This is a genomic window from Streptomyces sp. NPDC001890, assembly GCF_042891445.1.
In the GTDB taxonomy this organism is placed as follows: Bacteria; Actinomycetota; Actinomycetes; order Streptomycetales; family Streptomycetaceae; genus Streptomyces.
In genome coordinates this window covers 1,179,091-1,236,174 of record NZ_JBIATE010000001.1, presented here as the reverse complement: position 1 = coordinate 1,236,174, position 57,084 = coordinate 1,179,091, and the positions used below count along the sequence as shown (strand labels likewise).

Annotated in this window: 50 protein-coding genes and 3 pseudogenes (2 of these 53 cut by a window edge); 18 read left to right on the top strand and 35 right to left on the bottom strand. The window is 70.1% G+C overall.

Annotated elements, in window-relative coordinates:
- Positions 1-233, top strand: partial view of a hypothetical protein gene (locus ACFYY1_RS05445; RefSeq protein WP_388581101.1) — the end only. The gene continues 796 nt to the left of window position 1, outside the view; the window shows 233 of its 1,029 coding nt (coding positions 797-1,029); its start codon lies beyond the left edge, outside the window; the stop codon is at positions 231-233.
- Between the two features lie 31 nt (positions 234-264).
- Here the strand turns inward: ACFYY1_RS05445 and ACFYY1_RS05440 are convergent, their stop codons facing one another.
- From ACFYY1_RS05440 to ACFYY1_RS05400, 9 genes are all read right to left on the bottom strand, one after another.
- Positions 265-1,656, bottom strand: a complete 1,392-nt coding sequence (locus ACFYY1_RS05440; protein ID WP_388581099.1) for a hypothetical protein — start codon at positions 1,654-1,656, stop codon at positions 265-267.
- A gap of 146 nt (positions 1,657-1,802) precedes the next feature.
- Positions 1,803-2,141: a metal-sulfur cluster assembly factor gene (locus ACFYY1_RS05435; protein ID WP_388581096.1), complete on the bottom strand. Its 339-nt coding sequence runs from the start codon at positions 2,139-2,141 to the stop codon at positions 1,803-1,805.
- A complete protein-coding gene (gene sufU, locus ACFYY1_RS05430; protein ID WP_072483050.1) occupies positions 2,138-2,593 on the bottom strand; it encodes a Fe-S cluster assembly sulfur transfer protein SufU in 456 nt (151 codons plus the stop codon). Before sufU ends, ACFYY1_RS05435 begins: the two co-directional genes overlap by 4 nt.
- Positions 2,594-2,618: 25 nt before the next feature.
- Positions 2,619-3,875, bottom strand: a complete 1,257-nt coding sequence (locus tag ACFYY1_RS05425) for a cysteine desulfurase (protein ID WP_351255300.1) — start codon at positions 3,873-3,875, stop codon at positions 2,619-2,621.
- Complete coding sequence (gene sufC / locus ACFYY1_RS05420) at positions 3,872-4,636, bottom strand: Fe-S cluster assembly ATPase SufC (protein ID WP_266736468.1); 765 nt, start codon at positions 4,634-4,636, stop codon at positions 3,872-3,874. Before sufC ends, ACFYY1_RS05425 begins: the two co-directional genes overlap by 4 nt.
- Positions 4,637-4,643: 7 nt before the next feature.
- Positions 4,644-4,961: a bifunctional 3-phenylpropionate/cinnamic acid dioxygenase ferredoxin subunit gene (locus tag ACFYY1_RS05415; RefSeq protein ID WP_388581091.1), complete on the bottom strand. Its 318-nt coding sequence runs from the start codon at positions 4,959-4,961 to the stop codon at positions 4,644-4,646.
- The gene (sufD, locus tag ACFYY1_RS05410; RefSeq protein ID WP_388581088.1) at positions 4,961-6,142 is read right to left on the bottom strand and encodes a Fe-S cluster assembly protein SufD; all 1,182 of its coding nucleotides are present in this window, start codon (positions 6,140-6,142) and stop codon (positions 4,961-4,963) included. Before sufD ends, ACFYY1_RS05415 begins: the two co-directional genes overlap by 1 nt.
- A 55-nt stretch (positions 6,143-6,197) precedes the next feature.
- On the bottom strand, positions 6,198-7,619 hold the full coding sequence (sufB, locus tag ACFYY1_RS05405; protein WP_266736472.1) for a Fe-S cluster assembly protein SufB: 1,422 nt from the start codon (positions 7,617-7,619) through the stop codon (positions 6,198-6,200).
- Positions 7,616-8,356 (bottom strand): helix-turn-helix transcriptional regulator, encoded by a 741-nt coding sequence (locus ACFYY1_RS05400; RefSeq protein WP_388581084.1) that lies wholly within the window; start codon positions 8,354-8,356, stop codon positions 7,616-7,618. Before ACFYY1_RS05400 ends, sufB begins: the two co-directional genes overlap by 4 nt.
- 137 nt (positions 8,357-8,493) lie before the next feature.
- On the opposite strand from ACFYY1_RS05400, the gene ACFYY1_RS05395 reads away from it, so the two are divergent.
- From ACFYY1_RS05395 to ACFYY1_RS05385, 3 genes are all read left to right on the top strand, one after another.
- Positions 8,494-9,420, top strand: coding sequence for an ABC transporter ATP-binding protein (locus ACFYY1_RS05395; protein ID WP_388581081.1), 927 nt, complete (start codon positions 8,494-8,496; stop codon positions 9,418-9,420).
- Complete coding sequence (locus ACFYY1_RS05390) at positions 9,417-10,184, top strand: ABC transporter permease (protein WP_383708808.1); 768 nt, start codon at positions 9,417-9,419, stop codon at positions 10,182-10,184. Before ACFYY1_RS05395 ends, ACFYY1_RS05390 begins: the two co-directional genes overlap by 4 nt.
- 120 nt (positions 10,185-10,304) lie before the next feature.
- On the top strand, positions 10,305-11,318 hold the full coding sequence (locus ACFYY1_RS05385) for a heme A synthase (RefSeq protein WP_388581077.1): 1,014 nt from the start codon (positions 10,305-10,307) through the stop codon (positions 11,316-11,318).
- A gap of 91 nt (positions 11,319-11,409) precedes the next feature.
- Here ACFYY1_RS05385 and ACFYY1_RS05380 read toward each other — a convergent pair whose 3' ends face one another.
- Both ACFYY1_RS05380 and ACFYY1_RS05375 read right to left on the bottom strand, forming a co-directional pair.
- Positions 11,410-11,766 carry a hypothetical protein gene (locus ACFYY1_RS05380; RefSeq protein ID WP_259929401.1) on the bottom strand — a complete coding sequence of 119 codons (357 nt, stop codon included), beginning with the start codon at positions 11,764-11,766 and terminating at the stop codon, positions 11,410-11,412.
- A 110-nt stretch (positions 11,767-11,876) separates the two neighbouring features.
- Entirely contained in the window at positions 11,877-12,830 is a 954-nt protein-coding gene (locus tag ACFYY1_RS05375; protein WP_388581073.1) for a heme o synthase, read from the bottom strand.
- A 448-nt stretch (positions 12,831-13,278) separates the two neighbouring features.
- Here ACFYY1_RS05375 and tkt point away from each other — a divergent pair, with 448 nt between their 5' ends.
- The 6 genes from tkt (at position 13,279) to ACFYY1_RS05345 (ending at position 20,314) form a co-directional block, all read left to right on the top strand.
- Entirely contained in the window at positions 13,279-15,381 is a 2,103-nt protein-coding gene (gene tkt, locus ACFYY1_RS05370; RefSeq protein WP_388581070.1) for a transketolase, read from the top strand.
- Positions 15,382-15,415: 34 nt separating this feature from the next.
- Positions 15,416-16,534, top strand: coding sequence for a transaldolase (gene tal, locus ACFYY1_RS05365; protein ID WP_388581067.1), 1,119 nt, complete (start codon positions 15,416-15,418; stop codon positions 16,532-16,534).
- Positions 16,535-16,539: 5 nt separating this feature from the next.
- Entirely contained in the window at positions 16,540-18,072 is a 1,533-nt protein-coding gene (gene zwf, locus ACFYY1_RS05360) for a glucose-6-phosphate dehydrogenase (RefSeq protein ID WP_266736487.1), read from the top strand.
- A complete protein-coding gene (gene opcA / locus ACFYY1_RS05355) occupies positions 18,069-19,094 on the top strand; it encodes a glucose-6-phosphate dehydrogenase assembly protein OpcA (RefSeq protein ID WP_388581063.1) in 1,026 nt (341 codons plus the stop codon). Before zwf ends, opcA begins: the two co-directional genes overlap by 4 nt.
- Complete coding sequence (gene pgl, locus ACFYY1_RS05350) at positions 19,091-19,873, top strand: 6-phosphogluconolactonase (RefSeq protein ID WP_388581060.1); 783 nt, start codon at positions 19,091-19,093, stop codon at positions 19,871-19,873. The genes opcA and pgl overlap by 4 nt, the downstream gene beginning before the upstream one ends.
- A 78-nt stretch (positions 19,874-19,951) precedes the next feature.
- Positions 19,952-20,314, top strand: coding sequence for a VOC family protein (locus tag ACFYY1_RS05345; RefSeq protein ID WP_388581057.1), 363 nt, complete (start codon positions 19,952-19,954; stop codon positions 20,312-20,314).
- Positions 20,315-20,320: 6 nt separating this feature from the next.
- Here the strand turns inward: ACFYY1_RS05345 and ACFYY1_RS05340 are convergent, their stop codons facing one another.
- The 14 genes from ACFYY1_RS05340 to ACFYY1_RS05275 all read right to left on the bottom strand — a co-directional run bounded on the left by ACFYY1_RS05340 (position 20,321) and on the right by ACFYY1_RS05275 (position 35,108).
- Positions 20,321-21,883 (bottom strand): PH domain-containing protein, encoded by a 1,563-nt coding sequence (locus ACFYY1_RS05340; protein ID WP_388581054.1) that lies wholly within the window; start codon positions 21,881-21,883, stop codon positions 20,321-20,323.
- The gene (locus tag ACFYY1_RS05335; RefSeq protein WP_388581051.1) at positions 21,880-22,383 is read right to left on the bottom strand and encodes a PH domain-containing protein; all 504 of its coding nucleotides are present in this window, start codon (positions 22,381-22,383) and stop codon (positions 21,880-21,882) included. Before ACFYY1_RS05335 ends, ACFYY1_RS05340 begins: the two co-directional genes overlap by 4 nt.
- A 4-nt stretch (positions 22,384-22,387) precedes the next feature.
- Complete coding sequence (gene pgi / locus ACFYY1_RS05330) at positions 22,388-24,040, bottom strand: glucose-6-phosphate isomerase (RefSeq protein WP_388581048.1); 1,653 nt, start codon at positions 24,038-24,040, stop codon at positions 22,388-22,390.
- Positions 24,041-24,192: 152 nt separating this feature from the next.
- Entirely contained in the window at positions 24,193-24,528 is a 336-nt protein-coding gene (locus ACFYY1_RS05325) for an RNA polymerase-binding protein RbpA (RefSeq protein WP_072483070.1), read from the bottom strand.
- Between the two features lie 109 nt (positions 24,529-24,637).
- Positions 24,638-24,874 carry a preprotein translocase subunit SecG gene (gene secG, locus ACFYY1_RS05320; protein WP_093539669.1) on the bottom strand — a complete coding sequence of 79 codons (237 nt, stop codon included), beginning with the start codon at positions 24,872-24,874 and terminating at the stop codon, positions 24,638-24,640.
- Positions 24,875-24,988: 114 nt separating this feature from the next.
- Positions 24,989-25,765: a triose-phosphate isomerase gene (tpiA, locus tag ACFYY1_RS05315; protein ID WP_388581044.1), complete on the bottom strand. Its 777-nt coding sequence runs from the start codon at positions 25,763-25,765 to the stop codon at positions 24,989-24,991.
- A 6-nt stretch (positions 25,766-25,771) separates the two neighbouring features.
- Complete coding sequence (locus ACFYY1_RS05310) at positions 25,772-26,983, bottom strand: phosphoglycerate kinase (RefSeq protein WP_266736500.1); 1,212 nt, start codon at positions 26,981-26,983, stop codon at positions 25,772-25,774.
- 108 nt (positions 26,984-27,091) lie between these two features.
- Positions 27,092-28,102 (bottom strand): type I glyceraldehyde-3-phosphate dehydrogenase, encoded by a 1,011-nt coding sequence (gene gap / locus ACFYY1_RS05305; RefSeq protein WP_388581041.1) that lies wholly within the window; start codon positions 28,100-28,102, stop codon positions 27,092-27,094.
- 294 nt (positions 28,103-28,396) lie between these two features.
- Positions 28,397-29,386: a DNA-binding protein WhiA gene (gene whiA, locus ACFYY1_RS05300; protein ID WP_266736503.1), complete on the bottom strand. Its 990-nt coding sequence runs from the start codon at positions 29,384-29,386 to the stop codon at positions 28,397-28,399.
- Positions 29,377-30,411: a uridine diphosphate-N-acetylglucosamine-binding protein YvcK gene (gene yvcK / locus ACFYY1_RS05295; protein WP_266736504.1), complete on the bottom strand. Its 1,035-nt coding sequence runs from the start codon at positions 30,409-30,411 to the stop codon at positions 29,377-29,379. The genes whiA and yvcK overlap by 10 nt, the downstream gene beginning before the upstream one ends.
- Positions 30,408-31,397: an RNase adapter RapZ gene (gene rapZ / locus ACFYY1_RS05290; RefSeq protein ID WP_388581037.1), complete on the bottom strand. Its 990-nt coding sequence runs from the start codon at positions 31,395-31,397 to the stop codon at positions 30,408-30,410. The genes yvcK and rapZ overlap by 4 nt, the downstream gene beginning before the upstream one ends.
- On the bottom strand, positions 31,394-33,454 hold the full coding sequence (gene uvrC / locus ACFYY1_RS05285; protein WP_388581034.1) for an excinuclease ABC subunit UvrC: 2,061 nt from the start codon (positions 33,452-33,454) through the stop codon (positions 31,394-31,396). Before uvrC ends, rapZ begins: the two co-directional genes overlap by 4 nt.
- Positions 33,455-33,571: 117 nt before the next feature.
- A complete protein-coding gene (locus tag ACFYY1_RS05280) occupies positions 33,572-34,435 on the bottom strand; it encodes a hypothetical protein (RefSeq protein ID WP_388581031.1) in 864 nt (287 codons plus the stop codon).
- Between the two features lie 4 nt (positions 34,436-34,439).
- Complete coding sequence (locus ACFYY1_RS05275; protein ID WP_388581028.1) at positions 34,440-35,108, bottom strand: papain-like cysteine protease family protein; 669 nt, start codon at positions 35,106-35,108, stop codon at positions 34,440-34,442.
- Positions 35,109-35,338: 230 nt separating this feature from the next.
- Between ACFYY1_RS05275 and ACFYY1_RS05270 the strand changes: the two genes are divergently transcribed.
- Positions 35,339-36,265 carry a hypothetical protein gene (locus tag ACFYY1_RS05270; RefSeq protein ID WP_388581025.1) on the top strand — a complete coding sequence of 309 codons (927 nt, stop codon included), beginning with the start codon at positions 35,339-35,341 and terminating at the stop codon, positions 36,263-36,265.
- A gap of 48 nt (positions 36,266-36,313) precedes the next feature.
- On the opposite strand, the gene ACFYY1_RS05265 is transcribed toward ACFYY1_RS05270, so the two are convergent.
- Together ACFYY1_RS05265 and uvrA are read right to left on the bottom strand one after the other, a co-directional pair.
- Complete coding sequence (locus tag ACFYY1_RS05265; RefSeq protein WP_388581022.1) at positions 36,314-36,742, bottom strand: Rieske (2Fe-2S) protein; 429 nt, start codon at positions 36,740-36,742, stop codon at positions 36,314-36,316.
- A 301-nt stretch (positions 36,743-37,043) separates the two neighbouring features.
- On the bottom strand, positions 37,044-40,064 hold the full coding sequence (gene uvrA / locus ACFYY1_RS05260; protein ID WP_388581019.1) for an excinuclease ABC subunit UvrA: 3,021 nt from the start codon (positions 40,062-40,064) through the stop codon (positions 37,044-37,046).
- 175 nt (positions 40,065-40,239) lie between these two features.
- Between uvrA and ACFYY1_RS05255 the strand changes: the two genes are divergently transcribed.
- From ACFYY1_RS05255 to ACFYY1_RS05245, 3 genes are all read left to right on the top strand, one after another.
- Positions 40,240-40,929, top strand: a complete 690-nt coding sequence (locus ACFYY1_RS05255) for a maleylpyruvate isomerase family mycothiol-dependent enzyme (protein WP_388581016.1) — start codon at positions 40,240-40,242, stop codon at positions 40,927-40,929.
- Between the two features lie 10 nt (positions 40,930-40,939).
- Positions 40,940-41,593 (top strand): MBL fold metallo-hydrolase, encoded by a 654-nt coding sequence (locus ACFYY1_RS05250; protein WP_382936667.1) that lies wholly within the window; start codon positions 40,940-40,942, stop codon positions 41,591-41,593.
- A gap of 256 nt (positions 41,594-41,849) precedes the next feature.
- Positions 41,850-42,119 carry a hypothetical protein gene (locus ACFYY1_RS05245; RefSeq protein ID WP_388581013.1) on the top strand — a complete coding sequence of 90 codons (270 nt, stop codon included), beginning with the start codon at positions 41,850-41,852 and terminating at the stop codon, positions 42,117-42,119.
- 300 nt (positions 42,120-42,419) lie between these two features.
- Here the strand turns inward: ACFYY1_RS05245 and ACFYY1_RS05240 are convergent, their stop codons facing one another.
- On the bottom strand, positions 42,420-43,298 hold the full coding sequence (locus tag ACFYY1_RS05240) for a hypothetical protein (protein WP_388581010.1): 879 nt from the start codon (positions 43,296-43,298) through the stop codon (positions 42,420-42,422).
- A gap of 479 nt (positions 43,299-43,777) precedes the next feature.
- Positions 43,778-44,571, bottom strand: a pseudogene (locus tag ACFYY1_RS05235) (Tn3 family transposase); the annotation flags it as partial.
- Between ACFYY1_RS05235 and ACFYY1_RS05230 the strand changes: the two are divergent.
- A pseudogene (locus tag ACFYY1_RS05230) lies at positions 44,570-44,752 on the top strand (MBL fold metallo-hydrolase); the annotation flags it as partial. The pseudogenes ACFYY1_RS05235 and ACFYY1_RS05230 overlap by 2 nt on opposite strands.
- 287 nt (positions 44,753-45,039) lie before the next feature.
- Here ACFYY1_RS05230 and ACFYY1_RS05225 read toward each other — a convergent pair.
- The 3 genes from ACFYY1_RS05225 to ACFYY1_RS05215 form a co-directional block, all read right to left on the bottom strand.
- Positions 45,040-46,374, bottom strand: coding sequence for an NAD-dependent succinate-semialdehyde dehydrogenase (locus ACFYY1_RS05225; RefSeq protein WP_388581527.1), 1,335 nt, complete (start codon positions 46,372-46,374; stop codon positions 45,040-45,042).
- Between the two features lie 518 nt (positions 46,375-46,892).
- Positions 46,893-48,569 carry an amidohydrolase gene (locus ACFYY1_RS05220; protein ID WP_388581007.1) on the bottom strand — a complete coding sequence of 559 codons (1,677 nt, stop codon included), beginning with the start codon at positions 48,567-48,569 and terminating at the stop codon, positions 46,893-46,895.
- 44 nt (positions 48,570-48,613) lie between these two features.
- Positions 48,614-50,347 carry a purine-cytosine permease family protein gene (locus ACFYY1_RS05215; RefSeq protein ID WP_388581004.1) on the bottom strand — a complete coding sequence of 578 codons (1,734 nt, stop codon included), beginning with the start codon at positions 50,345-50,347 and terminating at the stop codon, positions 48,614-48,616.
- Here ACFYY1_RS05215 and ACFYY1_RS05210 point away from each other — a divergent pair.
- From ACFYY1_RS05210 to ACFYY1_RS05200, 3 genes and pseudogenes are all read left to right on the top strand, one after another.
- The gene (locus tag ACFYY1_RS05210; protein ID WP_388581001.1) at positions 50,347-51,297 is read left to right on the top strand and encodes an Lrp/AsnC family transcriptional regulator; all 951 of its coding nucleotides are present in this window, start codon (positions 50,347-50,349) and stop codon (positions 51,295-51,297) included. The two genes, ACFYY1_RS05215 and ACFYY1_RS05210, sit on opposite strands and share 1 nt — an antisense overlap.
- Positions 51,298-51,483: 186 nt before the next feature.
- On the top strand, positions 51,484-52,578 hold the full coding sequence (locus ACFYY1_RS05205) for an alcohol dehydrogenase catalytic domain-containing protein (protein WP_388580998.1): 1,095 nt from the start codon (positions 51,484-51,486) through the stop codon (positions 52,576-52,578).
- A gap of 342 nt (positions 52,579-52,920) precedes the next feature.
- Positions 52,921-53,118, top strand: a pseudogene (locus ACFYY1_RS05200) (MBL fold metallo-hydrolase); the annotation flags it as partial.
- Positions 53,119-53,246: 128 nt separating this feature from the next.
- On the opposite strand, the gene ACFYY1_RS05195 reads toward ACFYY1_RS05200, so the two are convergent.
- From ACFYY1_RS05195 to ACFYY1_RS05185, 3 genes are all read right to left on the bottom strand, one after another.
- Positions 53,247-54,257 carry a TerC family protein gene (locus ACFYY1_RS05195; RefSeq protein WP_388580995.1) on the bottom strand — a complete coding sequence of 337 codons (1,011 nt, stop codon included), beginning with the start codon at positions 54,255-54,257 and terminating at the stop codon, positions 53,247-53,249.
- Between the two features lie 264 nt (positions 54,258-54,521).
- A complete protein-coding gene (locus ACFYY1_RS05190; protein WP_388580992.1) occupies positions 54,522-56,465 on the bottom strand; it encodes a TerD family protein in 1,944 nt (647 codons plus the stop codon).
- 163 nt (positions 56,466-56,628) lie between these two features.
- A protein-coding gene (locus ACFYY1_RS05185; RefSeq protein WP_073747806.1) for a TerD family protein crosses the window boundary here: on the bottom strand, positions 56,629-57,084 show its 3' portion. The gene runs 123 nt beyond the window's last position; 456 of the gene's 579 nt are visible here — the last part of the coding sequence; the start codon falls outside the window, past its right edge; the stop codon is at positions 56,629-56,631.

Here is a 57,084-nt window from a genome sequence, read left to right as displayed (position 1 = left end):
TCGGCGGATCGACCCTGAACGAGAACCCGAACCCGGCCGCGATCGCCTTCGCCATGAGCGGCTACCTGGTGATCGTGGCGCTCGGGCAGCTGATCGGCCAGTTCATCGCGGCGACGTTCCCGCAGCTGGTGACCGGACTGCTCTACGTCGACCGGCGCATGCGCACCGAGAACCTGGGCCCGGCCCTGGCCGAGGCGGCGGCCGCCGCACCGCCGCCGCCGTACGGGCCGTAGGACCGCGCCCGGGGCCCGCCCGTCCGGTCCGTCAGCCGCCGACGGTGAACCGGACGGCGCGGGACTTCTTCCACTCGGCGTGGTCGAGATCCTTCGCCTCCGTGCCGTCCCCGTACAGGTCGGCCGAACCGGCATCGGTGATCAGCTGTGTCCGGGCGCCCGGAACGGTGAGGTCGGGAACGTCCACGACGGCCTCCCAGCCGCCCGCGTCGGCGGTCGGCAGATCGGCCCGCTTGACCGGGGCGTGCGAGGCGATCCCGTCCCAGGCATAGAGGGCGTACGGGTCGGAGTTGTCGTCGGCCGCCCAGGAACCGGCCACGATCAGGTACTGGTCGGCGGCGTTCTTGCGGATGTCCCGGATGCTGAGCCCGCCGAGGTCCAGCTCGATCGGCGCGCCCATGACCGCCTTCGCCCCGCTGCCGGCCACCTCGTCGAAGTTGGTGACGGGCACGATCAGGGCCTTGCCGCCCGCCTTCGGCGGGACCAACGGCGCCCGGAAGCCGAGGTACGCGGTGGTCGTCGAGCCGGGCGCGAACTCCAGGCCCTCGATGTTGAACCCGTCGATCTGCTTGGGCGCTTCACCGTCCGCCGTCCCCGCGGCGAAGCCGAGCCGGTTGCCGTTGGCCTTGTCCCACGCGACGAGATCGTCCCGGAGCTTCCCGTACTCGCCGCCCACCGTCAGCTCGGTGGCCGCGCCCGAGCCGGTCACCGTCGTGGTGAAGACGGTGTTGCGATCGGACTTGTACTCGCCGTCCTTGTTGTTGCCGAGCGAGCCGGTCCAGTAGATGGTGTCGCCGACCCGGGCCGCGCCCTCGATGTCGACCTCCTTGTCCGCCCCGAGCTCCGGGCCGACGTCCCAGCTCTTCACGGGCGCGCCGGACGCGGAACGGTCGTACAGGCGCAGCGTGTTGGACTCGTCGTCGGCCACGACCAGGTACCCGCCACCGACGTCGACGGCCGCCGAGGCGTCCGAGGAGCCGGTGAGGTAGCAGGTGTCGGCGGCGTTGTGCACGGCGGCGGAGGCGGCGTAGTGCAGCGTCCTGGTGGCGGTCTTCCCGCCGAGTCCGGTGACCTTGATCGTGAGGTCGGTGTAGCCGCGGCCGTGCGCGGCGACGGAGAGCTGCCGGGTGGCACCCGTACCGGTCACGGTCACGTCCCCGGTCCCGGCGACGGACGGCTTGGAGCTGGCGGACGCGGCCACGCCGAGCGCGCTCGCGTCGGCCCCGCTCTGCGCGACGGTGACAGTGACCACGGGGTCGCCGCTCGCACCGACGGCACCGGAGAGGTAGGAGGCCGAGAAAGAGATCGTCGGAGTTCCGTAACTCGCGGCGTGTGCGGGGGCGTTGATCCCCAGCGCGGCCAGCAGGAGCACTCCGCCCGCGGCGGCCATCCTGCGGTCGGGGAGCGAGAACTGATGCAGCACGGCATGCCTCTCGTCGGCGTGGTGTCGCGGGTAGGTTCCGCTACCCGTGCCGACGGGGGACACACCTCAGGAGTACGGCAGGTGAAACAACGACGAAAAACGGCCCCCGGCGCGAAGCCGGGGGCCGTTCGTCGTCGGCAAGGGGCTCAGACGTTGAAGCCCAGGGCACGCAGCTGCTCGCGCCCGTCGTCCGTGATCTTGTCCGGGCCCCACGGGGGCATCCAGACCCAGTTGATCCGCAGTTCGTTGACGATGCCCTCGGTCGCGGACTTCGCCTGGTCCTCGATGACATCGGTCAGCGGGCAGGCCGCGGACGTCAGCGTCATGTCGAGGGTGGCGATGTTGGCGTCGTCGATGTGGATGCCGTAGATCAGGCCCAGGTTGACGACGTCGATGCCCAGCTCGGGGTCGACGACGTCGTACAGCGCCTCACGGACCTCCTCCTCGGAGGCCGGCTTCGTCGTCAGAGTCTCGTTGTTGCTCATGCCGTCTTCCCTTCGGACAGCGCTTTGGCCGTCGCGTCCTTCCACGCCATCCAGCTCAGCAGCGCGCACTTCACCCGGGCCGGGTACTTCGAGACGCCGGCGAACGCGACCGCGTCCTCCAGCACCTCCTCCATCGCGTCGTCCGGCTCCAGCTGGCCCTTCGACTGCATCAGCTCCAGGAAGGTCTCCTGGATCTTCTGCGCCTGGCCCAGCTCCTTGCCGACCAGCAGATCGTTCAGCACGGAGGCGCTGGCCTGGCTGATGGAGCAGCCCTGACCCTCGTACGACACATCGGCGATGGTCTCGCCGTCGTACTTCACCCGGAGAGTGATCTCGTCGCCACACGTCGGGTTGACGTGGTGCACCTCGGCGTCGCCGTCCCGCAGGCCGCGCCCGTGGGGGTGCTTGTAGTGGTCCAGGATCACTTCCTGGTACATGGAATCAAGCTTCACCAGTCAACCCTCAGCCGCTCGCCCATTATCCGAAAAAGTTCCGTACGTGCTCCAGACCGTCCACCAGGGCGTCGACCTCGGCGGGCGTGGAGTACAGATAGAACGACGCTCGCGTGGTCGCAGGAATTCCGTACCGCAGGCAGACCGGCCGTGCGCAGTGGTGTCCGACCCGGACCGCGATGCCCTGCTCGTCGAGCACCTGGCCCACGTCGTGCGGGTGGATGTCGCCGAGCGTGAAGGAGATCGTGGCGCCGCGGTCCTCGGCCGTCGCCGGACCGATGATCCTGAGGTCCGGGACCTCCAGGAGCCGCTTCACCGCGTACTCGGTGATCGCGTGCTCGTGCCGGTAGATGTTCTCCATGCCGATCGCCGAGAGGTAGTCCACGGCCGCGCCGAGGCCGACGGCCTGGGCGATCGGGGGCGTACCGGCCTCGAACTTGTGCGGCGCGGGGGCGTACGTCGACGAGTGCATCGACACGGTCTCGATCATCTCGCCGCCGCCGAGGAACGGCGGCAGGTCCTCCAGGAGCTCCTGCCGTCCCCAGAGCACGCCGATGCCGGTCGGGCCGACCATCTTGTGACCGGTGAAGGCCACGAAGTCGGCCTGCAGCGCCTGCACGTCCAGCACCATGTGCGGGGCGGCCTGCGAGGCGTCGATGCAGACCAGCGCGCCGACCTGCTGGGCCCGGCGGATGATCTTCTCGACCGGGTTGATGGTGCCCATGATGTTGGAGACCAGGGTGAAGGAGACGATCTTCGTCTTCTCCGTGATGATCTCCTCGATGTTGGACAGGTCGAGGCGGCCGTCGTCGGTGATGCCGAACCACTTCAGCTTCGCGCCCGTGCGCTGCGAGAGCAGCTGCCACGGCACGATGTTGGAGTGGTGCTCCATCTCCGTGGTGACGATCTCGGTGTCGTGGTCCACCCGGTAGGGCTCGTCGGCCCAGCCGAGCATGTTGGCCACGAGGTTGAGCGACTCGGAGGCGTTCTTGGTGAAGATCACCTCGTCGCGGCTGGGTGCGTTGATGAACGCGGCGACCTTGTCACGGGCGCCTTCGTACAGCGCCGTGGCCTCCTCCGCGATCGTGTACACACCGCGGTGCACATTGGCGTTGTGCCGCTCGTAGTACTCGTTGAGGGCGTCGAGCACCTGGCGCGGCTTCTGCGAGGTCGCAGCGCTGTCCAGGTAAACGATCTTCTTCCCGTCATGGACCGTACGATCCAGCAGGGGGAAGTCCTTGCGGATCGCCTCGGTGTCGAGGAGGCCCGGCAGCTGTGTCACGCGGAAGCGCCACCCTTCACATATGCCTCGTAGCCCTCGTTCTCCAGCTTGTCGGCGAGCTCGGCGCCGCCGGACTCGGCAATGCGGCCGTTGGCGAAGACGTGCACGAAGTCGGGCTTGATGTAGCGGAGGATCCGCGTGTAGTGCGTGATCAGCAGGGTGCCGACCTCGCCGGTCTCGCGGACCCGGTTGACGCCCTCGGAGACGATGCGCAGGGCGTCGACGTCCAGACCGGAGTCGGTCTCGTCGAGGATCGCGACCTTCGGCTTGAGGAGCTCCAGCTGGAGGATCTCGTGGCGCTTCTTCTCACCGCCGGAGAAGCCCTCGTTGACGTTGCGCTCGGCGAACGCCGGGTCCATCTGGAGCCGGCCCATCGTCTCCTTGACCTCCTTCACCCAGGTACGCAGCTTGGGCGCCTCGCCGCGGACGGCGGTGGCGGAGGTGCGCAGGAAGTTGGAGACCGAGACACCGGGGATCTCGACGGGGTACTGCATCGCGAGGAACAGGCCGGCGCGGGCCCGCTCGTCGACGGTCATCTCCAGGACGTCCTCGCCGTCCAGGGTCACCGAACCGCTGGTGATCGTGTACTTGGGGTGACCCGCGAGGGAGTACGCGAGGGTGGACTTGCCGGACCCGTTGGGGCCCATGATGGCGTGGGTCTCGCCCTGCTTCACGGTCAGGTCGACGCCCTTGAGGATCTCCTTCGTGGCGTTGTCGGCCTCGACGGAGACGTGCAGGTCGCGGATTTCAAGCGTTGCCATGGGTGACTCAGGACTCCTGGGTGACGGAGACGAGCACATCGTCCCCTTCGATCTTGACGGGGTATACGGGGACGGGGCGCGTCGCGGGAAGGCCGGACGGCTTGCCGGTGCGCAGGTCGAAGCTGGAGCCGTGCAGCCAGCACTCGATCGAGCAGTCCTCGACCTCGCCCTCGGACAGGGACACGTTCGCGTGCGAGCAGATGTCGTTGATCGCGAACACCTCGCCCTCGGTACGGACGACGGACACCGGGACGCCGTCGAGCTCCACCCGCTTGGGGGTGTCGTCCTCCAGCTCACTCAGCGCACAGACTTTGACGAAGGCCATCAGACGGAAGCCTTCAGCTCGGCCTCGATCTTCTCCAGCAGCCGCGCCTCGACGTCCGGCAGACCGATCTGCTGGACGAGCTCGGCGAAGAAGCCGCGCACGACGAGCCGGCGGGCCTCCTCGGCGTCGATGCCCCGGGACATCAGGTAGAAGAGCTGCTCGTCGTCGAAGCGGCCGGTCGCCGAGGCGTGGCCGGCGCCGACGATCTCGCCGGTCTCGATCTCCAGGTTCGGCACGGAGTCGACCCGCGCGCCGTCCGTGAGGACGAGGTTGCGGTTCATCTCGTAGGTGTCGGTGCCCTCGGCCGCGGCCTGGATGAGCACGTCACCGATCCACACGGCGTGGGCGCCGTCGCCCTGGAGCGCGCCCTTGTAGGCGGCGTTGGACTTGCAGTGCGGGGTGTTGTGGTCGACCAGGAGGCGGTGCTCCTGGTGCTGGCCCTTGTCGGTGAAGTACAGACCGAAGAGCTCGGCCTCGCCGCCGGTGCCCGCGTAGTTGACGCGCGGGTGGAGACGGACGAGGTCACCGCCGAAGGTGACGACGATCGACTTGAACGAGGCGTCCCGGCCGACCAGCGCGTTGTGCTGGCCGACGTGGACCGCGGTCTCGTCCCAGTCCTGCACGGAGACGACGGTGAGCTTCGCGCCGTCACCGAGGACGTAGTCCACGTTGGCGGCGAGCACCGCGTCACCGGTGTGGTCGATGACGACGACGGCCTCGGCGAAGGCGCCCAGCTCGACGACCTGGTGGCCGTAGGCCACGCCGCCCTCGCCGTGCACCGCGATGCGGATCGGCTCGGTGAGCACGGCCTCCTTGGCGACCGTGACGACGGACGCCTGCTCGAAGGACGTGTACGCCTGGGCGGCGACACGGTCCACGGGGGTGCCGGCCCTGCCGAGCCGGGAGTCGTCACGGCCGACGGTCTCGACGGTGACGCCCTCGGGGGCCTCGATCGCCACCTTCACACCGCCGCCGGTGGCGACGGCCGTGCCGTCGTGCAGCCCGCGCAGCCGCTCCAGCGGCGTGAACCGCCACTCCTCCTCGCGGCCGTGCGGGACCGGGAAGTCCGCGACGTCGAAGGACGGGGGGGCGCTCATGCGCGTGGCGACGGTCGACTCGGCGGCCACCGCGATGGATCCGGTGGTGGTGGAGCCCGCCGGGATGTTCTGAGCCTCAGCCATGGCTGTCGTAGTGCTCGCTTTCTCTGTCGGAATCGGGGGTCGGTCGTCGGGCCTGCTAGCCGACCGAACCCTCCATCTGCAGCTCGATCAGCCGGTTGAGTTCAAGGGCGTACTCCATCGGCAGCTCCTTCGCGATCGGCTCGACGAAGCCGCGCACGATCATCGCCATCGCCTCGAACTCCGTCAGACCGCGGCTCATCAGGTAGAAGAGCTGGTCCTCGGAGACCTTGGAGACGGTCGCCTCGTGACCCATCGACACGTCGTCCTCGCGGACGTCGACGTACGGGTAGGTGTCGGAGCGCGAGATCGTGTCGACCAGCAGCGCGTCGCAGAGCACGTTGGACTTCGCGCCCGGCGCGCCCTCGCCGATCTCGATCAGACCGCGGTAGGAGGTACGGCCGCCGCCTCGCGCCACCGACTTGGAGACGATGTTGGAGGAGGTGTTCGGTGCCATGTGGACCATCTTGGCGCCGGCGTCCTGGTGCTGGCCCTCGCCCGCGAAGGCGATGGACAGGGTCTCGCCCTTGGCGTGCTCGCCCATCAGGTAGACGGCCGGGTACTTCATGGTGACCTTGGAGCCGATGTTGCCGTCGACCCACTCCATGGTCGCGCCCTCGTAGGCCACGGCGCGCTTGGTGACCAGGTTGTAGACGTTGTTCGACCAGTTCTGGATCGTCGTGTAGCGGCAGCGGCCGCCCTTCTTCACGATGATCTCGACGACCGCGGAGTGCAGCGAGTCGGAGGAGTAGATCGGGGCGGTGCAGCCCTCGACGTAGTGGACGTAGGCGTCCTCGTCGACGATGATCAGCGTCCGCTCGAACTGGCCCATGTTCTCCGTGTTGATACGGAAGTAGGCCTGGAGCGGGATGTCGACGTGGACACCCTTGGGCACGTAGATGAACGAGCCGCCGGACCACACGGCCGAGTTCAGCGAGGCGAACTTGTTGTCGCCGACCGGGATGACGGTGCCGAAGTACTCCTTGAAGAGCTCCGGGTGCTCCTTCAGCGCGGTGTCGGTGTCCAGGAAGATGACGCCCTGCTCCTCCAGGTCCTCACGGATCTGGTGGTAGACGACCTCGGACTCGTACTGCGCGGCGACACCGGCGACCAGGCGCTGCTTCTCCGCCTCCGGGATGCCGAGCTTGTCGTAGGTGTTCTTGATGTCCTCGGGCAGGTCCTCCCAGGACTCCGCCTGCTTCTCCGTGGACCGCACGAAGTACTTGATGTTGTCGAAGTCGATGCCCGACAGGTCCGAGCCCCAGTTCGGCATGGGCTTCTTGTCGAAGAGGCGCAGGCCCTTGAGGCGCAGCTTCAGCATCCACTCGGGCTCGTTCTTCTTCGCCGAGATGTCGCGGACGACCTCCTCGGAGAGCCCGCGCTTGGCGGCGGCACCCGCCGCGTCGGAGTCGGCCCAGCCGAATTCGTACGTACCCAGACCCTCGAGCTCAGGGTGGGCAGTCTCCGTAGGGAGCGTCATGCGGGGTTCCTCCCGGCCGTGCTTGCAGATGCTGAATTGGTGGTCTGTGGTGCTGGGTGGCCGCTGCGCGGAATGTACGTCGTGCACACGCCGTCGCCGTGGGCGATGGTGGCCAGACGCTGCACATGCGTCCCGAGGAGGCTGGAGAAGATCTCCGTCTCCGCCTCGCACAGCTGCGGGTACTGCTCGGCGACATGGGCGACCGGGCAGTGGTGCTGGCACAGCTGCTCGCCCTGCTGCGGACCGGGCGCGCTACGCGCCGTAGCAGCGTACCCGTCGACGGACAGGGCCTTGGCCAGCGCTTCGGTGCGGGCCTCGGGGTCCGCGGCCTCGACCGCCGTACGGTACGCCTCGGACTGGGCCTCGATCCTGGCGCGGGCGAAAGCGGCCACCGCTTCCTCGCCCGCGGTCTCGGCGATCCAGCGCAGGGCGTCCGCCGCGAGCTGGTCGTAGGACTGGTCGAAGGCGTCCCGGCCGCAGTCGGTGAGGGCGAACACCTTGGCCGGGCGGCCACGGGTCCGCGCCCCGTAGACCCGCTGCTCACGGGCCTCCACGACGCTGTCGGTGACGAGGGCGTCGAGATGGCGGCGGACCGCGGCCTGGGTGAGGCCGAGGCGCTTCGCCAGATCGGCGACGGTGGACGGGCCGTGGTCCAGGATGGAGCGCGCGACCCGGTTGCGCGTCGAGCGCTCTCCGGTCGCGAGTTCCTCCTGCGGAGCCTCGCCAACGTATTTCACAACGCCATTGTTGCGTAATTCATCCGGCCCTGACAACCACGGTCCGGAACGATCTACGGTGCCGTTCATCACTTAGGGTTACCTAATCCGGCCCCGGGAGACGGGCGCCCTTCCACCCTTGCCTAGACTTACCCGCCATGAAGAGCGAGTCCGTCGTACAGGTTCGCGGCCTGGTGAAGCGGTACGGCCCCAAGACCGCTGTGGACGGCCTCGACCTGTGCGTACGCACCGGCGCCGTCACCGCCGTCCTCGGCCCCAACGGCGCCGGCAAGACCACCACGATCGAGACCTGCGAGGGCTACCGCCGCCCCGACGCCGGCACGGTCCGGGTCCTCGGCCTCGATCCGGTCGCCGACGCCGCGGCGCTCCGCCCCCGAATCGGCGTGATGCTCCAGTCGGGTGGCGTCTACTCCGGGGCGCGCGCCGACGAGATGCTCCGCCACATGGCGAAGCTCCATGCCCACCCGCTGGACGTCGACACCCTGATCGAGCGCCTCGGCCTCGGCGGCTGCGGCCGTACGGCCTACCGGCGGCTCTCCGGCGGCCAGCAGCAGCGGCTCGCCCTGGCGATGGCCGTCGTGGGCCGCCCCGAACTGGTCTTCCTCGACGAGCCGACCGCCGGCCTCGACCCCCAGGCCCGCCGCTCCACCTGGGAGCTCGTGCGCGAGCTGCGCGCCGACGGGGTGTCCGTGGTCCTCACCACACACTTCATGGACGAGGCCGAGGAGCTCGCCGACGACGTCGCCGTCATCGACGCGGGCAGGGTCATCGCCCAGGGCAGCCCCGAGACGCTCTGCCGGGGCGGCGCCGAGAACACCCTGCGCTTCACCGGCCGCCCCGGTCTCGACATCGGCTCGCTGCTGAAGGCGCTGCCGGACGGCTCCGAGGCGGCCGAGATCCTCCCGGGCGCGTACCGCATCTCCGGTGACGTCAACCCGGAGCTGCTGGCCACCGTCACCTCCTGGTGCGCCCAGCACGGAGTGATGCCGTCGGGCATCTCCGTGGAGCGGCACACGCTGGAGGACGTCTTCCTGGAACTGACCGGCAAGGAGCTGCGCGCATGAGCGCCGGTACGTACACCCCCCGGCCGGGCGCCGCCCCGCTGGGCCGCATGATCGCCGCGCAGACCGCCCTGGAGACGCGGATGCTGCTGCGCAACGGCGAGCAGCTGCTGCTGACCGTGATCATCCCGACGCTGCTGCTGGTGCTGTTCAGCGCGGTCGACATCGTGGACACCGGCGCGGGCGAGTCCGTCGACTTCCTGGCGCCCGGCATCCTCGCGCTCGCCGTGATGTCCACGGCCTTCACGGGCCAGGCCATCGCCACCGGTTTCGAGCGGCGGTACGGAGTGCTCAAGCGGCTCGCGGCCTCGCCGCTGCCGCGCTGGGCGCTGATGACCGCCAAGACCCTCGCGGTGCTGGTCACCGAGGTGCTCCAGGTGGTGCTGCTCACGGTGATCGCGTTCGCGCTCGGCTGGTCGCCGCACGGCAACCCCCTCGCCGTCCTGCTGCTGCTCGTGCTCGGCACGGCGGCCTTCTCCGGGCTCGGGCTGCTGATGGCCGGGACGCTCAAGGCGGAGGCCACGCTCGCCGCGGCCAACCTGGTCTTCCTGCTGCTGCTGGTGGGCGGCGGGGTGATCGTGCCGCTGGACAAGTTCCCGGACGCGGTGCAGTCGGTGCTCGGGCTGCTGCCGATCGCGGCTCTGTCGGACGGTCTGCGGGACGTGCTCCAGCACGGCGCGGCGATGCCCTGGGGCGACCTCGGCGTCCTGGCGGTGTGGGCGGTCCTGGGGCTGGGCGCGGCGGCGAAGTTCTTCCGCTGGGAGTGAGCCCGGCGGCCGTGAGCGGGCCCGGCGGCCACCGCCGCACGTGAGCGCGCGGACGCGCTCCGTCGACGTTTCGGGGTATCTCGTCCCCCTCGTGAAAGCTTGCACAAGCCGCCGCCTACGATGGTGCGCGTGCCCAAGCTGACCCGAGCCGAAGTCGCTCAAGCCGCGCGGAACCCGCTCCTGTACATCGCCGAGCGATGGACCCCCTCCCCCCGTACGGTCCGCCGTGCGGCCATGTCCGCCGTCGTCATGGCCGTGCTCATCGTCGTGACCGGCGGCGCGGTGCGGCTGACCGGCTCCGGCCTCGGCTGCCCGACCTGGCCCAAGTGCACCGACGAGAGCCTCACGGCGACGAGCGAGATGGGCTTCCACGGCGCCATCGAGTTCGGCAACCGGATGCTGACGTACGTGCTGTGCGCGGCCGTCGGGTGGGCGATCATCGCCGCCCGGTCCGCCAAGCCCTGGCGGCGCAGCCTGACGAAGCTCGGCTGGGTGCAGTTCTGGGTGGTCATGGGCAACGCCGTGCTCGGCGGCATCGTGGTGCTGGTCGGCCTCAACCCGTACACCGTCGCCGCGCACTTCCTGCTCTCCACGGCGCTGCTCACCGTCGCGCTGGTGACCTGGCAGCGGGTCGGCGAGGGCGACGAGGCGCCCCGGCCGCTGGTCGGCAAGGCGGTCTCCCAGCTGACCTGGCTGCTCACGGTCGCCGCGGGGCTGCTGGTCGCGGTCGGCACGGTGGTCACCGGCGCCGGTCGGCACGCGGGCGACTCCAGCGATGTGCACCGCATCCCGATCGACTGGAAGATGATCGCGCAGCTGCACGCCGATCTGGCCTGGGTCGTGGTGGCGCTGACCGTCGCCCTCTGGTTCGTGCTGAAGGCCGTCGACGCGCCGGCCGGCCCGCTGCACCGTGCCCGTGACCTCTTCCTGGTGCTGATGGCCCAGGGCGTGATCGGGTACGTGCAGTACTTCACCGACACGCCGGAGATCCTGGTCGGTCTGCACATGCTGGGCTCGTGCCTGGTGTGGATCGCGGTGGTGCGGGTGGTCCTGTCGCTGCGCGAGCGCCCCGTGGCCGTGGCCGCGGTGCCCGGCCCCGCCACCGAGCAGCCGGAGCCCGCGGCGGCCGGCTGACGCCTCTCCGTACGACGCACGACGGCGATCGCCGGACGGTTCCGAGCAGGAACCCGTCCGGCGATCGCCGTTCTGTACGGGGAAGTGCTGGTCAGGCCTTGTCGGAGGGGCCGCCGATCTGGATGCCGGCCATCCGCGTCCACTCGTACGGGCCGGTGCGGACCTTCGCCGCGAACTCCCCGTCGAACTCGTCGTGCATCGTGATCCCGGCCTTGCGCGTGGCGCTCTCGGCGACCGCGTACGAGGGGGCGACCAGATCGCCCCAGCCACCGTCCTCGCCCACGAGCACGATGCGGGCGCCCCGCTGCCCGATGTAGGCGAGCTGTCCCTCCGCACCGCCGTGCGCCTTGGCGAAGGCGCCGATCTCCTTGGCGAGCTTCGCCGCCCTGCGCTCCGCGCGGGCCGCCTGCTTGCCGCTCTCCACCTGGGTCTCTGCCGTCTCAGCCATGTTCAGGATGCTACCGACGGGTAGGTCGACGCGCGACGGGCGGGGTACGTGGCTTGGGCCACGTACCCCGCCCGTCGGCAGGAATCGTCAGCAGGGACCGAGAAGCGGGACTACCTCAGGAAGGGGTCGACCGCCACGGCGACGAAGAGCAGGGAGACATAGGTGATGGACCAGTGGAACAGCCGCATCTCCTTGAGCTTGGCCCCGGTCACACCGGCCTTGGCCCGGTTCTGCAGGCCGTGCGCCTCCCAGAGCCAGAACCCGCCGGTCAGCAGCGCCACCCCCGTGTAGAACCAGCCGGTGTAGCCCAGCGGGGTCAGCAGCAGCGAGACGGCCACCATCACCCAGCTGTAGATGACGATCTGGCGGGCCACCACCCGGTTGGACGCGATGACCGGGAGCATCGGGACGCCGACCCGGGCGTAGTCGTCCTTCACCTTCATGGAGAGCGGCCAGTAGTGCGGCGGCGTCCAGAAGAAGATGACGGCGAAGAGGATGACGGCCGCCCACGACATGGAGTTCGTCACGGCCGACCAGCCGATGAGGACCGGCATGCAGCCCGCGATGCCGCCCCAGACGATGTTCTGCGAGGTGCGGCGCTTGAGCAGCATCGTGTAGACGACGACGTAGAACAGCAGCGCGCCGAGCGACAGCGCCGCCGACAGCCAGTTGACCAGCAGGCCGAACCAGACCGTCGAGATCACGGCGAGCGCGAAGCCGAAGGCCAGGCACTCGCGCGGGCTCACCATGCCGGTGACCAGCGGGCGCTGCGACGTGCGGTCCATCAGCGCGTCGATGTCGCGGTCGATGTACATGTTCAGCGCGTTGGCACCGCCCGCGGAGAGATATCCGCCGACGGTGGTGGCGAGCACGAGCCACAGGTCGGGCACGCCCTGAGCGGCGAGGAACATCACCGGAACAGTGGTGATCAGCAACAGCTCGATGATCCGCGGCTTGGTCAGCGCCACGAATGCCTTGACACGGGCCCCGAACGGGCGATGGCCCCCTGGGCTGGGAGTCAAGGCGACCCCTGCGGGTCGGGACTCGACGGCCGTCACGCACACCCCTGACAGAGAAATCCCAGCAAGCTCCGGGCGTGAAGGCCCGGTAAAGACTTGCGCGAACCAGACCACTGTAGACGTTGGGGACAGGCCCTCCTTCGCGGGGGTGGGTCGTGTTGAGGAGGCGTGGAAGCGGGGGTCCCTCTCCCCTTGTCACGGCACCCGGACCGCGGTTCCCGCCGCCGTGATACTGCGCGTGACCAGCGCCCCGCTCACCCCGGCGGCACAGAAGTACGAGGACCCGCTCATCGGAGGGCCCATAAGTAAGGAGAAGCGCTCATCGGAGTGGCGCAGAAGTGAGGCGTCGCGCTCATACGGGAGGCGAACTCCGCGGGCCGCCTGCACCCTGGAAAGCAGCGGAAAATGCTTGTTCCGACGGGGGTAGGCTCGACAACGCCCGGTGCGGTCACAGTCACCGGTTTACAACAGTGGAGAGGAGCCCTGACTCAGGGTGAGCACCAAGCCGACCACCACAGATCTCCAGTGGACCGAATTGGACCAGCGGGCCGTGGACACTGTCCGTGTCCTTGCAGCGGACGCCGTACAGAAGGTCGGAAACGGCCACCCTGGTACGGCCATGAGCCTCGCTCCCGCCGCGTACACCCTCTTCCAGAAGGTGATGCGCCACGACCCCGCCGACGCGGACTGGGCCGGACGCGACCGGTTCGTTCTGTCGGCCGGTCACACCAGCCTGACCCTCTACATCCAGCTCTACCTGGCCGGGTACGGCCTGGAGCTCGATGACCTCAAGGCCTTCCGCACCTGGGGCTCGAAGACCCCCGGCCACCCGGAGTACGGCCACACCACCGGCGTCGAGACGACCACCGGCCCGCTGGGCCAGGGTGTCGCCAACGCGGTGGGCATGGCGATGGCCGCCCGCTACGAGCGCGGCCTGTTCGACCCGGAGGCGGCCCCCGGCACCTCCCCCTTCGACCACATGGTCTGGGTCGTCGCCGGTGACGGCTGCCTCCAGGAGGGCATCTCCGCCGAGGCGTCCTCGCTGGCCGGGCACCAGAAGCTCGGCAACCTGGTCCTGCTGTGGGACGACAACCACATCTCCATCGAGGGCGACACGGAGACTGCGGTCTCCGAGGACACCCTGAAGCGGTACGAGGCGTACGGCTGGCACGTCCAGCGCGTCGACCAGCTGCCCAACGGCGACCTGGACCCGGCGGGTCTGTACGCGGCGCTCCAGGCGGCCAGGGCCGAGACCGGTCGCCCGTCGTTCATCGCGGCCCGCTCGATCATCGCCTGGCCCGCGCCGCACGCCCAGAACACCGAGGCCTCGCACGGCTCGGCGCTCGGCGCCGACGAGGTCGCCGCGACCAAGCGGGTGCTCGGCTTCGACCCGGAGAAGACCTTCGAGGTCGCCGACGAGGTCATCGCCCACACCCGCGAGGCGCTGGACCGCGGCCGCGAGGCCAGGGGCGAGTGGGAGAAGAGCTTCGCCGCGTGGCGCACCGCCAACCCGGAGCGCGCCGCCGAGTTCGACCGGATCTCCGCCGGCGAGCTGCCCGCGGGCTGGGAGGACAAGCTCCCGGTCTTCGAGCCGGGCAAGGGTGTCGCCACCCGCGCCGCGTCCGGCAAGGTGCTCCAGGCGCTCGGCGAGATCATCCCCGAGCTGTGGGGCGGCTCCGCCGACCTCGCGGGCTCGAACAACACCACGATCGACAAGACGTCGTCGTTCCTCCCGGCGGGCAACCCGCTGCCGGGCGCGGACCCGTACGGCCGCACGATCCACTTCGGCATCCGCGAGCACGCCATGGCCGCCGCCATGAACGGCATCGCGCTGCACGGCAACACCCGTATCTACGGCGGCACCTTCCTGGTGTTCTCCGACTACATGCGCAACGCCGTGCGCCTGTCCGCGCTGATGCACCTGCCGGTGACGTACGTGTGGACGCACGACTCGATCGGTCTCGGCGAGGACGGCCCGACCCACCAGCCGGTGGAGCACCTGGCCGCGCTGCGCGCCATCCCGGGCCTGAACATCGTCCGCCCGGCCGACGCCAACGAGACCTCCATCGCCTGGCGCGAGATCCTGCGCCGCTACACCAAGGTGTTCGGCAAGGGCGCCCCGCACGGTCTGGCGCTGACCCGCCAGGGCGTTCCGACGTACGAGGCGAACGAGGACGCGGCCAAGGGCGGCTACGTGCTCTTCGAGGCCGAGAGGCCCGACGGGCAGAGCACAGAGCCGCAGGTGCTGCTGATCGGCACCGGCTCCGAGGTGCACCTCGCGGTCGAGGCGCGCGAGGAGCTGCAGGCGGCCGGCATTCCGACCCGGGTGGTCTCGATGCCGTCGGTCGAGTGGTTCGAGGAGCAGGACCAGGCGTACAAGGACAGCGTCCTGCCGCCGTCCGTGAAGGCGCGCGTCGCGGTCGAGGCCGGCATCGGTCTGACCTGGTACCGCTACGTCGGTGACGCCGGCCGGATCGTGTCGCTGGAGCACTTCGGTGCCTCGGCCGACGCCAAGGTCCTCTTCCGCGAGTTCGGCTTCACCGGCGAGCACGTCGCCGCCGCCGCGCGGGAATCTCTCGCCGCAGCCGCGCGCTGACGCCGATATACGACTAGTAGGAGATGCAATTCTCATGACAGACGCACTCAAGCGCCTCTCCGACGAGGGCGTGGCGATCTGGCTCGATGACCTGTCGCGCAAGCGGATCACCTCCGGCAATCTCGCCGAGCTGATCGACCAGCAGCACGTCGTGGGCGTCACCACCAACCCGTCGATCTTCCAGAAGGCGATCTCCTCGGGCGACGGGTACGAGCAGCAGCTCACCGACCTCGCCACCCGCAAGGTCACCGTCGACGAGGCCATCCGCATGATCACCACGGCCGACGTGCGGGACGCGGCGGACATCCTGCGCCCGGTCTTCGACGCCACGGACGGCCAGGACGGCCGGGTCTCCATCGAGGTCGACCCCCGACTGGCCCACCACACCGCGGCCACCGTCGCCGAGGCCAAGCAGCTGGCCTGGCTGGTGGACCGGCCGAACACGCTCATCAAGATCCCGGCGACGAAGGCCGGTCTCCCGGCGATCACCGAGGTCATCGGCAAGGGCATCAGCGTCAACGTCACGCTGATCTTCTCGCTGGAGCGCTACCGCGAGGTCATGGACGCCTACCTGGCGGGCCTGGAGAAGGCGAAGGCCGCGGGCCTGGACCTCTCCCTGATCCACTCGGTGGCCTCGTTCTTCGTGTCCCGCGTGGACACCGAGATCGACAAGCGCCTCGACACCGTCGGCACCGACGAGGCCAAGGCCCTCAAGGGCAAGGCCGCGCTCGCCAACGCCCGGCTGGCCTACCAGGCGTACGAGGAGGTCTTCGGCTCGGAGCGCTGGGCCGCCCTGGACAAGGCGCAGGCCAACAAGCAGCGTCCGCTGTGGGCCTCGACCGGCGTCAAGGACCCCGCGTACAAGGACACCCTGTACGTCGTCGACCTGGTCGCCCCCGGCACGGTGAACACCATGCCCGAGGCCACCCTGGACGCCACGGCGGACCACGGGGAGGTCACCGGCAACACCATCGCCGGCACCTACGAGCAGGCCCGCGCCGAGCTCGACGCGGTGGCGAAGCTCGGGATCTCCTACGACGACGTCGTCCAGCTCCTGGAGGACGAGGGCGTCGAGAAGTTCGAGGCGTCCTGGATCGACCTGCTCAACTCGACCGAGGCGGAGCTCAAGCGCCTCGCCCCTTCGGAGGGCTGACCACCTTGTCTGGTGTTCCCGGAGCCAATCCGCTTCGTGACCCCCAGGACCGACGGCTCCCGCGCATCGCGGGGCCGTCGGGTCTGGTGATCTTCGGAGTCACGGGCGATTTGTCCCGTAAAAAGCTGATGCCCGCCGTGTACGACCTGGCCAATCGCGGCCTGTTGCCGCCGGGCTTCTCCCTCATCGGTTTCGCGCGCCGCGAATGGCAGGACGAGGACTTCGCACAGGAGGTCCACGACGCCGTCAAGCAGCACGCCCGTACGCCGTTCCGCGAGGAGGTCTGGCAGCAGCTCATCCAGGGGATGCGCTTCGTCCAGGGCAACTTCGACGACGACGACGCCTTCGAGCAGCTGAAGAACACGATCCAGGAGCTGGACAAGGCGCAGGGCACGGGGGGCAACTTCGCCTTCTACCTGTCCGTGCCGCCGAAGTTCTTCCCCAAGGTCGTCCAGCAGCTCAAGAAGCACGGCCTCGCGGACCAGAAGGAGGGCTCCTGGCGGCGTGCCGTCATCGAGAAGCCCTTCGGCCACGACCTGAAGAGCGCTCAGGAGCTCAACCAGATCGTGCACGACGTCTTCCCGCCCAACGAGGTCTTCCGGATCGACCACTACCTGGGCAAGGAGACGGTCCAGAACATCCTGGCGCTGCGGTTCGCCAACACGATGTTCGAGCCGATCTGGAACCGGTCGTACGTCGACCACATCCAGATCACGATGGCCGAGGACATCGGCATCGGTGGCCGGGCCGGCTACTACGACGGCATCGGCGCCGCCCGTGACGTCATCCAGAACCACCTGCTCCAGCTGCTGGCGCTGACCGCGATGGAAGAGCCCGGCTCCTTCCACCCGAAGGCCCTGGTCGCCGAGAAGCTCAAGGTGCTCACGGCGGTGGAGCTGCCGGAGGACCTGGGCAAGCACACGGTGCGCGCCCAGTACGAGCACGCGTGGCAGGGCGGCGAGGAGGTCCGCGGCTATCTCGAAGAGGACGGCATCGACCCCAAGTCGAAGACCGACACCTACGCCGCGATCAAGCTGACGATCAACAACCGCCGCTGGGCGGGCGTGCCGTTCTACCTCCGCACCGGAAAGCGGCTCGGCCGCCGGGTCACGGAGATCGCGGTCGTCTTCAAGCGGGCCCCGTACCTGCCCTTCGAGTCCGGCGCCACCGAGGAGCTGGGCGGCAACGCCCTGGTCATCCGGGTGCAGCCGGACGAGGGCGTGACCGTGCGGTTCGGCTCCAAGGTGCCCGGCACCTCGATGGAGGTCCGGGACGTCACGATGGACTTCGCGTACGGCGAGTCCTTCACGGAGTCCAGCCCGGAGGCCTACGAGCGGCTCATCCTCGATGTGCTGCTCGGCGACGCCAACCTCTTCCCCCGGCACCAGGAGGTCGAGCTCTCCTGGAACATCCTCGACCCGATCGAGCAGTACTGGGACAAGCACGGCAAGCCCGCCCAGTACCCGGCGGGTTCCTGGGGTCCGGCCGAGGCCGACGAGATGCTCGCACGAGACGGACGGAGCTGGCGCCGGCCATGAAGATCGATCTGACGGAGACCACTTCCAGCAAGATCAACCAGGCGCTGATCTCGGCCCGCCGTGCCATCGGCACCCCGGCCATCGGCATGGTGCTCACCCTGGTCATCGTCACCGACGAGGAGAACGCGTACGACGCGCTCAAGTCGGCCGGTGACGCCTCGCGCGAGCACCCCTCGCGGATCATCGCGGTGATCAAGCGGGTCAGCCGCTCGCCGCGCAGCCGCCGGGACGCCCGGCTCGACGCCGAGGTGCGGGTCGGTTCCGACGCGGGCACCGGCGAGACGGTCGTGCTGCGTCTCCACGGCGAGCTGGTCAACCACGCCCAGTCGGTGGTGCTGCCGCTGCTGCTGCCGGACGCCCCGGTCGTGGTCTGGTGGCCCGAGGACGCACCCGCCGACCCGGCGAAGGACCCGCTGGGCGCGCTCGCCCAGCGCCGGATCACGGACGCGTACTCGGCGGAGCACCCGGGCCAGGAGCTGGCGACCCGCGCCGACTCGTACACCCCGGGCGACACCGATCTGGCGTGGACCCGCATCACGCCGTGGCGCTCGATGCTGGCGGCCTCGCTCGACCAGCAGTCCGCCCAGGTCGTCTCGGCGACCGTCGAGGGCGAGTCGGAGAACCCGAGCTGCGAGCTGCTCGCCATGTGGCTCGCGGACCGGCTCGGGGTGCCGGTGGAGCGCACCGTCTCCGCCGGTCCCGGTCTGACGGCCGTGCGGATGGAGACCAAGAACGGCACCATCGTCCTGGACCGTCCCGACGGTTCGCTGGCCACGCTCTCGATGCAGGGCCAGCCGGACCGCGCGGTGGCGCTCAAGCGGCGGGACACCGCCGAGCTGCTCGCCGAGGAGCTGCGCCGCCTGGACCCGGACAACACGTACGCGGCGACGGTGAAGTTCGGCGTGGAGAAGCTCGGCGGACCGGCGGAGCCGAAGCCGGCCGAGCCCGCGGCGGACGCCGCCCCGTCCGCCGCTCCGGCTGCCGCGAAGAAGACCGCGGCCAAGAAGGCGGCGTCGAAGTGAGTGCTCCTCAACTTGTCGTGCACCGCGACAAGGAGCTGATGGCGCTGGCCGCCGCGGCCCGGCTGATCACGAAGATCGTGGACGCCCAGACCGCACGCGGCCACGCCTCGGTGGTCCTCACCGGCGGACGCAACGGCAACGGTCTGCTGGCCGCGCTCGCCGCCGCGCCCGCCCGGGACGCGATCGACTGGTCGCGGCTCGATCTGTGGTGGGGCGACGAGCGGTTCCTGCCCGAGGGCGATCCGGAGCGCAATGTCACGCAGGCCCGCGAGGCCCTGCTGGACTCGGTGGATCTCGACCCGTCCCGGGTGCACGCGATGCCCGCCTCGGACGGCCCCTGGGGCAACGACGCCGACGCGGCGGCCGCCGCGTACGCCGCGGAGCTGGCCGCCGCGGCCGGTCCCGAGGACCACGGTCCGGTGCCGACGTTCGACGTGCTGATGCTGGGCGTCGGCCCGGACACGCATGTCGCCTCGCTCTTCCCGGAGCTGCCCGCGGTACGGGAGACCGAGCGCACCGTCGTCGGTGTGCACGGCGCTCCCAAGCCGCCGCCCACCCGGATCTCGCTCACGCTGCCGGCGATCCGGGCGGCGCGCGAGGTGTGGCTGCTCGCCGCCGGCGAGGACAAGGCGGAGGCCGCGGAGATCGCGCTCTCGGGCGCCGGGGAGATCCAGGCCCCGGCGGCCGGTGCGTACGGACGCAGCCGCACGCTGTGGCTGCTGGACGCGGCGGCGGCCTCCCGGCTGCCGCGCGCGCTGTATCCGCCCGCCTCGCCCTGACCGTACGTCAGCACGGTTGCGCACAGGCCCGGTTCGCTCCTCGGAGCGGCCGGGCCTGTCGCGTGAAAGGATCGCGTCATGGTGCGCATCGGAACCGTGGTGATGGGCGCGTCGGACGTACGGCGTGCGACGGCGTTCTGGAAGGCGGCACTCGGTTACGTGGAGCGTGAGCCGGCGACGGACGACGACTGGGTGGTGCTGGTCCCGGCCGAGGGACCCGGCGTCGGTCTGGCCCTGGACCTCAGCGGTACGCCCGTGCAGGAGGTCCCCCGGGTCCACCTCGATCTCTACACCGAGGAGCAGGGCGCCGAGGTGGACCGGCTGATCGCGCTCGGCGCGACGCGGGTGGACTGGGATCTGTACCCGGACGACCCGGACTTCGTCGTACTGGCGGACCCCGAGGGCAACAGATTCTGCGTCATCGACACCACGCACGGCTGACCGGGCTCACCCGGCGGGCGGGACGCGCTCCAGGAAGGGCTCCAGCAGGCCGGGCACGGCCTTCGCGGCGAAGTCGAGGCCCTCGCCCGCGTCCGTGTCGTACGCCGTGTACGCACCCGCTCCGGCGGCCGTCGTCGCGGTGACGCTCAGGACCCCGGCCCGCCGCTGGAAGTACGTCTGCCGGACCGTCCAGCCGATGACCCCGGCCCGCTCCAGCGCGGCGGTCGAGCGCCGGACCGTACCCGACCTCACCACCAGGTAGTCGCCGCTGATGGCATGCCCGAGGCCGCGGTAGGCGTCGCGGGCCAGGAACACCCCGGCCGGCAGCCCCACGACGGCGCAGCCGAGCGCGATCCAGAGCAGTACGGGTGTCAGCAGTGCGCCCAGGAGAGCCAGCACGGCCACCGGGACCAGGACGGCCCCGAGCGCCCGGCGCAGCCTGCGGCCGCGGGCGGCACGGGGGTGCCCGGCCAGCAGGGCGCCGGTCGGGGACGTGGTCTCCCGCAGTACGTCGGCGGCCACCGCGTCGGCCACGGGCCTGGGCGCGGCGGGCAGCAGGGTGTTGTGGTCGCCGTGCTGTTCCTCGTCGTCCTTGGCCAGTCCGGTGGTGATCGCGTCGACCCGGGCCGCGCCGAACGTACGGATGCCGAGCGGTTCGACGAGCTCGACCCCGCGCAGCCGCCGTTCCTCGATGGAGACGGACCGGGAGGTCAGCAGTCCGCGCCGGATGCGCAGGGTGCCGCCGGGCTCGCGCTCCAGCCGGTAGTTCCACCACATCTCGACCCACAGGCCGAGCGCGCCGACGACACCGGCGGCCACCGCGGCGACGGCGAGGATCAGGATCATGGCGGTGAGCGAGGTGTCCCGGAAGCGCTCACCGATCCACTCGATCACCTGCCCCTGTGCCCCGAACCAGTCGCTGACCTGCATCACCGCACCGGCCGCCGCGCCGCCGAGCGCGGGGGCGACGAAGGAGACCGGTGCGTAGCGGATCCAGCGCGGGTCGAGGGCGACGAGCTCGCCCTCGCGGTGGGGGCCAGGGGTGCCGGTGGCCGTACGTTCCAGCAGTTCGCGGCGGAGCCGTTCGCCCTCTGCCCTGGGGACCGGGTCGAGCTCCAGGGTGGAGTCGTTGCCGGAGTGCTCTCCGGTGCCGATGCGGACGGTGACCAGACCGAGTACCCGTTGCAGCAGATGGGCGGTGAGGTCGACGCTGCGGATGCGCTCCCGGGCCAGTGAGCGCTTCTTGACCAGGAACAGCCCGGTGTGGAGATCGACCCGCTCGCCACCGACGCGGTAGCGGGTGCGGCGCCACCGTACGTAGTCGCCGGCCGCCGCGGAACCGATCAGCAGGACCGAGCCGGCGAGGACCCAGACGACGGCGGCCCCGAGGCCGACCCGGCCGGACAGGCCGAGCGTGGTGGGAACGGCCGCGCCGGCCGCCACCCCGGCCGTGACGAGCGCGCTGACCAGGACCGTGCGCCGGTCCAGCCGCCGCCAGTCGGCGGCGGTGGCCGTGCCGGGGTCCTGGGCCGGGCCCCGGCCTTCGAAGAGCGCCGCCCCGGAGCTCATGTGGCGTCCCCGGGGGTGACCTGGGTGATCCGGGTCAGCCGCTCGGCCAGCCCGGCCGCCGTTTCGTGGTCGAGGCCCTCGATCCGGACCGCGCCCCTGGCCGACGCGGTGGTCACGGTGACCGTGGCGAGCCGGTAGAGCTGTTCGAGCGGTCCGCGCACGGTGTCCACGGTCTGGATCCGGGACATCGGGGCGATCCGCCACTCCTGCCGGAAGACCCCGGTCCTGACGTACACCGCTTCGTCGGTGACCTCCCAGCGGTGGGTGCGGAACCACCACGAGGGGAGGAGGACGGCGCAGCCGGTGCCGAGGACCGCGAGGACCGCGGCGGCCGTCAGCAGCCAGAACCGGGCGGGCCCGATGAACGCGCCCAGCACGGCCAGGACGGCCACGGGGGCGGCGGTCAGCAGCAGCCACTGGGCTCGCCACCACCCCACGGCCCTCGGGTCCAGCGTGTTGTTCGGCGGCCGCAGCCGCACCGTCCCCTCCCCCGTGGTCATCGGCTCAGCGCCCCCGGCGGGCGCGGTACGCCCCGACGAGCGCGGCGGTCGAGCTGTCCAGCTGCTCGCCCCCCTCGCCCCCGGTGAGCACCGGCTCGATCTTCTTGGCGAGGACCTTCCCCAGCTCGACGCCCCACTGGTCGAAGGAGTCGATGTTCCAGACGGCGCCCTGGACGAAGACCTTGTGCTCGTACAGCGCGATCAGCTGGCCGAGGACGGACGGGGTCAGCCGGTCGGCGAGGATCGTCGTCGTCGGGTGGTTGCCCAGGAAGGTCTTGTGCGGCACCAGTTCCTCGGCTACGCCCTCGGCCCGGACCTCGTCCGGGGTCTTGCCGAAGGCCAGCGCCTGGGTCTGGGCGAAGAAGTTGGCCATCAGCAGATCGTGCTGGGCGACCAGTCCGGGCAGCAGGTCGGCGACCGGCTCGGCGAAGCCGATGAAGTCGGCCGGGATGACCTTGGTGCCCTGGTGGATCAGCTGGTAGTAGGCGTGCTGTCCGTTGGTGCCGGGGGTGCCCCAGACCACCGGTCCGGTCTGCCAGTCGACCGGATTGCCGTCCCGGTCCACGGACTTGCCGTTGGACTCCATGTCCAGCTGTTGCAAGTACGCGGTGAACTTGGACAGATAGTGGCTGTACGGCAGCACCGCGTGCGACTGGGCGTCGAAGAACGCGCCGTACCAGACGCCCAACAGACCCAGCAGCATCGGGACGTTGGACTCGGCGGGGGCGGTGCGGAAGTGCTCGTCGACGAGGTGGAAGCCGTCGAGCATCTCGCGGAACCGGTCCGGGCCGATGGCGATCATCAGCGAGAGACCGATGGCGGAGTCGTACGAGTACCGGCCGCCGACCCAGTCCCAGAACTCGAACATGTTGGCGGTGTCGATGCCGAATTCCGCGACCTTGCCGGCGTTCGTGGACAGCGCCACGAAGTGCTTGGCGACGGCGTCCTGATCGGCCCTCAGACCGGTCAGCAGCCAGTTGCGGGCCGAGGTGGCGTTGGTGATCGTCTCGATCGTGGTGAAGGTCTTCGACGCGATGACGAAGAGCGTCTCGGCCGGGTCGAGATCGCGCACCGCCTCGTGGAGGTCGGCTCCGTCGACGTTCGACACGAAGCGGACGGTGAGGTCGCGGTCCGTGAAGGAGCGCAGCACCTCGTACGCCATGGCGGGGCCGAGGTCGGAGCCGCCGATGCCGATGTTGACGACGTTCTTGATGCGCTTGCCGGTGTGGCCGGTCCACTCCCCCGACCTGACGCGGTCGGAGAACGCGGCCATCCGGTCGAGCACGGCGTGCACGCCCGGCACCACGTTCTCGCCGTCGACCTCGATCACCGCGTCGCGCGGGGCACGCAGCGCGGTGTGCAGAACGGCGCGGTCCTCGGTGGTGTTGATCTTCTCGCCGCGGAACATCGCGTCCCGCAGCCCGGCCACCCCGGTGGCCGCGGCGAGCTCGCGCAGCAGTCGCAGCGTCTCGTCGGTGACCAGGTGCTTGGAGTAGTCGACGTACAGATCGCCGACCGTCAGGGTGTATTCGGTGCCGCGCTCCGGATCGTCCGCGAAGAGCTGCCGCAGATGGGTCGTCCCGAACTGCTCGCGGTGCTTGCCCAGAGCTGTCCACTCGGGCGTCTGGTTGAGCCTGGTTCGGCTTCGTGTGTTCATCCCGGATATCAGCCCAATTCTTCTCGTGCCTGCAGATGCCCCGCTGCACCTACAAACCTAATTGATCAGAAGGGCCGACGAGGCAATGGAGACCTGCGGCACGGCGAAAGCGGTCCGGCCGGGCACCCCGTGGGTGCCCGGCCGGTCAACTTCTAGATTTCGCCGCGGAGTTTCGCCAGCGCCTCGGCGAGAATGGCCTCGCCGTCCGCGTCGCTGCGCCGCTCGCGTACGTACGCGAGGTGCGTCTTGTACGGCTCGGTGCGCGGCGGGTCCGGCGGGCTGTCCCGGTCCTGGCCGGCCGGGAAGCCGCAGCGCGGGCAGTCCCAGGTCTCCGGTACCTGCGCGTCACTGGCGAAGCTCGGCTGCGTCTCGTGCCCGTTCGAGCACCAGAAGGAGATGCGGAGGCGCGGCGCGGACTCACCGCGCTCGGCCTCCCCCATCGGCCCCGCTCCGACCCGGCTTCCCCGGATCGCGTTGCCACTTGCCACGGTCGTAACTCCCTGCGTGATGGTGCTCGAAGATGCCCCAGTCTACGTAAGGCCCAACGCGCGTCCAGTGAAAGGAGTTACACCGTCACCGGGAATCGCGTACGACGGGTCAGTTGTCCAACTTGATCAGCAGACCAAGCACAACAATGCACGCGAACCACGCCAGACCGACGACCACGGTGATCCGGTCGAGGTTCCGTTCGGCGACCGAGGAGCCGCCGACCGACGACTGCATGCCGCCACCGAACATGTCGGAGAGGCCGCCGCCCTTTCCCTTGTGCATCAGCACCAGCAGCATCAGCAGCAGGCTGAAGACGATCAGGGCGATCTCGAACGCCAAAATCACGGCTGGTCCCTACTTTCCGGAATTCCTCTGACTGCATGTGCTGATTACGGGGGCCGGGAGGTTACACCCTCCGCGGCCCCCGCAAGGGTACGACGGATCCGCGCTACCGCATACTCACTGGTCGCGGAAGCGGACGATCTTGACGAACTCGTCGGCGTCGAGCGCGGCGCCGCCGACCAGCGCGCCGTCCACGTCGGGCTGCGCCATGATCGCGGCGACATTGCCGGACTTCACCGAGCCGCCGTACTGGATGCGGACCGCGTCGGCCAGCTCCTGCGAGTACAGCTCGGCCAGCCGGCCGCGGATCGCACCGCAGACCTCCTGGGCGTCCTCGGGGGTGGCGACCTCACCGGTGCCGATGGCCCAGACCGGCTCGTACGCGATCACGATGGACTCGGCCTGCTCGGCCGGGACGTCCTTCAGACCGCCGTCGAGCTGCGCGAGGGTGTAGGCCACCTGGTCACCGGCCTTGCGGACCTCCAGGCCCTCGCCGACGCAGAGGATCGGGGTCAGGCCGTGCTTGTACGCGGCCTTCACCTTGGCGTTGCAGATCTCGTCGGTCTCGCCGTGGTACTGGCGGCGCTCGCTGTGGCCGACGGCGACATAGGTGCACCGCAGCTTGGCGAGCATCGGGCCGGAGATCTCACCGGTGTACGCGCCGGAGTCGTGCGCCGAGATGTCCTGGGCGCCGTACTTGATCTTCAGCTTGTCGCCCTCGACCAGGGTCTGCACGGAGCGCAGGTCGGTGAAGGGCGGCAGGACGGCGACCTCGACGGCGTCGTAGTCCTTGTCGGTCAGCGCGAAGCCGAGCTTCTGGGTGTGCGCGATGGCCTCAAGGTGGTTGAGGTTCATCTTCCAGTTGCCCGCCATCAGCGGGGTACGAGTGGTCATGAAAGGTCAGTCCTCCAGTGCGGCGAGGCCGGGAAGCGTCTTGCCCTCGAGGTATTCGAGGCTGGCACCGCCACCGGTCGAGATGTGTCCGAATGCGTTCTCGTCGAAGCCCAGGGTGCGGACGGCCGCGGCGGAGTCGCCACCGCCGACGACACTGAAGCCCGAGGAGTCGACGAGGGCCTGGGCGACTGCCCGGGTGCCCTCGGCGTAGTCGGGGTGCTCGAAGACGCCCATCGGGCCGTTCCAGAAGACGGTGGCGGCGTCGGCGAGCTTCGATGCGTACAGCTTGTTGGTCTCGGGGCCGTTGTCCAGGCCCATGAAACCGGCCGGCATGGCGTCCGCGGGCACCGTGCGGTGCTCGGTGGGGGCCTTGCTCTTGAGGTCCGGGAACTGCGCGGAGACCACGACGTCGACGGGGAGCACGAACTCCACGCCCTTGTCCTCGGCGCGCTTGAGGTACTCCAGCACCGCCGGGATCTGGTCCTCCTGGAGCAGCGAGCTGCCGACCTCGTGGCCCTGGGCCTTGAGGAAGGTGTACGCCATGCCGCCGCCGATCAGGATGCGGTCGGCGCGCTCCAGGAGGTGATCGATGACGCCGAGCTTGTCGGAGACCTTGGAGCCGCCGAGCACCACGGCGTACGGGCGCTCGACGTTCTCGGTGAGCTTCTTCAGGACGCCGACCTCGGTGGCGATCAGGTCACCGGCGGCGTGCGGCAGCCGGGCCGGGAGGTCGAAGACCGAGGCGTGCTTGCGGTGCACGGCCCCGAAGCCGTCGCCCACGTACAGGTCGGCGAGCTCGGCGAGCTGGTCGGCGAACGCGCCGCGCTCGGCGTCGTCCTTGGACGTCTCGCCCGGGTTGAAGCGGAGGTTCTCCAGGACGGCGACCTGGCCGTCGGCGAGACCGGCGACCGCGGCGCGGGCGGACTCGCCGACCGTGTCGGTCGCGAACGCCACGTCGGCGCCGATCAGTTCACCGAGGCGGGCGGCGGCGGGCGCCAGGGAGAAGGCGGGGTCCGGGGCGCCCTTGGGGCGGCCCAGGTGCGAGGCGACGACGACTCGCGCGCCGGCCGCGACGAGCTTCTCGACGGTCGGCTGGACGGCGCGGATCCGGCCGTCGTCGGTGATGGTGGTGCCGCTCAGCGGCACGTTGAGGTCGGCACGCACGAATACGCGCTTGCCGGTGACCCCTTCGGCGATCAGTTCGTCGATCGTCTTCATCTTGCTGGACTCCTTGGAGGGCGGGAGAGCATGCGACGGGGCCCGAACGGCGCGGCGTTGCGCGGTTCGAGCCCCGTGCTCACATCTTGATGCCTGCCGGTTCGACGGTCAGAGCTGGGTGCCGACGAAGACGGTCAGGTCGACGAGGCGGTTGGAGTAACCCCACTCGTTGTCGTACCAGCCGAGGATCTTCACCGACTTGCCCTCCTGAACCATGGTCAGCGAGGAGTCGAAGGTGCAGGACGCCGGGTCGCCGACGATGTCCGACGACACGATCGGGTCCTCGGTGTAGTACAGGATGCCCTTGAGGGCGCCGTCGTCGGCAGCCTTCTTGAACGCGGCGTTGACCTCGTCCTTGGTGACCTCGCGCTGGAGCTCGACGACCAGGTCGGTGGCCGAGCCGGTCGGGACCGGGACGCGCATGGCGATGCCGTCCAGCTTGCCCTTCAGCTGCGGGAGCACCAGGGCGGTCGCCTTGGCGGCACCGGTGGTGGTCGGGATGATGTTCTCGGCGGCGGCGCGGGCGCGGCGCAGGTCCGAGTGCGGGAAGTCGAGGATGCGCTGGTCGTTGGTGTACGCGTGAACCGTCGTCATGAGGCCCTTGACGATGCCGAAGTTCTCGTCGAGAACCTTGGCCATCGGTGCGACACAGTTGGTCGTGCAGGACGCGTTGGAGATGACGTGGTGGTTGGCCGCGTCGTACTGGTCCTGGTTGACGCCCATCACGATGGTGATGTCCTCGCCCTTGGCCGGAGCCGAGATGAGGACCTTCTTGGCGCCGCCCGCGATGTGCTTCTCGGCGTCGGCCTTCTTCGTGAAGATGCCGGTCGACTCGATGACGATGTCGACGCCCAGCTCACCCCAGGGGATGTCGGCCGGGTTGCGCTCGGAGAGAACCTTGATCGTGTGACCATCGACGGTGATGGTGTCGGCGGTGTGGCTGACCTCTGCCTTCAGACGACCCAGGATGGTGTCGTACTTCAGCAGGTGGGCGGTGGTCGCGGTATCACCCAGGTCGTTGACAGCCACGATCTCGATGTCCGCACCCTGCTCCAGCAGCGCGCGGAAGTAGTTGCGGCCGATGCGACCGAAGCCGTTGATGCCTACGCGGATCGTCACGAACCAATCTCCTCATGAGGTACGCGGGATTTTCACCCCGGCGAGTTGTATGAGATGTCCCCGACCGCCTCCGACCCTACCTCTCCGAGGCCCACGGGGTGACATCCAGCACGGCCGTGGGAAGCGCCGAGGCCCGTACTCCTCGGTAGGAGCACGGGCCTCTGGATAACTGGCCGTACATGCAGTGACGATTACGGAGCGTCAACGTCCCCGGAAGCCCCGCGAGTCCGGAATCCGGCCGGATTCCGCGCCTCCGGCGGGCCTGCCCGAGGCGGCTGGGGCGGCCTCGGCGGGTCAGCCCACCAGGCCGTCGGCGAGCTCCTCGCTGAGGGTGGATTCGGTGCCCGGGATGCCCAGGTCCTGGGCCCGCTTGTCGGCCATCGCCAGCAGCCGGCGGATCCGGCCGGCGACCGCGTCCTTGGTCAGCGGCGGGTCGGCGAGCGCGCCCAGCTCCTCCAGGGACGCCTGCTTGTGCTCCATGCGCAGCCGCCCGGCCGCCGCCAGGTGCTCGGGCACCTCCTCGCCCAGGATCTCCAGCGCGCGCCCCACCCGGGCACCCGCGGCGACCGCGGCCCGCGCCGAACGGCGCAGGTTGGCGTCGTCGAAGTTGGCGAGCCGGTTGGCCGTGGCGCGGACCTCGCGGCGCATCCGCCGCTCCTCCCAGGCCAGCACCGCGTCATGGGCTCCGAGCCGGGTGAGCAGCGCGCCGATCGCGTCGCCGTCGCGGACGACGACCCGGTCCACCCCGCGCACCTCGCGGGCCTTGGCCGCGATGGAGAGCCTGCGGGCCGCACCGACCAGGGCGAGCGCCGCCTCCGGCCCCGGGCAGGTCACCTCCAGCGAGGAGGAACGGCCCGGTTCGGTGAGCGAGCCATGGGCCAGGAAGGCCCCGCGCCAGGCGGCCTCGGCGTCGCAGGTGGCCCCCGAGACCACCTGCGGGGGCAGCCCGCGGATGGGGCGTCCCCTGCCGTCCACCAGGCCGGTCTGGCGGGCCAGCTGGTCGCCGCCCGCCACCACCCGCACGACGAAGCGCGAGCTGCGCCGCAGACCTCCGGGCGCCATCACGATCAGCTCCGAGCTGTGCCCGAAGATTTCGAGAATGTCCCGCTTCAGCCGGCGCGCCGCGTTCCCGGTGTCCAGCTCGGCCTCGATCACGATCCGGCCGCTCACCAGGTGCAGCCCACCCGCGAACCGAAGAATCGCCGAGACTTCTGCCTTCCTGCAGCAGGTCCGGGTCACGGGAAGCCGAGAGATTTCGTCCTTCACCGCGGGCGTCATCGCCATGGGCCGATCCTTCCATGCATCCGAAAAATACGGTCGTACGCGGCGGCCAACAGCTCCGGATCATGGATCGGAACGCCGTCGGGTGAGGCCACCGGCGCCAGCTCGACCGCGGCGCCGAGCCTCTTGGCGGCATCGGCGAGGGACTCACGATCGGGCACAGCGGCTTCGTCGGCCAGCACCACGTCCAGGGCGAGTTTAGGGGCGTGTCGTCCCAAAACCTCCAAATGACGCTGCGGGGAGAAGCCATCAGTTTCACCGGGTTGCGGTGCCAGGTTGAGCGAGAGGACCTTGCGGGCCTTGGTCTCGACGAGCGCGTCGAGCAGTTCGGGGACGAGCAGGTGCGGGATCACGGAGGAGAACCAGGACCCCGGACCGAGCACCACCCAGTCGGCGTCGAGGACCGCGGCGACGGCCTCGGGGACGGCGGGCGGGTCGTTCGGGACGAGGTGCACGGACTGCACCTCGCCGGGGGTGAGCGCCACGGTGGCCTGTCCGCGCACGGTGTCCACGTCGTCCGGGCGGGCCGGGTCGTGACCTCGGACCAGCGCCTGGAGCTCCAGCGGAACGGCGGACATGGGGAGCACCCGGCCGTGCGCCCCGAGGAGCCTGCCGACCAGGTCGAGGGCCTGGACATGATCGCCGAGCTGCTCCCAGAGGGCGACGATCAGCAGATTGCCGACGGCGTGCTCGTGCAGGTCGCCCTTGGACTGGAAGCGGTGCTGGATCACCCGGGCCCAGGTCTGGCCCCAGTCGTCGTCACCGCACAGGGCGGCGAGCGCCTTGCGCAGGTCGCCGGGCGGCAGCACGCCGAGCTCCTCGCGGAGCCGGCCGCTGGAGCCGCCGTCGTCGGCGACCGTCACCACGGCGGTGAGATCGCCGGTGATCCGGCGGAGCGACGCGAGCGACGCGGACAGCCCCATGCCGCCGCCGAGGGCGACGACCTTGGGCTGTGCGCCGCGCTTGCGGCCGGGCAGCGCCGAGGTGGCTCTGCGCAGCCGCCGCAGGCGCAGATTGCGGCTGGTCACTCGCGCCCCATGTCCCGGTGGACGAGTACGGTCTCGATGCCTTCGGTCGCGAGCCGGGCCGCCAGCTTCTCGGACATGGCGACCGAACGGTGCTTGCCGCCCGTGCAGCCGACGGCGATCGTCACGTAGCGCTTGCCCTCGCGGCGGTATCCGGCGGCGATGAGCTGGAGCAGCTCCGTGTACTGGTTGAGGAATTCCTTGGCACCGGGCTGGTCGAAGACGTAGGCGGAGACCTCTTCGTTGAGACCGGTGAACGGGCGCAGCTCGGGGACCCAGTGCGGGTTGGGCAGGAAGCGGCAGTCGACCACGAGGTCGGCGTCGACCGGCAGGCCGTACTTGAAGCCGAACGACATCACCGTGGCGCGCAGCTCCGGCTCCTCCTCGCCGGCGAACTGGGCGTCCATCTTGGCGCGCAGTTCGTGCACGTTGAGGCTGGAGGTGTCGATCACCAGGTCCGCGTCGCCGCGCAGCTCGCGCAGCAGGTCGCGCTCGGCGGCGATGCCGTCGACGATCCGGCCGTCGCCCTGGAGGGGGTGCGGCCGGCGGACCGATTCGAAGCGGCGGACGAGGGCGTCGTCGGAGGACTCCAGGAAGACGATCCGCCGGGTGACGTGCTTGGCCTCCAGGTCGGCGAGGGAGTCGCGGAGGTTGTCGAAGAAGCGGCGCCCCCGGACGTCGACGACGACGGCGATCCGCGCCACGTTGCCCTGCGAGCGCGCGCCGAGCTCGACCATGGTGGGGATCAGTGCGGGCGGCAGGTTGTCGACGACGAACCAGCCGAGGTCCTCCAGACACTTGGCGGCCGTGCTGCGCCCGGCGCCCGACATCCCCGAGATGATCACCAGCTCGGGGATGGTCGCGGTCCCGTCGCCCGTCTCGTTCGTGGTGGCCGTACTCACTTGTGCTGCTCCGTCTGCTCGGTCGGTGCCGTCGGGCCCGGCTTCCTGCCCGTGCCCGGCTTCCTGCTCGTTCTCACGCTCGGTCATGTCGTGCTGCCCCCGTCGTCCTCTTCAATGATCTCTCCTGTCGCCGTGTTCACGGCGGGCGCGGCCGGGGCGGCCGACGCGAGGGCGACAGCCACTGATTCCGCCGTTCTGCGGCCTATCCCCGGAACTTCGCAGATCTCGTCGATTGTCGCTTGCTTCAGCTTCTTCACGGAGCCGAAATGCTTGATCAACGCCTGCTTCCGGGTTTCGCCGAGACCGGCGACGGCGTCCAGGGGGCCGGAGCGGATCCGTTTGGCCCGCTTGGCGCGCTGGTAGGTGATCGCGAAGCGGTGGGCCTCGTCACGGACGCGCTGGAGGAGATAGAGGCCCTCGCTGGAACGGGGCAGGACGACGGGGTCGTCGTCATCGGGCAGCCAGACCTCTTCGAGGCGCTTGGCGAGGCCGCAGACGGCGATGTCGTCGATCCCCAGTTCGTCCAGGGCCCGCTTGGCGGCGGCGACCTGCGGCTGGCCGCCGTCGACCACGACGAGCTGCGGCGGGTAGGCGAACCGCTTGGGGCGCCCGTCGTCCTCACGGGGCTCGGTGTCCGGGTCGGGGGCGGCGGCGTCGTTCTGCGGTGCGGGGTCCGGGCCGGTGCCGTTCGGGGCGGGGACCGGGCCGGTCGGGGCGGGGGTCTCCTCCCACTCCCCCGTGCGTTCCTTCTCCTGGAGGTACCGCTTGAAGCGGCGGCTGATGACCTCGTGCATCGACCGGACGTCGTCCTGGCCCTCGAAGCCCTTGATCTGGAAGCGGCGGTACTCGCTCTTGCGGGCGAGGCCGTCCTCGAAGACGACCATGGAGGCGACCACGTCGTCGCCCTGGAGGTGCGAGATGTCGAAGCACTCGACGCGCAGCGGAGCGGTGTCGAGGCCGAGCGCCTCCGCGATCTCCTCCAGGGCGCGGGAGCGGGTGGTCAGGTCGGAGGCGCGCTTGGTCTTGTGCAGCCCCAGCGCCTGCTGGGCGTTGCGCTGGACCGTCGCCATCAGGTCCTTCTTGTCGCCGCGCTGCGGGATGCGCAGGCTGACCTGGGAGCCCCGGCGGCCGGCGAGCCACTGGGAGACCGCGTCCGGGTCCTCGGGCAGGGCCGGGACGAGGACCTCCTTGGGGACCGAGTCGCCCGTCTCCTCGCCGTACAGCTGCTGGAGGGCGTGCTCGACCAGGCGCGAGGTGTCGACGTTCTCGACCTTGTCGGTGACCCAGCCGCGCTGGCCGCGGACCCGGCCGCCGCGTACGTGGAAGATCTGGACGGCGGCTTCGAGCTCGTCCTCGGCGACCGCGATCAGGTCGGCGTCGGTGGCGTCGGCCAGCACGACGGCGCTCTTCTCCATGGCCCGCTTGAGGGCCTCCACGTCGTCGCGGAGCCGGGCCGCCCGCTCGTACTCCATCTCCTCGGCCGCCGCCATCATGTCCTTCTCCAGGCGGCGGATGTACGTACCGGTCCGGCCGGCCATGAAGTCGCAGAAGTCGTCGGCCAGTTCGCGGTGTTCCTCGGGGGTGACGCGGCCGACGCAGGGGGCCGAGCACTTGCCGATGTAGCCGAGGAGGCACGGGCGGCCGGTCCTGGCGGCGTTCTTGAAGACCCCGGCGGAGCACGTACGCACCGGGAAGACCCGGAGCATGAGGTCGACCGTCTCGCGGATCGCCCAGGCGTGCCCGTACGGACCGAAGTAGCGCACGCCCTTCTTCTTGGCTCCGCGCATCACCTGGACGCGCGGGAACTCCTCGCCCAGCGTGACCGCGAGGTACGGATAGCTCTTGTCGTCGCGGTACTTGACGTTGAACCGCGGGTCGAACTCCTTGATCCAGGAGTACTCCAGCTGGAGGGCCTCGACCTCCGTGGAGACGACCGTCCATTCCACCGAGGCGGCCGTGGTGACCATCGTGCGCGTACGCGGGTGGAGCGCGGCCAGGTCCTGGAAGTAGTTGGCCAGGCGCTGGCGCAGGTTCTTGGCCTTTCCGACGTAGATCACCCGGCGGTGTTCGTCGCGGAATTTGTAGACCCCCGGGGAGTCGGGGATCTGTCCCGGCTTGGGGCGGTAGCTGGAGGGGTCTGCCATGTGTCCCACCCTACTTGCGGGCAGTGACAGTCCGGCCGCCCGGAAGCGGTGCCGTGCTCCGGGGCGCGGATCGCGGGAGCGCGCCCCGGAGCACGGGTCAGTGGGTACGGCCGCCGGTCACGGGTTCTCCCGGCGGCGGCGGTTGCGCAGGACGGTGAGCCCGCCGAGGCCGAGCACCACGAGGGCGCCCGCTCCGGCGGCGGCCGAGGTGGCGCTCGGCGCCGGGCCGGACGCCGTGCCCGCCGCGACCGTCCGGGGCTCCGGGCCGCCCCGGGCGGGGGCGGCCGGCGGGGAGTAGCCGCCCGCCCTGCCTGCGCGGGCGTATCCGGAGCCGGGGAGCTTGTCGCCGTACGCCTCGCGCACCCGGGTGCGGTAGGCGGCCAGGGTGGTGCCGCGGGCGCCGACCGCGCGGACCGCGTCCTGGTCCAGCGGGAGCACCTTCGTCCCCTTCTGGACGTACCAGGCGTCCACCTGCGGCTCACGGAACACCGTCCCGCCGGGGAGCTTGCGGGCGCCCGCGGCGGCGTACCTCGTCTCGTCGTCGCCGCTGGCGATGTTCACCACCTGCCAGCCGCCCTCCTTACCTTCCTTCGGAAGGGTCCACAGGGACGCCTTCTGGCCGTCCGAGGCGACGGCCGTGGTGGCGAGGTAGTCCAGCCTGGCGACGGACGCCCCCGGCTTCCCGGCCACGAAGTCCGGATCGAGGGTGTGCACGGGGACTGCGGCGCCCTCGATGCGCGGTGCCGCCGCCGACCTGGTGACCGCACCCTCGCGGGCGAAGAACCGGGCCAGGGTGTCCAGGGTCGCGGGTTCGGTGGCGGCCTGCCGGGCGGCCGCCAGGGCGGACGGGCCTGCGGTGGGTCCGGTGGCGGCGACCGCCCCGGGGGCCGCGACGGTGAGCAGGGCGGTGCCGGTCAGGATGCCGGTCGCGGCCAGGGCGGCGGCCGTGGACCGGGCGGTGCGTGCGGTCCTGCGGATCATCTCGTCACGCCCCGATCCGGTAGAGGGAATGGGTCCAGGAGAACTCCTCGTTGTTCACGTACCAGGCGTGCGAGGCCCAGTTGTAGCGGTTGCTGGAGGGCCAGGGATCGCCCCAGTAGACCCAGCTGCCGGAGTCGTCGTAGCCGTACAGGACATGCATGTGGCCACCGCCCGACGACCACTGGATGCGGGTCTCCACGGGGCGTCCGGCGGCGATCTCGGCCTGGACGGTGGGATAGCGCAGCCAGCCGGTGACATACGAACCGGGGTTGACGCCGGCCCAGTACAGGCCGTCCTGGACGTTGCCCAGCGTGGCCTGCGAGTTGGGGCACTCGTAGCCCTGCGCACGGCCGAAGGCGGCGTTGCAGAACTGGTTCTGCGAGTAGGTGCGGCCGAACCAGGTGGCGATGGTGTTGCCGGATGCCGCCCAGCACCAGTTGGTCTTCTGCTGGGCCTGCATGGTGATGTTCAGCCGCTGTGTCGCGGCGAGCCCGCCGACGGCCGGGCCGGTCACGGCCGGGGCCGACGCAGGGGCAGGGGCCGGGGCAAGAGCAGGGGCCGGGGCCGGGGCCGCCGAGGCGGTCGCCGTCGGCACGGCGAGGAGCACGGTGGCCAGGGCGGCCAGGGCCGGGAGCCGTCCTGTTCGAGTTCTTTGGATTCTTCGGAGACGCATGACGTTCCTCCCGAGGCGGGGGGGGGTGGGATCACAGGAGCGCGTCCGGACGCTGCCCGAGGAGCATCAACCGTTGTCGGGGACGGGTCAACACGCTTCAATGCGGGGGAACATCGCGGTGTGAACGGCGTGGCGGATACGTGAACGGCCCTGCCCCGGCCACCTGCGGCACCGCCCCCGCCGACGCGCTCCCCCCGTCCCGCGTCGTGAACGTTCACCTGGAGGACCCCATGCGGCACACCGAGGCCGAACTGGCACAGGTGCTGCACACCGGCCCGTTCCATCTGGCGCTGCGCACCGCGCTCTCGGTGCGCGGGCTGCCGCTCCAGCGGGTGCAGCACCATCTCGCGCACCGCGGGGTCAAGGTCGGGGTGACGAGCCTGAGTTACTGGCAACAGGGGGCCAGGCGTCCGCAGCGCGCCGAGTCCCTGCGGGCCGTGAAGGCGCTGGAGGAAGTGCTGGAGCTGCCGGGGAACTCGCTGCTGCGGCTGCTGGGCAGCGGGAACGCGCGCCCGGAGGCCGACCGTCCGGCCGCGCGTTCGTACCGTTCCCTGCTGGAGTCGTCCGGTGCCGTGGAGCGGCTGCTCGCCGACCTGGGGTCACCGGTGGACGGCGGACTGCACACGGTGGGCCATCACGAGCGGGTACGGATCGGTCCCGGCCGGGAGCTGCGGCGACGCGATTCGCAGCATGTGGTGCGTGCCCACCGGGACGACATCGACCGCTACCTCGCCGTCCACCGGGGTGATCCGGGCTGCGATCCGGCGCGGGTGACGGTGACGACCGGGGAGAACTGCCGGACGGGGCGGGTCCGCTGGGACCGCGGGACCGGGGTGCTCGTCGCCGAGCTGCTCTTCGACACCCGGCTGAGGGCGGGCGACACCTACCTCTTCGGCTACGGCTTCGACGACGGCACGGGAGGCCCGAGCGGCGAGTACGTGCGCGGGTTCAGCTTCGGCGGTGGGCAGTACGTGCTCCAGGTGTCCTTCGACGAGGCCGCGCTGCCGGTACGGTGCCGGCGCTTCGCCCAGGTCTCGGCGGGGGCACCGCGCAGCGCCCGCACGGACCTCACGCTGACCGGCAGGCACCGGACCGTTCACCTGGTGGAGCAGGGGGTACGGCCCGGTCTGGTCGGCATCGACTGGGACTGGGAGTGACTCCGTCCCCGGCCGGTACCTTCCCTGCCAGTACCTTCCCGGACGGTGTCAGGCGTCGGGGCCCGCGACCAGCTTTCCGCCCTCGACCCTGACCGGGACGGCGGGCAGCGGCGCGGTCGCCGGACCGCGCATCGCCTTGCCGGTCGTCGTGTCGAAGTGGCTGCCGTGACAGGGGCACGTCCCCACGTTGTCCTCGACCTTGTCCAGCAGGCAGCCCGCGTGGGTGCACTGGGCGCTGAACGCCTTGTACTGGCCCTTGGCCGGGCAGTTCACGATGACCCGCTCGTTGCGGAAGAGCTTGGATCCGCCGACCGGAACATCGTCCGGTGCGCCGAGCTCGACGGGAGCGGTCGGCGTCGGCGTCTCGGCGTGGCCGAGCTTCGATTCGGTCGAGCAGGCGGCCACTCCCAGCCCGGCGGCGCCGGCGAGAGCGGCACCCTTCAGCACGGTACGGCGGGCGGCGGGCTGGCCGGACATGCGGTCTCCACTGGTCGTAGGGGTGGATGGGCACCGGGCGCGACTGAAGCGCCGCGGGTACCGGGAGTACCGCGGGCATCACAGCTGTCAGAGCCATCGGTGCCGTCGGTGCCATCGGTGACAGAAGCGACGATACCGGCGGAGCCGGACGGCCCTGCGGCCGGGCCGCCCGAGGCCCGTCGTCCCAGGTCAGCGGCCCGGCCGTGGCGGTGAACAGGACGCGGCGGTGGGCGGGGCACGGCGATGAACAGGGCGGCGGCCCCCGGAGTCCGGGAGCCGCCGCCCTGTCGCGCCGCAGGCGTCAGGCCTTGCGCGCGCGGGTCGCCTTCTTCGCCGCGGGCTTCTTCGCGGCCCCGTCCGCGCTCGTCCGGGCCGTGGCCGTCTTCCGGGCCGGGGCCGACTTCGCGGCGACCGCCTTCTTCGCGGCCGCCTTCCGCACCGGCTTGCGCGCCGCGGGCACCGCGGCCTCGCTCACCCGCTCCGGGTCCAGAATGCCCTGGAGGAACTTGCCGGTGTGGCTGGCCGGAGCCCCGGCGACCTCCTCCGGAGTGCCTTCGGCGATGACCAGACCACCGCCGCTGCCCCCTTCGGGGCCCATGTCGATGACCCAGTCCGCGGTCTTGATCACATCGAGGTTGTGCTCGATGACGATCACCGAGTTGCCCTTGTCGACCAGCCCGGAGAGCACCTTGATGAGCTTGCTGATGTCCTCGAAGTGCAGACCCGTGGTCGGCTCGTCCAGGACGTAGACCGTACGGCCGGTGGAGCGCTTCTGCAGCTCGCTGGCGAGCTTCACGCGCTGCGCCTCACCGCCGGAGAGCGTCGGCGCGGACTGGCCGAGCCGCACGTATCCGAGGCCCACCTCGTTGAGCGTGCGCAGGTGGCGGGCGATCGTCGGGACGGCCTCGAAGAACTCCAGGCCCTCCTCGATCGGCATGTCCAGCACCTCGGCGATGGACTTGCCCTTGTAGTGGACCTCCAGGGTCTCCCGGTTGTAGCGCGCTCCGTGGCAGACCTCGCACGGGACGTACACGTCCGGCAGGAAGTTCATCTCGATCTTGATCGTGCCGTCGCCGGAGCAGTTCTCGCAGCGGCCGCCCTTGACGTTGAAGGAGAAGCGGCCCGGCAGGTAGCCGCGCACCTTCGCCTCCATCGTCTCCGCGAACAGCTTGCGGACATGGTCGAAGACGCCGGTGTACGTGGCCGGGTTGGACCTGGGCGTGCGGCCGATGGGCGACTGGTCGACGTGCACCACCTTGTCGACCAGGTCGTCGCCGTCGACGCGGGTGTGCCGGCCGGGGACCGACTTGGCGCCGTTCAGCTCGCGCGCCAGGTGGGTGTAGAGGATGTCGTTGACCAGCGTCGACTTCCCCGAGCCCGAGACGCCCGTGACGGCGGTGAGCAGGCCGAGCGGGAAGGAGACGTCGATGTCCCGGAGGTTGTTCTCCCGGGCGCCGTGCACCGTGAGCCTGCGCTGCGGGTCGACGGGGCGCCGGACGTCGGGCATCGGGATCTGCTTCTTGCCGGTCAGATACTGGCCCGTGATCGACTCGCCGTTGGCCAGCAGCTCCTTGAGCGATCCGGAGTGGACCACCTTGCCGCCGTGCTCACCGGCGCCGGGGCCGATGTCGACGACCCAGTCGGCGACCTTGATGGTGTCCTCGTCGTGCTCGACGACGATGAGCGTGTTGCCCATGTCGCGGAGCCGGACCAGGGTCTCGATCAGCCGGTGGTTGTCCCGCTGGTGCAGGCCGATGGACGGTTCGTCCAGCACGTACAGCACGCCGACCAGGCCGGAGCCGATCTGGGTGGCGAGGCGGATGCGCTGGGCCTCGCCGCCGGACAGGGTGCCGGCCGCGCGGTTGAGCGAGAGGTAGTCGAGGCCGACGTCGACGAGGAACTTCAGCCGCTCGTTGACCTCCTTCAGCACCCGCTCGGCGATCTTCTTGTCGCGGGCGTTGAGCTTCATCCGGCCGAGGAACTCGGCGCATTCGCTGATCGACATCGCGGCGACCTCGGCGATGGACCTCTCCATCACCGTCACCGCGAGGACGATCGGCTTGAGCCTGGTGCCCTCACAGGTCGGGCAGGGCACCTCGCGCATGTAGCCCTCGAAGCGCTCCCGGCTGGAGTCGCTCTCGGCGTCGGAGTGCCGGCGCTTGACGAACTGCACCGCGCCCTCGAAGGCGGGGGTGGTGTACGCGCGCTCCCGCCCGTAGCGGTTGCGGTAGCGGACCTCGGTCTGGATCTTGTGGCCGTGGAGCAGGGCCTTCTTGGCGCGCTGGGGCAGCCCGGCCCAGGGGATGTCCGTACGGAATCCGAGGGCGTCGGCGAGGGCGTTGATCTGCCGGCCGAAGTACTCCTTGGTGTGGCCGTGCGACCAGGGGTGGATCGCCCCCTCGTCGAGCGACTTCTCCTCGTCCGGGACGATCAGCTCCGGGTCGACCTCCATCCGCGTACCGATGCCCGTGCAGTCCGGGCAGGCGCCGAAGGGCGAGTTGAAGGAGAAGGAGCGCGGTTCGAGCTCCTCGAAGGAGAGGTCGTCGTACGGGCAGTAGAGGTGCTCGGAGTACATCCGCTCGCGCTCGGGGTCGTCCTCGGGGAGGTCGACGAAGTCGAGCACGACCATGCCGCCGGAGAGCCCGAGCGCGGTCTCGACCGAGTCGGTCAGCCGGCGCTTGGCGCTGTCCTTCACCGTGAGACGGTCGATGACCACCTCGATGGTGTGCTTCTCCTGCTTCTTCAGCTTGGGCGGCTCGGAGAGCTGGATGGTCTCGCCGTCGACCCTGGCCCTGCTGTAGCCCTTGGTCTGCAGATCGGCGAAGAGGTCGACGAACTCGCCCTTGCGCTCGCGCACCAGCGGCGAGAGCACCTGGAAACGGCTGCCCTCGGGCAGGCCGAGCACCTTGTCGACGATCGCCTGCGGCGACTGGCGCGAGATGGGGCGGCGGCACTCCGGGCAGTGCGGCTTGCCGATCCGGGCGAAGAGCAGCCGGAGGTAGTCGTAGACCTCGGTGATGGTGCCGACCGTCGAGCGCGGGTTGCGCGAGGTCGACTTCTGGTCGATGGAGACGGCGGGCGAGAGGCCCTCGATGAAATCGACGTCCGGCTTGTCCATCTGACCGAGGAACTGGCGGGCGTACGAGGAGAGGGATTCCACGTAGCGCCGCTGGCCCTCGGCGAAGATCGTGTCGAACGCGAGAGACGACTTGCCCGACCCGGAGAGCCCGGTGAAGACGATGAGGGAGTCGCGCGGGAGGTCGAGCGAGACGTTCTTGAGGTTGTGCTCGCGAGCGCCACGGACGATGAGACGGTCGGCCACGCCGGTCCGCACCTTTCTGGAGAGAAATGGGGGAACTGAGCCCCTGTCCCAGGGTATGGGGGGCGCCACAGCGGTGTACGAAGCTTTCGACTCCGAGCGTATAGCACGCACATTCGATTTACGGACGGCCATGGACTCCTTCACCCGAATGAGTGGCGGGGCTAGGCTCGGCCCCATGAATGATCATGCGCACGACCTCGCAGCACTGCGTGAAGCGACCGATCGACTGCTCAGCGCCACGGCGAAACTGGACGACACCGCACTGTCGGAACCGTCACGGCTGCCGGGCTGGAGCCGGGGTCATGTCGTCGCGCACCTCTGTCGTAACGCCGACGCGCTCGTAAATGTTCTCCAGGGCCGGCCGATGTACGCAGACAGCGAAACCCGCGACCGCGACATCGAGCGCGACGCGCCCCGGTCGCCGGCCGAACAGCTGGCCGACCTGGCCGGGAGCGCGGGCCGCCTCGTGGATGCCGCCGCCGCCCCGGCGGACTGGTCACGCACGGTGGAGCTGCGCAACGGTGTGACGGACTCCGCATCCCGGATCCCGTTCCGCCGCCTGGTCGAGGTCGAGCTGCACCATGTCGACCTGGCGGTCGGCTACGAGCTGGAGGACCTACCGGAGGACTTCGTCTCGCGCGAGATCGACTTCCTCGCCGAGCGGTTCGACGGGCACCCCTCTGTCGTGTCCACGAGGATGACCGCCGACGGGGGCCCGGTGCGGACGACCGGCGGCGGCGCGGAGGGCGACCCGGTCACGATCCGCGGCACGGCGCCCGAACTTCTCGGCTGGCTCTGCGGGCGCCGGGACGGTTCGGCCCTGACCGTCGAAGGCGGCCCGCTTCCCGTCCTGCCCCCGCTATAGGCTGAGACGTATGACGTACAGCGGAGCGGTCAAGGTCGGCGGGCGTGCGGATGTGCACGAGCTGACGGATCTGATGATCTCCAAGGTCGCCGTCGGCCCGATGAACAACAACGCCTATCTGCTGCGCTGCCGGGCCACCGGCGAGCAGCTGCTGATCGACGCGGCCGCCGAGGCCGGGACGCTGCTGCGGCTGATCGGTGACGACGGCATCGCGTCCGTCGTCACCACCCACCGGCACGGCGACCACTGGCAGGCACTGGGCGAGGTGGTGGCGGCCACCGGTGCACGCACCTATGCGGGGCGGTACGACGCCGAGGGCATCCCGGTCCCGACCGACGTACTGGTCGACGACAACGGCACCATCGAGGTCGGCCGGGTCGTCCTGACCGCCCGGCACCTCGTGGGCCACACCCCGGGGTCCATCGCGCTGGTCTACGACGACCCGCACGGCGCCCCGCACCTGTTCACCGGGGACTGCCTCTTCCCGGGCGGTCCTGGAAGGACAACACTTCCGAAGGACTTCGACTCGCTGATGGACGGCATTGAGGCCAAGCTCTTCGACCAGCTGCCGGATGAGACTTGGGTCTACCCGGGCCACGGCCATGACACCACGCTCGGCACGGAACGCCCGCACCTGGCGGAGTGGAGAGCCCGGGGCTGGTAAACCGGAACCTCGTACAAGCGGGGCCGCCCTGTCGAAGGGCCCTGCGCCGACCTCGTCGGCGCAGGGCCCTTCGATCTGTGCGGGTCAGGTAGCCGCGCCCCGATGTGCCAGGTGCGCGCACGCCTTGGCCGTGCCCAGCCAAGCTCGTCCGGGCCGCCGGGGATGAACCTGTCCTCCACGCCGTTCCCTTCCGGCTCCGGGCAGGACAGGCGCTGGCCGGGCATACCGCGTTCGCTGGGCTCGGCGAACTCCAGCAGTGGCGTTCCTGCGCCGCCGTCTCGGCACTGACCCGACCATCCCGTCACCGGCCCCGGCCGGGGCCGAGCACCCAGGACGCCCAGCCGCCGAACGGATCGGCCCGAGTGCACTCCTGGTGACTCGCGACGGCGAGCAGCTGCCCGCGCAAAAAGGCCGGCGGAATCTCGAAACCGGCGGATCGAGCCCGGCCGTCGACGACGCATACGTCACCGAGATGACGCGCGGCTCGGGCCTGTCTTGTTTCAAGACAAACGGCGATTCAATGTGAATCACCGACGCGCGCGTGCGCGAGGGGGCCCGCTTATACGGAATACAACCGTGCAGACCCGCGCATCGACGCGCGCGTGCGGGGCCCTTTTCAAGGCAGGTCGGCCGACGCGTTGTCGTCCCATCCGTCCTATCTGCATGCAGCCGAGCATCGAGCGGCAGTGGCGGGCCCACCCGGAGCCCCGGCACCCCCACGCCGAAGGGCCCGCGCGCACCTTTCGATGGCGGGCCCCTCGGTACTGCTCCACCCCTGCAAGACGATGCCGCGCCAGAAGCTGGGAGGCTCCGGCGTGGCATTGCTTCAGCCGGTACAGCCGGGTACCGTGCCCGCGCAGTTCGTCGGCACGTTGCCGCGGACGCGGCTGCTGTTGAGGATGACTGTGCCGCCGGTCCTGAGAATGCCGCCGGCGCCTACTCCGTCTGTGGCCTCGTTGCTGTTGACGTTGGTGCGGATCAGGTTGACGGTGCCACTGAGATTGACGATCCCACCACCATCACCCGCCACGTTGTCGTTGACGTTGCTGTCCTGGACTGTCAACTGACCGCCCGCGTTGGCGATTCCGCCCCCCTGATTTCCGGCGCTGTTTCCGATGATTCGACTTCTGGTGATGGTCCCGACGCCGTCAGCGATGAAGCCACCGCCCCTCTGTGTCACCTCATTGCCCGTGATGGTGGTGCGATCGACTGTGATCGTGGTGCTTGAAAGACCACCGATCCCGCCGGAGAAGTCAGCCGTGTTGATGACGATGCTGCTCCGGTTCACAGCAAGGGAACCCGAATCGATCACGCCGATGCCCCCGCCGAAGTTCTGACTTTCCCCGGCTGCGTTCCCGTTGGAGATGGTCGCGTTGTCCAGGGTGAGCATGCCCGAGACCGTGAGAATGCGGAAGGCAGGTGCCCCGTTGTCGCGGGTGATGGTGTCGCCATTCGCATTGATCGTGATGTTCCCGGTCACGTCCGGTAGCCGCGTCGTGAGGTTGTACACGCAGCCAGGGGCGAGCGACAGCGTGGCGGACGGTGCGGCGTTGGCCAGTGCGATGGCCGTTGACAGGGCGCCCTCGTTGCAGGCGACGAACGAGGCCGGCTGCGCGGTCGCTGGGAAGGCAGACGCACCGATGGTGATGGCGACGCCCATGCCGGCGACCTGAGCGACGCGCCTGATCGACGTGCGAACAGACATGATGTCCCTTCAGCTCATAGGGGTGGGTTTTCTGCGCCCTAAGGCACGGTTCTGAAAAGTACGGCACCGGCGGAACAAAGAGGCTCATATACACATGCGGCAATAACTGCGTTCCACCTCATTGGCGGAGCATGAGGGCTGCGAAGCTTCGCGCATCAACGGCGAAACAGCTCAGCTGGGCGAGCGGCCCCTGCAGACATGTACTTGGTCGGGTGGGGGCGGTTGTGCGCGGCCGCGGCGGCCGTCTCGTCGTCGCCCAGCTCGCACAGCTCCGGCAAGCCGACGGGGTCCTGGCGGTAAGTCTCCGGAGTCGACCGCTATGAGTGCACGCATGTCAGATCGTGCGCCGAGCCTTCGTCGGCCCTGACAGGTGGCCGACGGGGCGTCGATCGCGGGACCGGCTTGAAGTCGTCCCGCAGATAACACCCCAATATCTGCGGCAGCTTGATGTTCTGTCGCGGCGAACAGCACCCTCGCGCTCACTCCTCGCCCTCTTCGTACTCATCCAGCTCGGGCGCATCCGGGTCGCGTAGCGAACGCAAGGCACCGGCGGCCGGGACGCCGGCGGTGAAGCTGTAGCGGCGGAGCAGGTTCGGGTTGCGGTGCTCGAGCGGGGAGAGCCGGGCGATGTCCTCCTCCCGGATCTCGTGGCCCTCGGCTTGGAGGCAGGCGACGGCAGCGTCGATGTAGCGGGTGGTCCAGAGCACGATGGCGTCGAGGACCAGGCCGAGCGCGCCGAGCTGGTCCTCCATGCCGTCGCGGTACGCCTGGTGGATGGTGCCGCGCTTGCCGTGACACACGTCCCGGCCAGCTTGTGGCGGGATTCCTGCACGGTGAGCTGCCGGTTCATCTGACGGCGGCAGGTGTCGTCGACCGGGTCGACCACACGCAGCAGGTGCTCGGTCTTGGCGATCCGTCCGTACTCCGCGAACGCCGCACCCAGCGGAGTCGGGCGCCCCTCACGCCCGAGCATGCGCAGTAGGTCGCAGGCGCGGACCTGGTTGGTGACCAGGGAACCGGCGGCCTTCAGCATGTCCGGCCACTGCGTGATCACCTTGTTCAGGTTCACGCGGTTGCGTGCCGGGTCCTCCACCACGCCGTAGGCGCCCGTCTCGACGACGGGCATCGTGGCCCGCCAGAACCGCTGGTCGTCCAGGTCGCGGAACCGCGGGCCGAAGTTGTAGCCGAGGATCTTGAACAGGCCGAACACCATGTCGGAGTGCGAGGCGTTGTCGGTGGCCACCATCTCCGGCTTGACCCCGCCGTCGAGGTTCCCGGGCGGTCCTGGGCGGACAACAAGCCCGGAAGACTTCACGAGCTTGATGGACGACGTCGAGGCCAAGATCTTCGATCCTCTGCCGGACGAGACGTGGGTCTACCCGGGCCACGGCCATGACACCACGCTCGGTGCGGAACGCCCGCACCTGACGGAGTGGAGAGCCCGAGGCTGGTAAACCGGAACTCGCACAAGCGGGGCCGCCCTGAAAGGGGCCGGCCCCGCTTCGGTGTTCCCGCACCGCGCGCACGGCCATAATCCGGCCACGCCCCTGCCATTCGGTCTGAGTGACCAGCACCGGCACCGCGACGTCCGCGTCGGCCGGATCCGCACGTGGAAGTGCGGGTCCCCGAGTTTCCCCGGACTTGACACATGTGTGGTGCAGCAGGAGGGGCCCGCACGACCTGGTGGTCGGCGGGCCCCCTCCTCTTCTGGCCGGCGAGTGGCCGAGCTCCGGGTCGGGACCTACGCGATGGTGCGGATGAGCTTCTTGTTGACGAACTCCTCGATGCCCGGGCGGCCCAGCTCGCGGCCGAAGCCGGAGCGCTTGATGCCGCCGAAGGGCAGCTCGGCGCCCTCGGCGCCGACGCCGTTGATGAACACCATGCCGGCCTCGATGCCGTCGGCGACGCGGGCGGCCTGTGCGGGGTCCGTGGTGTAGACGTACGAGCCGAGGCCGTACGGGGTGTCGTTGGCAATCCGCAGCGCGTCCTGTTCGTCGGCCGCCCGGAAGACCATGGCGACCGGGCCGAAGAGCTCCTGGCGCGCCGCGGCGTGCTCGGTGGTGAGCCCGGTGAGGACCCCGGCCGGGAAGTGGGCACCGTTGCGCTCGCCCTCGGTGTGCAGCGTCGCGCCTTCCGCGACGGCGGCGGCCACCTGGCGCTCCAGCGTGTCGGCGGCGGCGACCGAGGAGAGGGGAGCCCCGGACTGGCGGGCGAGGAGCGCGGCGGTGAACTTCTCCACGAACGTGTCGTAGAGACCGGAGGTGACGACGAACCGCTTGGCGGCGTTGCAGGCCTGGCCGGTGTTGTCGAGGCGGGCCGAGACGGCGGCGTCCACGACGGAGTCGAGGTCGTCGGTGGACAGCACGATGAACGGGTCGGAGCCGCCGAGTTCGAGGACGACCTTCTTCAGGTGCCGTCCGGCGATCTCGGCGACGGCGGCACCGGCCCGTTCCGAGCCGGTGAGGGACACGCCGTGGACGCGCGGGTCGGCGATCACCTCGGCGATCTGCTCATTGGTGGCGTACACGTTGACGTACGCGCCAGTGGGGAAGCCTGCCTCGGCGACCAGCCGCTCCAGCAGCGCGGCGGTGGCCGGGCACTGGGGGGCGTGCTTGAGGACGATGGTGTTGCCCAGGGCGAGGTTCGGGGCGGCGAACCGGGCGACCTGGTAGGCGGGGAAGTTCCACGGCATGATGCCGAGCAGCACGCCCACCGGGCCGCGCCGGATGACGGCGCGGCCGGGGCCGGAGGTGACGGGGAGCTCCTCGTCGGCGAGGAACTCCTCGGCGTGGTCGGCGTAGTAGTGGTAGATGTCGACGCAGAAGTCGATCTCGCCCTCCGCCTCGTCGAGCGGCTTGCCCATCTCGCGCACGATGCTCGCCGCCAGTTCGGCGCGGTGCTCGGCGTGCAGGTCCCCGAGTCGGCGCAGGAGCGCGGCGCGCTCGGCCACGGAGGTGCTCCGTCCCCAGGCGGTGGCCGCGTGGGCGGCGTCGACGGCCGCGGTCACCTCGGCGTCGGTGGCGGTCGGGTAGGTCTGGGCGGTCGTGCCGGTGGCGGGGTCGGTGACGGCGTACATCAAGTCTCCAGGAAGTGCGGAAGTGCGGAGCGGCGTACATGTGTGCCGCGGGGCCAGTATTGGGGAGCCCTGCGCCTTCGGAATGGTGCGGGCCTCGACGTTCGGTCCAGGGTCCTCGAAGGCGGCGGCCTCGTCGAGCGGTCGGACGTTGCCGATCAGCTCGTCCAGCGGCAGCCGGGCGGCCGGATGGACGCGGGCCTGCTTCGGGATGCCAGTGGCGGCGACGCTGGAGCCGTAGTTGCGGCCCAGGACGCGCTTTCCCTGGTCGGCGAGGTCGAAGAGGCGGAACGGGCCCGTCGTGCCGACGGCCGCTGGAGGCGCGGGGGTCGCCGCCAGCGGGCCGTTGGGGCCCGGGATTCCGATGAGGGTGGGGGTCCACGGGAGCCCGTCGGCCGCGCTGGTACTGGAGCCGGAGGCGTGTGCGGGGTCGAGCACATCGACGTCGAGGCCGGACAGACCTGCCGTAGCACGGTCGGCAGCCCGCACACGCCCTGCTCCCGGGAGATTACGTGCTGGACTCAGCCGGCCCGGTACTCGCGCTGCCCACCGATCCAGGTTTCACGGACCTCGATCGCGGCGATCTCCTCCGGCGGTGTTGTGTACGGGTCGGCCGCGAGCAGCGTGAAGTCGGCACGCTTGCCGGCTCGCAGCGAGCCGAGGTCGTCCTCGCGGCCGATCGCCCTCGCCGCGTTGACGGTGTGGGCGTGCAGTGCGGTGTGGACGTCGATCAGGAGCTGGTCCGGGCCGAGCCGTACCCCGCGACGGGTGACGCGGGTCGTGGCCGCCTGGATCGCCTCCAGCGGGCGCGGCTCGGCCACGGGGGCGTCGGAGCTGATGGTGACCGGAACCCCGGCCGCGACGAACTCCCCGAGCGGGTTGAACCGTTCGCCCGGTGTGCCGATCGCCGCCGTGACGCCCTCGCCCCAGTTGTAGTGGTGCTGTGGCTGGTTGACGGGAAGGACGCCGAGTTCGGCCATCCGGGCGATCTGCTCGTTGTCGGGGAGTCCGCAGTGCTCGATCCGGTGGCGGGCGTCGGAGTCGGGGCGTTCGGCCAACGCGGCCTCCACCGCGTCGAGCACCATGCCGATCGCGGTCGGGGACTGCGCGTGGGTGGCCGTCTGCAGTCCGGCGGCGTGCGCCGAACGCAGGAGTTCGCGGTACTCCTCCGGCGAGTGGTAGAGCTGCCCCTTGCGGCACGGGTCGTCGACGTAGCCCTCCGGGAAGTATGCGGTCCAGCCGCCCAGGGTGCCGTCCGCGTACAGCTTGATGCCGGTCGTCGCGAGGCGGTCGTTGCCGAACGCCCCGTGCAGACCGAGGTCCAGGCTGCTCCCGAGGAGGTGGGAGAGCAGGTACATGTTGACCCGCAGCTTGAGCGCCCCGGTCCCGGCCGCCCTCAGGTACGTGTCGAACTCCCGGCTCGACACCTGGGCGTCACCGATCGTGGTGACGCCTCCGCGCAGGAAATCGTCCTGTGCGGCCATCAGCTGCCGGATGTGCTCGGCGGGCTCGTCCGCGAGGTGGAAGTTCGGTCCGTGATGGCCGATCTTCACCCCGCCCACCCCGGTGAGCACGTTGCACGCGGCGTCCGAGAGCTCGCCGGTCAGCTCGCCGTCCGCGTCCCGGAAGAACTCTCCGCCTTCGGGGTTCGGGGTGTCCCGGGTCACGCCGTTGGCGGCGAAGGTGAAGCTGTTCACCACCCCGCCGTGACCGGAGGCGTTCATGACGTACACCTCACGGTCGGTGGCGACCTGGTCCAGCTCGAAACGGGTCGGATGCCGCCGCTCGCGCAGATTGCGGTGCTCGTAGCCGAAGCCGCGCACCGGCAGGCCGTCCGGTGTGCGGGCCGCCGCCTCACGGAGCAGCTTCACCATCCCGGGTATGTCGGCGGCCTTGTCGGGGCCGCAGTCGACCCAGGTCATCAGCTGGCCGTGCATCAGCGGATGGGCATGCGCGTCGATGAACCCGGGGACGACGACTCCGGACAGCTGCTGTTCGCGCGGTACGCCGCCGAAACCGAGCTCGGCGAGCGCGGCCCGGCACTCCTCGACGGTGCCGGCCGCGATGATGTCGGGCCCGGCGACCGCGAGCGCCTCGACGACGGGATGTCCCGGCTCCATGGTGTGGATGCGGTCGGCGGTGAAGACGACGGGCTCGTACGAGCGGACGTCGGCGTGGAACGTGCTCAGCTTGCGCATGGGTCCAGTCCTGGGTGTACGTGTGTGTGGGGGAAGGGAGAGTGTCAGTCGAGCGGTTCGGTGATGGGGGCCGGGCTGCCCTCGCGGATCGGAACCCAGCCCGGCTGGCTGCCGTTGACGACGTAGGACGGTTCCGGGAAGAACCGCGCGACGATCGCCGCGAGCAGGAAGGACGAGCCGAGTGCCACCGCGATGCTGATGTCGGTGCCGCCCACGAGGGAGGCGAACGGTCCGACGAACTGACCGGGGAGGCTGACGAACATCAGCGACAGCACTGCGGAGATCAGGTAGGAGACTGTCGTCGGCAGGTTCCAGCCGTGCTGGTACCAGTAGCGGCCGCCCCGCTGGCGGCGGTTGAAGACATGCAGGTCGTCGACGGCGTACCAGCCGCCCCGCGCGACATAGCCGACGATCATGAAGCCCATCCATGGCACGGTGCAGATGACGACCAGGGTGGACAGCGTGGAGACGGTCCCGACGATCGCGAAGCCGAACTTGCCGACAAAGATCAGCACGGCGGCCAGGGCGGCGATCACCAGGGTCGCGGCGACCCGGCTGAGCCGGGGGACAATGCTGGAGAAGTCCAGACCGGTGCCGTACAGCAGGCTGGTGCCGGTGGACAAGCCGCCTGCGATGGCGATCATCCCCAGGGGCAGGAAGAACCAGGTCGGGGCCAGAGAGATCAGACCGCCCACGTAGTTGCCCGAAGCGATCATGTCCGGCTGGTGCGTGGCGATCACGCTCGCCGTGAACAGGCCGAACCCGAAGGTCACAAGGGGAGCCACGCCCGCGCCGAACGCGGCGCCCATCAGCCTGCGCGAGGACACGCCCCGCGAGACGTAGCGGGAGTAGTCGCCGAGGAACGCGCCGAAGGAGATCGGGCAGGACATCGCGATCAGCACGGAACCGATGAAGGCGCTCAGGTACACGGGGTCCGACCAGCGATCCGCGCCCGCTCCGAAGGAGCCCGCGACGCCGCCGTCGAACTGGGGGGCGTAGGCCAGAACACCCAGGACGAACAGCACCCCGACGATCGGGGGGACGATCCGGTTCAGCACCACCAGCAGGCGGTAGCCGAAGATGCAGATCGTGACGATCACCAGCGTCAGGACCGAATACGCGATCACGGTCAGCCAGGTCGGCGGCTCCTCACCGGTCAGCCGGGAGATGGTGCCGGCCAGCGCGTCGCCTGCGGTCCACACGCTGAGCGCCAGGAAGGTGAAGGCGGTCAGCAGCGCCAGGAACGATCCGATGATTCGGCCGTGGACACCGAAGTGTGCCGACGACGCGACGGCGTTGTTCGTACCGGTCTGGCGGCCGAACAGCGCCATCGGCGCGAGTACGAGGGAGCCGAGCACCACCCCGACGCACACGGCCAGAAGCCCATCCGTGAAGCTCAGGCCGAACATGATGGGAAAGGCGCCGAGCAAGGCGGTCGAGATGCTGTTCGCGCCTCCGAAGACAACCCAGAAGATGTCCTTCGGCTTCGACCAGCGCTCGCCGTCGGGGATGGTGTCGATGCCGTGCGACTCGACCGCCAGCGTGACGGGGGTGGCAGGCTCGGGAGAGACGGACGCAGTCGTCCGCTCGGTTGGCTCTCGCAGCATGGCATCAAACTTTTCTGGTCCGGGGATTCGCCTCAAGGTAGCCCCGGCCGCAGCACGCGACAATAGCGATATGTTTGCCATCAATGCCGTATTCCGCTTTCTTGTATGCTTCATCCGCAAAAACGGAACGCATCGGCCAGATGAGCGGACCCTGGCAAACTTTCCGTTCAATGACTGAAGCGAAAAATCTGCTGGGTCCTCGACGGAAGGACGTGCCGATGCTGTCGGACGCCGAGCTGGACACCCGCCTCTTCGGCCTGCTTCGCGAAGACGGCAGGGCCGGGTACACCCGCCTGGCAGAACTCATCGAGGTACCGAGGGCGCGCGTCGCCGACCGGGTGCGCACGCTGCTCGACGCCGGAGACCTGCAGATCGTCACCTCTGTCGACCCGGCGATCCTCGGGGTACGCACCATCGCCCACCTCTCCCTCGCCCTTGATGTGGCGGTGGTTCCGTTTCTCGACACACTGAGCCCGGCCCCCGAGGTGGTACTGGCTTCGGCGGTCGCCGGCCGCTTCGACGCCGTCGTCGAGGTCCGGGTGCCATCGCCGCAGCACCTCGCCGAGACGGTCCGCCGCATCCGGGCGAAGCCGGGAGTGCGTGCCGTGGAGGCGCTGCTGTATCTCGGCGTCTCACGCGGCTACCGCCACAGGAGCCTGCTGGGGCCGCCTCCCGCCGTCGACGAGCTCGATCTGGCGCTCATCGAACTGCTGCGCCGCAGTGGCCGTCGCTCGTACCGCGAACTCGCGGAGGAGGTGGGGCGGTCCGCTGGGGCCGTCCGCTCCCGCGTCCGGGCCCTCCTCGATTCCGGGGCCATCCGCATCGAGGCGATCGCCGGGACCACGGACAGTTCCGGCCGGGTGGCCGGCGTGGGGCTGCGGCTCGGCGACGCCGACCCGGAGGAGGTGGTCGACCGGCTCGCCGGCCTGCCCGGCACCCATTTCGCGGTGGCCACGCTCGGCAGGTTCGACGTGGTCGGCACCATCCGCGGCGACTCGGCGCGTCTGCTTCAGACGCGTCTCGACGAACTCCGGAGCGCCACCGGGATCCGCTCGATCGAGTCCTGGGTCCACCTCGACGTGCGCAAGGAACGCTACGAATGGCCCGTCGCGCAAGGATGACTTTCAGAACGAGCGGCGAACGGATCGGCAGCGAGGTCCCGAAGTGGAGAACTTTCGGATGGGTGTCGACGACTTTCTGAACGAAACAGCGGTCAACGGTTGCCGACCGCACATCATCCGATCGCCGGAATCGCATCGGGTGGCTAGACTCACCGCTCCGCCACCCCCAAACCTGCTGGAGGACCCATGTCGCTGCAGGCCAGCGCCGCGGTGTACCGCGAAGGCACCACTGTCACTGTCGAGACCATCGAGGTCGGCGACCCACGTGCCGGAGAGGTCCGCGTCCGGGTGCACGCATCCGGCATCTGCGGCTCGGACCGCCACGTCCTGGACGGCGAATGGCACGTCCCGTCACCCACGGTGATGGGTCACGAGGGTGCCGGAGTCGTCGAAGCCGTCGGCCCGGGTGTCACCCATCTGGCCCCCGGCGATCACGTCGTCCTGGTCTGGAACCAAGGCTGTGAACTCTGCTCCCACTGCCTGTCCGGCCGGCCGTGGGCGTGTCGTCACCAGCGCTCCAACGACTGCCTGATGCCCGACGGCACCACCCGGCTGCACCAGGACGGCACTGAGCTGTTCGCCTACATCGCGGTCGGATCGCTCAGCGAGTACGCGGTCGTGCCGGCCTCGGCCGCGATCAAGGTGCCCGAGGAACTGCCTTTCGAGGTCGGTGCTCTCATCGGCTGCTCGGTCGCTACCGGTGTGGGCGCCGTTCTGAACAACGCCCGGGTCGCCGCGGGCAGCTCGGCCGTGGTGATCGGCTGCGGCGGGGTCGGACTCTCGGTCGTGATGGGGCTGCGTCTGGCCGGCGCGGAGAAGATCATCGCCGTCGACGTCTCCGAGGAGAAGGTCGACCTGGCGCGTAAGCTCGGCGCGACGCACACCGTCCTGGCCGGTGACGACAGCGCCCAACGCGTCATCGAACTGACCGGCGGCGGTGCCGACTACTGCTTCGAGGCCATCGGCAATCCCCGCACCATCGCGCAGGTTCCCTCCTACCTTGGCACGGCCGGGACCGGCGTCTTCGTCGGCATGCCGCCGGAGGGTGTCCAGGTCGGCTTCGATGTCCTGAACCTGTGCTACAGCGGCCAGACCTTGATCGCCTCCAACTACGGCGGCTGCGTTCCGGCCCGCGACTTTCCCCGGTACGCGGCCCTGTACCTGTCCGGACAGCTGCCGGTGGACCGGCTGATCACCGAGCGGATCAAGCTCGACGAGGTCAACGCCGCCTTCGAGCGGATGCGGGGCGGGGAGGGCGCGCGCAACGTCGTCATGCTCTGAGCCGCTCCAAGGAGCGCCTTGGATGCGTCGCGCCCCGAAACGCTGCGGCTTCACGCCTGTGACGGCAAGAGGCCCCCATGCACGGGTCACGCGCCGATGCTCTGGACGCAACGACGCCCAGAAGACGCATGAAGATCTTGTTGAGGGGCTGCCCGGCCGCAGGTCGGGTGGCCCCTTGGTCCATGCGGTGGCCGGGTTGATCGTCCATGTGCTGCCGGTGTGGGTGAGTCCGAGGTTGATCAGTCGGCAGAAGTCAAGGGCGGCGGCTCGGATGCGGAGCCAGGTGTCGTCGGCGATGGTGCCGCGGTAGCGGAGTTCGCGATTGCCGTGGTGGACGAGCCAGGCGACGGCGCGTTCCCGGGCGGGGTCGGCAATACGCACAAGGACCCCGAGGCCTTCGCGAGCCTGCTCCACGACGTGGAGACCAAGCTCTTCGACCAGCTGCCCGACGAGACCTGGGTCTATCCGGGCCACGGCCACGACACCACGCTCGGCGACGAGCGTCCGCAGCTGCCGCAGTGGCGCGCCCGCGGCTGGTGAAGACGGCGGTCACGGGCCGGACCTCCCCGTGACACCACCGGCCGGGCCGGGCAACTCGCCGTTGCCCGGCCCGGCCGGTGCCGGTTCCCGTCCGCGGCGGACGGCCCCGCCGGGGCCGTCCGCCGCGGTCAGGCGTCGATGCCCGCGCCCTTGTCGGCGCCCGGCACCTTGTCGGCGGGTTCGTCGGACTCCGCCAGGGTCTGCTTCTTGTTGGCGATGAGGCTGGTGATCGTGGTGATCACCAGCACGCCGCAGATGACGCCGAGCGAGACCGGGATGGAGATCTCGGGGACGTGCACCCCGGACTCGTGCAGTGCGTGCAGCACCAGCTTCACCCCGATGAAGCCGAGGATGACCGAGAGCCCGTAGCTGAGGTGGACCAGCTTCTTCAGCAGCCCGCCGATCAGGAAGTACAGCTGCCGCAGCCCCATCAGCGCGAAGGCGTTGGCGGTGAAGACGATGTACGGGTCCTGGGTCAGACCGAAGATCGCGGGGATGGAGTCCAGGGCGAACAGCACATCGGTGGTGCCGATGGCGAGCATGACGACCATCAGCGGCGTCAGGACGCGCTTGCCGTTGTTCCGGATGAAGAGCTTGGTGCCGTGGTAGCGGTCGGCCACCCCGAAGCGGCGCTCGATCGTCTTGAGGAGGCGGTTCTCCTCGAACTCCTCCTCTTCCTCGCCGGCCCGCGCCTCCTGGATGAGCTTCCAGGCGGTGTAGATCAGGAACGCGCCGAAGATGTAGAAGACCCACGAGAAGTTGGCGATCACTGCGGCACCGGCGGCGATGAAGATCGCCCTCAGCACCAGCGCGATCAGCACACCGACCAGCAGCACCCGCTGCTGGAGGTGCGAGGGCACCGAGAACTTCGCCATGATCAGGACGAAGACGAAGAGGTTGTCGACACTCAGCGACTTCTCGGTGATGAAGCCGGCGAAGAACTCGCCCGAGGCCTGGCTCTCGCCGAAGACCAGCAGGCCGAGTCCGAAGAGGACGGCCAGCGCGATCCAGATGATCGTCCAGATCCCGGCTTCCTTGGTCGTCACGTCATGGGGCTTGCGCCCGATGAAGAAGTCGACGGCGATAAGGGCTGACAGACCAAGAATGGTCAGCACCCAGAGGGTCCATGAAACGTCCACTGCGCCTCCGGCAGTTCGCTACGGCTACTGATCAGCGTCGTCGCTGCCGGAGGTCTCTTCCACCCGGGCACGCGGACTGCGCGCACGGGCCGGCGCCCCGGGACCGGTCACGGTCCGTATTGACGGGTACGCCGCGTATGGGAGTACTCCCCTCCGCCCAAAGAACAGTACAGGGAACACCAAGGAAAGGTAAAGGGGAGGGTAAAGATCTTTCAAAAGCGCTGGTCGGAGAGGTGCGAGCCCGGCGCCGGGCTGCCCGGCCTCTCAGGGGCGCCGGGGGCGGCGGGCCGCCGCCACCTTGGCGAGCACCTCCTCCAGGACCCGGCTGCCCGGCGGTATCCGGGGCGGCTCGTACGTCCAGGCGTGCCCCACCCAGGGGTCGGCCAGGTGGTCGTCGGCGACCGGGGTGACGCGCAGCAGCGAGCGCCACAGCGGGTCGAGCACCGGCCCGTACGCACTGGCGTCCTCCCGGTCCGCGACCATCATCAGATGGACGCCGACCGAGGGCCCCTCGTCGGCGAGGTAGCGCAGCTGGGTGACGGCCCGGTCGTCGAAGCCGTGCGGGAAGTCGTTGACGATCAGCAGCTGCTCGCCGGTGTCCAGGTCCGGCGGGAGCGAGTCGGCGGCGCCGGCCCGGATCGCCATCTGCACCAGGTCGACGCGGCGGGTGAGATGGGCGAGGACCGAGGACACTCCTCCGGCTCCGGAGGCGGGCGGCCCGGCGAGCGCCCCGGACCGGACCAGCGGTGCGAGCGCCCCGGCCGCCGAGCCCGCGGGGTCGATGACATGGACCGAGAACTCGTCGGCCGGGTAGACGGCCAGCAGCCGGGCCGCGTGCGCGACCGCGCACTCCATGGCGAGGGTGCGCAGCCGGGCGCTGTCCAACAGGGCCGCGGCATCGGACGTCGTGCGGCCGCTGTCGATCCACATCCCGCGCTCCAGCGGCAGCCGGACCAGCAGCGGGATGTGCAGGCCGGGGTTCTCGGGCAGGTGGAGGTCGCCGATGCGCAGCGCCATGGGGATCTCCATCGGGACGCGGTAGGCGTGCCAGACGGGGTTGTCCCAGCCCGCGAACGCGGCGGGCAGCGCGGGTTCCACCACGGCGGACTCGGCGGCGAGCTGGGCGAGGTCGCGGTCGAGGGCCTCGCGGGCCCGCGCGGTCAGCTCGTCGCGCTTGGCGCGGGCCTGCTCGCGGGCCCGGTCCCCCGCGCCGCCGATCCGGCTGCGCGGGTCGGACAGGGTGCGGTCGAGCTCCTGGTCCATGCGGGACTCGGCGAAGTCGACGGCGCTGCGATAGGCGGCGGTGGTGCGGGCCAGGTCCTCGAACATGCCCCAGATCTGGTTGTAGAGGCGCTCGTCCATGGACCAGCCGGTCGCGTCCCCGGCGACGGGCTGTGCGGGGCGGCCCGGCTCGGCGGGCGGCGCGGTGGGAGGGGGCGGCGGGGGTGCGGCCGGCCGGCGGCGCGGGTGCGCGTAGTTGATGGGCCCGCCCGTCGTGGCGGTGGGCGGCGCGGCGGCGGGCTCCGCGAGTGGTTCGGGCGGCTGGGGGGCGGGGCGGCGGCCGTCCGGGGGCGGTACGGGGCCGGGTGCGCCGGCACCGGGTGCGACCCGGTCGGCGTCCGGGGTGCGCGGCGGGGGCGGGGCGACCGAGCGGGCCATCGCCCGGGTGACCGCGTCCTGGATGGAGTGGGCCAGCTCGGCGGCCCGGGGCAGGCCCTGGTCGGCGAGCATGGCGTCGAGGCCGCCCGCGTAGCCCTGGCCGACGGCGCGTACCTTCCAGGCGCCCTGCCGGCGATAGAGCTCCAGGGCCGCGACCGCGGACTCGCTGTCCAGGCCGGTGAGCGTGAAGGTGGCGATCTCGGTGCCGTCGAGCCCGGTGACGGCGACGAACGGGGAGGCGACCGCGCCGAACCGGACCGGCCCGCCGACGCCGGTCGGCAGGGCCAGCAGCACGGTGACCCGGTGGACCGAGGCGGGCAGTGCGTCCAGGTCCACGGCCAGCCGGTGGTCGGCGGCGGCCTGCCTGGACACTTCGAGCCCGGGGAGCTGCGGCGACCCCGGGTGGGCGATCCATTCGGTGCCGCGCACCGTGCCGTTCTCGTCGCCGAGCGTGGCACCGGCCACGACGGGCGTACCGGCCGATACCCGGATCTCCAGACGGGTCTGGGGCAAGGTGTGGTTCTGCCCCCGGACCAGCTCGGCCGTCATTGCCCTGTCCCCTCGACGATTCGCTGCTGTGTGTGGTGCGTTGCGCGCCGCGTGCGGTGCGATGTGGTGCGATGTGGTGCAGCTCCCGGCGGCCGATGCCTCCGGGAGCTGCGGGTACCGATGCGTACCGGTCCGGGAGCGCGCTCCTGGACCGGTCCCCTGCCTACAGGTGCGGCAGGATCGCCGGCATCAGGTCCTGGAAGGTGCGGCCGTTGGCCGGGTTGCCGAGGGCGGTCATCTGCCACCCGTTCCCCGAGCGGTGCACCTTCGCCATGATCTGGGCGGTGTACTGCCCGCCGCCGTCCAGCGTGTAGCGGGCGAGCTCCTGGCCGTTGGTCTCGTCGACGATGCGGCAGAAGGCGTTCTGCACCTCCTGGAACGTCTGGCCGGTGAAGGAGTTCACCGTGAAGACGATCTGGTCGATGTGGACCGGCACCCGCTGCAGGTCGACGAGGATCGCCTCGTCGTCGCCACCGGAACCGGCGCCGCCGACCAGGTTGTCCCCGGTGTGCTTGACCGAGCCGTCGTCACTGACGAGGTGACGGAAGAAGACCACGTCGACCGGCTGCTTGTCGGCGAAGAGCACCGCCGACGCGTCGAGGTCGATCTCCCGTGTACG

Bases quoted from the DNA above. Each gene is read 5' to 3' on its own strand.
- ACFYY1_RS05435 (WP_388581096.1), bottom strand. From the start codon at position 2,141: ATGAGCAACAACGAGACTCTGACGACGAAGCCGGCCTCCGAGGAGGAG.
- sufC (WP_266736468.1), bottom strand. From the start codon at position 4,636: ATGGCAACGCTTGAAATCCGCGACCTGCACGTCTCCGTCGAGGCCGAC.
- ACFYY1_RS05415 (WP_388581091.1), bottom strand. From the start codon at position 4,961: ATGGCCTTCGTCAAAGTCTGTGCGCTGAGTGAGCTGGAGGACGACACC.
- sufD (WP_388581088.1), bottom strand. From the start codon at position 6,142: ATGGCTGAGGCTCAGAACATCCCGGCGGGCTCCACCACCACCGGATCC.
- sufB (WP_266736472.1), bottom strand. From the start codon at position 7,619: ATGACGCTCCCTACGGAGACTGCCCACCCTGAGCTCGAGGGTCTGGGT.
- ACFYY1_RS05395 (WP_388581081.1), top strand. From the start codon at position 8,494: ATGAAGAGCGAGTCCGTCGTACAGGTTCGCGGCCTGGTGAAGCGGTAC.
- ACFYY1_RS05390 (WP_383708808.1), top strand. From the start codon at position 9,417: ATGAGCGCCGGTACGTACACCCCCCGGCCGGGCGCCGCCCCGCTGGGC.
- ACFYY1_RS05385 (WP_388581077.1), top strand. From the start codon at position 10,305: ATGGTGCGCGTGCCCAAGCTGACCCGAGCCGAAGTCGCTCAAGCCGCG.
- ACFYY1_RS05380 (WP_259929401.1), bottom strand. From the start codon at position 11,766: ATGGCTGAGACGGCAGAGACCCAGGTGGAGAGCGGCAAGCAGGCGGCC.
- tal (WP_388581067.1), top strand. From the start codon at position 15,416: ATGACAGACGCACTCAAGCGCCTCTCCGACGAGGGCGTGGCGATCTGG.
- opcA (WP_388581063.1), top strand. From the start codon at position 18,069: ATGAAGATCGATCTGACGGAGACCACTTCCAGCAAGATCAACCAGGCG.
- ACFYY1_RS05345 (WP_388581057.1), top strand. From the start codon at position 19,952: ATGGTGCGCATCGGAACCGTGGTGATGGGCGCGTCGGACGTACGGCGT.
- ACFYY1_RS05340 (WP_388581054.1), bottom strand. From the start codon at position 21,883: ATGAGCTCCGGGGCGGCGCTCTTCGAAGGCCGGGGCCCGGCCCAGGAC.
- ACFYY1_RS05335 (WP_388581051.1), bottom strand. From the start codon at position 22,383: ATGACCACGGGGGAGGGGACGGTGCGGCTGCGGCCGCCGAACAACACG.
- pgi (WP_388581048.1), bottom strand. From the start codon at position 24,040: ATGAACACACGAAGCCGAACCAGGCTCAACCAGACGCCCGAGTGGACA.
- tpiA (WP_388581044.1), bottom strand. From the start codon at position 25,765: ATGACCACTCGTACCCCGCTGATGGCGGGCAACTGGAAGATGAACCTC.
- ACFYY1_RS05310 (WP_266736500.1), bottom strand. From the start codon at position 26,983: ATGAAGACGATCGACGAACTGATCGCCGAAGGGGTCACCGGCAAGCGC.
- whiA (WP_266736503.1), bottom strand. From the start codon at position 29,386: ATGGCGATGACGCCCGCGGTGAAGGACGAAATCTCTCGGCTTCCCGTG.
- rapZ (WP_388581037.1), bottom strand. From the start codon at position 31,397: ATGACCGAGCGTGAGAACGAGCAGGAAGCCGGGCACGGGCAGGAAGCC.
- uvrC (WP_388581034.1), bottom strand. From the start codon at position 33,454: ATGGCAGACCCCTCCAGCTACCGCCCCAAGCCGGGACAGATCCCCGAC.
- ACFYY1_RS05280 (WP_388581031.1), bottom strand. From the start codon at position 34,435: ATGATCCGCAGGACCGCACGCACCGCCCGGTCCACGGCCGCCGCCCTG.
- ACFYY1_RS05275 (WP_388581028.1), bottom strand. From the start codon at position 35,108: ATGCGTCTCCGAAGAATCCAAAGAACTCGAACAGGACGGCTCCCGGCC.
- ACFYY1_RS05270 (WP_388581025.1), top strand. From the start codon at position 35,339: ATGCGGCACACCGAGGCCGAACTGGCACAGGTGCTGCACACCGGCCCG.
- ACFYY1_RS05265 (WP_388581022.1), bottom strand. From the start codon at position 36,742: ATGTCCGGCCAGCCCGCCGCCCGCCGTACCGTGCTGAAGGGTGCCGCT.
- ACFYY1_RS05255 (WP_388581016.1), top strand. From the start codon at position 40,240: ATGAATGATCATGCGCACGACCTCGCAGCACTGCGTGAAGCGACCGAT.
- ACFYY1_RS05250 (WP_382936667.1), top strand. From the start codon at position 40,940: ATGACGTACAGCGGAGCGGTCAAGGTCGGCGGGCGTGCGGATGTGCAC.
- ACFYY1_RS05240 (WP_388581010.1), bottom strand. From the start codon at position 43,298: ATGTCTGTTCGCACGTCGATCAGGCGCGTCGCTCAGGTCGCCGGCATG.
- ACFYY1_RS05225 (WP_388581527.1), bottom strand. From the start codon at position 46,374: ATGTACGCCGTCACCGACCCCGCCACCGGCACGACCGCCCAGACCTAC.
- ACFYY1_RS05220 (WP_388581007.1), bottom strand. From the start codon at position 48,569: ATGCGCAAGCTGAGCACGTTCCACGCCGACGTCCGCTCGTACGAGCCC.
- ACFYY1_RS05210 (WP_388581001.1), top strand. From the start codon at position 50,347: ATGACTGAAGCGAAAAATCTGCTGGGTCCTCGACGGAAGGACGTGCCG.
- ACFYY1_RS05205 (WP_388580998.1), top strand. From the start codon at position 51,484: ATGTCGCTGCAGGCCAGCGCCGCGGTGTACCGCGAAGGCACCACTGTC.
- ACFYY1_RS05190 (WP_388580992.1), bottom strand. From the start codon at position 56,465: ATGACGGCCGAGCTGGTCCGGGGGCAGAACCACACCTTGCCCCAGACC.